The organism is Pantoea sp. RIT-PI-b, from assembly GCF_001187905.1.
Lineage (GTDB): Bacteria > Pseudomonadota > Gammaproteobacteria > Enterobacterales > Enterobacteriaceae > Pantoea > Pantoea nemavictus.
Map to the genome: position 1 here is coordinate 1 of NZ_LGIS01000016.1, position 57,671 is coordinate 57,671.

The following is a 57,671-nucleotide window of genomic DNA, read 5'->3' on the forward strand; positions in this document are numbered from 1 at the left end:
AAAGCTAAACTTTAATTCTAATTAGCCCTCAAAGCAGAGGGTTAGCTCTTTTATTAAAAGTTACTCTGACAACAATCGGACATCTCAGGTTTGCCTGAACCCGGTCATCTCTGCTTAGCTTCAACATTGATTTGTAACGGCTAAATCACGACGCTGCATTGCTGGCAAGGATCGCATTGATGTGGCTCTTCACCTCTGCATACTGACGTTGCTACATGAAAGTTACGTCGGGTTTGGCCACACAACACTTGCCTTAGAAAAGCTTCAGCAGGCAAACAAGCTGCAATTCAAGAGTTAAATGAATATCCAAGCCGTGTAGAAAACTCAACAGGCAAAGCAATTGTGTGGGTTTAAATCAGTGTCCATGCACCGTAAACCCAACCAACCGCACCACAATCGGGCGCACCACCAGAATGCAGACAAAAGCCGCGGGCATTGCAACCTGATACGCATTCATCACATTTTCCATGTAATGCGGCCCTACTCCAAACTCGGCGAAAGTAATGACTAAACTCATCAAAAACGCCATGATGGTCGCCATATAGAGAGCAAAGATGTAGGGTGTGGTGTGCTTTGGCAGGCGGATGCGGGCAGAATTTCTCGTGGTAGCTTCAGTCATTAACTTCTCCTTTTCAGTCGGGGTTAGCGCAACAGCGGCTAAACTATCAAGCTAATTGGGATGGCGGTAGCACGCATCTGCTTTAATCATTACTTAATAAAAGTGACGAATCAGGCGCTGGAGATAGTATGGATTTGCTGGGGTTAATCGGGACGTTTATTCGTGTGGTGGAGAATGGCAGTATTGCTGCGGCGGCGCGCGCCAAAGGGATGAGCCCGGCGGCGGTAAGCCAGAGTATTTCTCGTCTGGAACAACACCTCGGCGTGCGTTTGCTATCACGCACTACCCGCAGCATGGCGTTAACCGAAAGTGGTAAACGCTATTTTGAGAAGGTTCGTCATATTCCTCAGGATATCGATCTCGCCTCGCAGGCGGCGGCCATTGAAACGAAACCGCAGGGTTCACTTTGCATCGCTACAACGGCCGCGTTTGGCCGCTACGTTCTGGCGCCATTGATGCCCGCTTTTAAGCACTCTTATCCCGATATCGATGTTGAACTGATTAGCACCGATCGTAATGTGGATCACCGGCTGGAGGGTATCGACGTCAGTATTCGCATTGAAGCACAGCTGAATGACCAACTGATCGCCCGAAAAATTGCTTCACTGCCATTTGTATTCTGCGCATCTCCAGGATATCTGCAGCGCGCGGGCATGCCTAAAACGCCCGAAGATCTTATCCAGCACGCCTGTCTGGTTTTCCGCTATCCCACAGATGGACGTTTTCTTCCCTGGACTTTTAGGGTTAATGGCCAATCGGTTAGCGCCAGGCTCAACCCTGAGTTTATTAGCGATGATATTGATATCATTGCAAAAATAGCAGTCAACGGCGGCGGCATTGCCCGTCTTGCAAGCTTTGTTGCTCAGCCATTGTTAGACAGCGGCCAATTGATCGCCTTGTTCGACACCGATCAAAGTGATGAAAATCGAGCGCAATCCTTACCGATGAATATCTTTGCCTGCGTCAACGAACGTTCGGCATTGAATGCCAAAGTAAGAGCATTCATCCAGTTTCTGGAACAGGCGATTGAGCAGCCCAGTCATTAGGCATTGTCTCATGCGTTTACACTTTTTAACGCTCTGCTTTTTCACCGTGACTATGCTGTGTCAGGGCTTATTGTGCCCTGCTAACTAGAAAGGAAGGAATCCAGATGCGTAAGTTTTCATTCATCGTGCTCACTGCCGGTTTATTGTTGTCTGTTACATCCCAGGTTGAAGCTAAAGGCTGCCTGAAAGGCGCTGCGGTCGGCGGCGTTGCCGGTCATATGGCGCATCATGGCGTTGCGGGTGCGGCGGCGGGTTGCGCTGTGGGTCACCATATGGCCAACAAGAAACAGAAAGAAGCGGATAGCAAACAGCAGCAGTCGAAGTAAGTTTTTATAACGCGTCGCTCAACGGCCCATCCACATCGCGCTGGATGGGCCGCTTTAATGTTGATGCCTGGCAATTACCCGTAGTTGTTACTCTTTGCTTTTCTCAGCGTTGCTTAAACCCTGCGCGGCAAATATCAGAGCTAAGTGGCTCAGTCCCTGCGGCATATTGCCCCGCCATGACTGGCTACGGACATCATACATTTCATTGAAAATATCGACGTTACCGCGACGATTGAGCTGCGCCAAAATCTCTTTCATCATCTCTTCCGCACCAGCGCCATCCCCCATCGCCGCCCAGGCTTCTACCATCCAGAACGAACATGCCAGGAAGGTGCTCTCTTCGCGATCCACGCCGCTGTAACGATAGAGCATCGCGCCGTTATTGCCCAGCTCGCGACGGATCACGCGGTAGGTTGCGCGCATTCTTTCCGGATTAACACTGTTGCCGTAGTGATGCATCAGCGTTAGCGCGGCATCCACCTGCTCATCGCTACCGACATAAAAGGTATAGCTCTGCAGTTTTTCCGACCAGCAATGGCATTCAATCCACTGACTGATACGGTCACGCTCGCGCTTCCAGCGTTCAACCCAGGTAGGTTCGATGTATTTTCGCTCGGCTAAAATCACCGCGCGATCCAGCGCCAGCCAGCACGCCATCTTCGAATGGGTGTAATGTTGCTCCTCCGGCAACTCCCAAATGCCAGAATCCTTTTGGCGCCAGCTATCCGCACAGCAGTTAGCCAGCTCACCCAGCAAGCGCGCAGTGGTGAGATCCAATACGTGCCCGGCTTCCACAAAGCCCTGCGCCGTGGCCAGCATATCGCCATACATGCTGAGTTGAATCTGATCGCGCGCGTTATTGCCAACGCGTACCGGTTGCGAATCCTGATATCCGCGCAGTGCTGGAAAGCGCTCTTCAGGGACGATATCGCCTTCCAGCGTATAGCAGGCACGCAACCTGACGCCGTGATCGATAATGGTTTTAGTGAGCCAGGAAAACGCGGCCTTACAATCTTCCAGCGCGCCGAGGCAAATGAACGCTTTAATGATCAGACAGGCATCGCGCACCCACGCGTAGCGGTAATCGTAATTCTTCTCTTTACCGATGCCTTCGGGTAGCGAAGTGGTTGCCGCGGCTGCCAGTGCGCCCGTTGGGGAGTACCACAGGAATTTTAACGATAGCGCTGAACGTATGACTAATGACGAATAACGGCCGCTGTAGCTCAGACTGTTGACCCAGTCGCGCCAGGCTGTGTCGCTGGTGTCAATGCGCCCATCAATGGCCTTCATGTCCGGTACCGCCAGCGGCTCTTTTTCCGTTACCAGCAAAGCGCAAAGTAAACGAGCACCTTTACTCACGGTTAAGGTGCCACTAATCCGTTCATCGTCGACGTGGTCGAGGATGATCTCTTCGCTGGTACGCAGCATCGCCATCAAATCGGCAATGTGATACACCTTGCCTTGCGCACTGTCAGCAATCCACGGCGAGCGCGTCTCGGCGGCAGTGGCAAACCGCAGCGTAATTTTTAAGGTGACTTCCCCCTCCAGCCCATCAATACGCCTGGCCAGCTCGCTCCAGGGTAAGCGCCCTGCCAGCGTGCTGTTAATCGACTCGGTCAGCAGTACCGATCCGCTCTCGGTATCGTAACGGGTCTCCAGCACATTACTGTTTTCGCGATAATTGCGCGTCACCCGATAATCCGCCAGCGGCACGATCTGAAAGAACCCGCCAATCTGCGGGTCAAGGATCTGGTCAAACAGGGGTTTGGAATCAAGATTGGGAGCGCACCACCAGTCAATCGAACCATCCGGCGCGATGAGCGCAACCGATCTGCCCTCCCCGATGGCCGCATAGTCGCCCAGTCCGGCGAATCCTTCGCTACGTTGTGGATTTAAATATTGCTGATTTTCCAAAATGGTTTTCCTGAATTGCATAAAAGTGAAGTGGTCAAACCCTGCGGCCACGCAATTAAGCCCGCATCAATCCTGGCAGAAAATTCGGATTTCATTCAGGTCATTGCTTGTCGAAATATATAGCCAATACAGTAGTCACCCATATAAACCACTTTAAGTAACGCGTGACAGGATTATTATTTAGCGAGAGGCGCTAAAGATATTTCTTAAAAACTCGGCCATTCTCGACTTTCAAATAATTGCTGCTAAACCTGAAGAGGTAATAATAGTTTCGGCGGAGATGACGAATGAAAAAGATATGGATTGGTGTAACGCTAGCGGCGGCGATCAGTTGTTCAGTGATGGCATCTCAGGGTGTTTTCGAGGTGAAGCCGGTGATGGCCCAGCATAGCAGCCACTTGCCGTCTAACTGATGAGTAAAGGGCGGAATTCACGTTCCGCCCTTAGCTGTCTACGCCGCCACGGTCAGGGCTTTTTTACTGCGTGACCAGACACGGTGCGACGCCATTACCGAAAGGAAATCTGCCATAAAGGTCCCTTCTGCTTTAACGTCTTCGACCAAACCTTCTTCTGCCTCATTATCCTGCACGTTGAACTGCGCTTTGAACCGGCGCGCGTCACCGCTAAGACCAATGGGTTTGAGATGCTTGTAAGCCTCGAGCAGGAAATAACGCGCATCGCCGCTCAGCAGTAAGGCGTCAATGTTGCCATCGGGAACTATTACCGCATCAAACGTCAGTGATGGAAGCCCGCTAAAAGTGGCATCAATTGGCAGCACTGAGCCATCATCCGCCAACACCTGCCCCATATGCGCCGCCAGAATTTTGGCATGCACGCCCTGCGCTTTCAGCGCCTGAAGCACCGCCAGCACATCGGCTGCTTTTGCGCCATCGCTGAGCAACAAAGCGACCTGACGCCCTTTGATGTCACCGCTCGGTTGCGCATAAAGACTCAAACTGTCGTCTTTTTTCAGACCGTTAACATCTTTTGGCGGCGCCGTGTTCAGCTGCTCATCACTCAGTTTCAGCCCCAGATTTTTCGCTACGCCTTCGGCCAGCGTGACGTCGATCTGCAGCAGATGATCAACCACGCGCTCACGGATATACGGTCGCGCCACCTTACTTAACTCAAATGAATACGCGCCGATGATGTGCTGCTGCTCTTCAGGCGTCTGGCTCAGCCAAAACAGTCTTGGCTGCGAATAATACTCGCCAAACGATGGGCTACGTTCGCGCACCTTGCTGCCTTCCACCCGCTCTTGGTAACTCTCAAATCCGCCCGCTTTGGCTGCCGGTGGCACTTCGCGTGGCCAGTTATTATTGATGGAGTTGGGTTCGTAATTGGCCGGATTGGTGTCGATTTCCGTGCGATGCATGCCCTGGCGCTGGAAGTTGTGGTAAGGACAAACCGGGCGATTAATCGGGATCTCATGGAAGTTCGGACCGCCAAGTCGACTGATTTGCGTATCGGTATAGGAGAACAAACGTCCTTGCAGCAGCGGATCGTTGGTGAAGTCCAGCCCCGGCACAATGTGGCCTGGGTGGAACGCCACCTGCTCGGTTTCAGCAAAGAAGTTATCCGGATTGCGATTCAGGACCATTTTGCCCACCAGCTCGACCGGAACCAACTCTTCTGGAATCAGTTTGGTCGCATCCAGAATATCGAAATCGAATTTAAATTCGTCCTCCTCCGGGATCAGCTGCAGGCCTAACTCATATTCCGGGAAATCGCCGGCTTCGATGGCTTCCCACAGATCGCGGCGATGGAAATCCGGATCGCGCCCGGTGAGTTTCTGCGCTTCATCCCACAGCAGCGAGGCTTTACCCGCTACCGGTTTCCAGTGGAAACGCACGAAGGTGGCTTTACCCTCAGCGTTGATCAAGCGGAAAGTATGAATACCAAAGCCTTCCATGGTGCGATAACTGCGTGGGATACCGCGATCGGACATCGCCCAGATCACGTTATGCAGCGTTTCAGGCTGCAGCGACACATAATCCCAGAAGGTGTCGTGCGCGCTCTGCCCTTGCGGAATTTCATTGTGCGGCTCAGGTTTCACCGCATGCACAAAGTCCGGGAATTTATGCGCATCCTGGATGAAAAACACCGGCGTATTGTTGCCGACCAAATCAAACACGCCCTCATCGGTATAGAACTTGGTGGCAAATCCACGGATATCGCGCACGGTGTCCGCCGAACCGGCGCCGCCCTGCACAGTGGAAAAACGCACAAAGACTGGTGTGGCTTTGTCGGGGTCGCTGAGAAAACCCGCTTTAGTCAGCGCTTCCAGCGAACGATAAGGCTGGAAGTAGCCGTGTGCGGCAGAACCGCGCGCATGCACGATACGTTCAGGAATGCGTTCATGGTCAAAATGCGTGATTTTTTCACGCATGATGAAGTCTTCCAGCAGCGTCGGCCCACGCGCGCCGGCAGTCAGCGAATTCTGATCGTTGGCAATGCGCGTGCCCTGATTCGTGGTTAGCCCAGCGTTTTCACCATTCTTGCGGTATTCATTCAGCTGATCGAGCTTATCGTTTTTAATCTCTGGCGCTTTCAGGCTGCCGGGCGCAGTGGGTTGTTTTCCCGGCGGCGTCGGTTCGGCGGCAGGTTTGTGTCCGCCATCTTTAGGCGCTAAGTCACCTAATCCCGGTTGAGAGGTTTCTGGCCCCTTATGTGGCGCGGTATGTTCTAAATTTTGTTCTTTTTTATCTTTCGACATGTCACATGCTCCTCCAGTTAAGACCCTATTAACTGTAGAGCAAAATTTCACTTAAATAGCCGCTTCACTTTTAAATCATGCGCAAAGGGATAATTAGTCTCAATTTAAACTGAAGTAATTTTAAGCGAGGCGCTTAATTAACGCGCGATAACGCCAACATATCGCCCTAAATAACCGCTTCGGTTTATTTTTAATTATCTATTTCGCCGAAAAATTCACCTTATAAGGGCTTATCAGCGACTAGCAGAGATTCCGGATAATTCTTTTGCAAATGCCGACTATGCTTATCTCTCTATAACCATACAAAAACAGGTTCTATCCTGATTTCTCTTTTCATTTACTGGAGATTTGGCATGAGCAGCCATAGCGCATCAGTGACTCTGCGAGTTAATGGCGTACGCCAGCAACTCGACGTCGATACCCGCACCACGCTGCTGGATGCCCTGCGTGAGCATCTGCACCTAACCGGCAGCAAAAAAGGTTGCGACCACGGCCAATGCGGTGCCTGCACGGTGATCGTCAACGGGCGGCGCATCAATTCTTGCCTGACGTTGGCGGTGATGCAGCAGGATGCCGACGTCACCACCATTGAGGGCCTCGGCAATCCTGACCAGTTGCATCCGCTGCAAACCGCATTCATCGACCACGACGGCTATCAATGCGGTTACTGCACGCCGGGGCAAATCTGTTCTTCGTTGGCGGTGCTGGAGGAGATCAAAGCGGGTATTCCCAGCCACGTGACCCACGATCTGGTCTCGGCACCGCCACTCTCCGCTGACGAAATTCGCGAGCGGATGAGCGGCAATATCTGCCGCTGTGGCGCCTATGCCAACATCCTGGCGGCAATTGAGGAGTATGCGGAGGGACAAACGCCATGAAAGCCTTCAGCTACCAACGTGTGAAAACCGCCGCCGAAGCGGCTGCCAGTGCGCAGCAACACGCCGGTGCGAAATTTATCGCCGGCGGCACCAATCTGCTTGATCTGATGAAGCTGGAGATCGAAACCCCTGCTCATCTGATTGATGTCAACGGCCTTGAGCTGGATAAAATTGAAGCCACGGCGCAAGGTGGCTTGCGGATTGGTGCGCTGGTGCGTAATACCGATTTGGCGGCCGATGCCAGAGTCCGACGCGACTATGGCGTGTTAGCACGCGCCCTGCTGGCGGGTGCCTCTGGACAGTTACGCAATCAGGCCACCACGGCGGGCAATCTGCTGCAGCGTACGCGTTGCCCTTACTTCTACGACACCAATCAGCCCTGCAACAAGCGCGTGCCCGGTAGCGGCTGTGCTGCCCTTGATGGTTTCAGCCGTCAACATGCGGTGGTGGGCGTGAGCCCGGCCTGTATCGCCACTCATCCCAGCGACATGGCGGTGGCCATGCGCCTGCTGGATGCGGTGATTGAAACCGTCAGCCCGGACGGCACGGAACGCCAGATTCCGATTGCGGAGTTTTATCGTGCGCCAGGCACCACGCCACATCTGGAAACGGTGCTGAAACCCGGCGAGCTGATTGTCGCGGTGTGCTTACCCGCGCCGCTGGGTGGCACCCATATCTATCGCAAGGTGCGCGACCGCGCATCCTACGCCTTTGCTCTGGTCTCCGTGGCGGCAATCATTCAGCCCGATCGTTCGGGGCGCGTGGCGCTCGGTGGCGTAGCGCACCAGCCGTGGCGCATAGAGGCGGCTGACCATGCCTTAATCCAAGGTGCGCAGGCGGCAAGCGAACGGCTGTTCGCCAGCGCGCAGCCGACGGCGGAAAATGAATTCAAGATCATTCTGGCGAAGCGAACGCTTGCCTCGGTGTTAGCGGAAGCGAGGGGTTAACTGATGAAGTTCGAAAAGCCTGCAGGATCTAATCCCATCGATCAGCTTAAGGTGGTCGGTCAGCCGCTTAATCGTATCGATGGACCGCTTAAGACCTCCGGTCTGGCGCATTATGCTTACGAGTGGCATAGCGAAGCACCCGATGCCGCATATGGCTATGTGGTCGGCGCGCCTATCGCGAAAGGCAAAATCACGGCTATCGATGCTCACGCTGCTCAATGTGCGCCAGGAGTGCTTGCGGTAGTCACCGCAGAGAGTGCCGGCGAGCTGGGTAAAGGTGATAAAAATACCGCCCTGCTGCTGGCTGACGGCAACATTGAACACTATCACCAGGCGGTAGCGCTGGTGGTGGCTGAAACCTTTGAACAGGCACGCGCGGCAGCCAGTTTGGTGCAGGTGCAGTGTCAACGTGCAGAGGGCGCCTATGATCTCGCTGCCGAAAAAGCAGCGGTCACGTCGGCGCCTGAAGATCAACCGGATAAACGCGTCGGAGATTTTGAGCGGGCTTTCGCTGCTGCCGAGGTGACGCTGGACGCGCACTACACCACGCCGGATCAAAGCCATACCGCCATGGAACCGCATGCCTCGATGGCGCGCTGGACCGGCGATAAACTGACCGTCTGGACCTCAAACCAGATGATCGACTGGTGCCGTACCGATTTGGCCGCCACGCTCAATCTGCCGTTAGCAAACATCCGCATTATTTCGCCTTACATTGGCGGCGGCTTTGGCGGCAAGCTGTTCCTGCGCAGCGATGCGGTGCTGGCGGCATTAGGCGCGCGTGCTATCCAGCGTCCGGTTAAAGTGATGCTGCCGAGGCCGCTGATCGCCAATAACACCACCCATCGCCCGGCAACCATTCAGCATATCCGCATCGGCACCGATCACACCGGCCACATTACGGCGATTGCGCACGAGAGCTGGTCGGGCAATCTGCCAGATGGCACACCTGAAACCGCCGTGCAGCAGACCGAACTGCTGTACGCCGGCGCTAACCGTTTTACCGGCTTGCGTCTGGCGCAGCTCGATCTGCCCGAAGGTAACGCCATGCGTGCACCTGGCGAAGCGCCAGGACTGATGGCGCTGGAGATCGCCATTGATGAGATCGCAGAAAAAGTCGGCATCGATCCGGTTGCGTTTCGCATTCTTAACGATACCCAGGTGGATCCGGCACGTCCCGAACGCTTTTTCTCACGTCGCCAATTAGTTGAATGCCTGCAAACCGGCTCGGAGAGATTCGGCTGGCATCGCCGTCAGGCGCAACCGGCTACCGTTCGGGATGGCCGCTGGCTGGTTGGCATGGGCGTAGCGGCAGGCTTTCGTAACAACATGGTGACGACCTCAGGCGCACGCGTGCAGCTGGATGCGAGCGGCATCGTTACCGTTGAAACCGACATGACCGATATCGGTACCGGCAGCTACACCATTCTTGCGCAAACCGCGGCGGAGATGATGGGTGTGGCGATCGAACAGGTTGTCGTGCGGTTGGGCGATTCAAGTTTCCCTATCTCAGCCGGTTCCGGCGGGCAATGGGGAGCCAACACCTCAACCTCCGGCGTTTACGCCGCCTGCGTGAAGCTGCGCGAAGCGGTCGCTGCCCGGCTGGGATTTGATGCGCAAACGGCCACGTTCAGCGATGGCAGGGTACATGATGGCCAGCACAGCGCGTCGCTGGCCTCGGCTGCCGCAGAAGAGACCATTTCGGTGGAAGACAGCATTGAGTTTGGCGATCTGGATCAGCAGTTTCAGCAATCCACTTTTGCCGGGCATTTCGTCGAGGTGGGCGTCGATGTCGCCACCGGGGAAGTGCGCGTGCGACGCATGCTGGCGGTTTGCGCCGCCGGGCGCATTCTCAATCCTAAGACGGCGCGCAGCCAGGTAATCGGTGCCATGACGATGGGGCTGGGCGGCGCCTTGATGGAGGAGCTGATTGTCGATAAACGTCTGGGCTTTTTCGTCAATCACGATATGGCGGGCTACGAAGTGCGGGTTCATGCCGATATCCCTGAACAGGAAGTGACTTTCCTCGACGACACCGATCCGATCTCCTCGCCAATGAAAGCCAAAGGCGTGGGCGAACTGGGGTTATGTGGCGTTAGCGCGGCGATTGTGAATGCCATTTACAACGCTACTGGCGTGCGCGTGCGCGAATATCCGGTCACGCTGGATAAATTGCTGATGGGCCTTCCCGCTCTGGCCTAAACGTCCGCACAGGAGATGCAGCTTGCAACAGGTTTTGATTGATCAGGATGTGCAACCGCGGATAGAGCCGCAGCAGGCTTTGCAGACCGACGACAGTGCAGCCATTCTGCGGTATGCCGCTGAGGCACTCGACGCCGACCTCGCGGCGGTGCTGGTCACGCTGGTGGAGATTCGCGGCGGTGCGGCCAGAGCATTAGGTGCGCAGATGGTGGTGCGTGCAGATGGGCGCTATTGCGGCTACGTATCGGGTGGCTGCGTCGAAGCGGCGGCGGCTTACGAAGCGCTGGAAGTCATGGCCAGCGGCAAAGATCGCCTGGTCAGCTATGGCGAAGGATCGCCCTATCTGGATATTGTGCTGCCGTGTGGGGGCGGCATTACGCTGTTATTTCACCGCTTGCGCGCGGCCCAGCCGTTACATCAGGTGCTGGAATCGCTGGCACAGCGAAACCCCACCACGTTGTGTTATCACCCCTCCTTCCAGCGGCTCACTCGCGTTGACGCCGCGCAGCCGACCGGCTGGCAGGATGATGCCTTCATGATGCGCTATCAACCTAACACCCGCATTGTGGTGTATGGCCGTTCCGTTGAGGCGCAGGCAACCGCGTCCATTGCTCAGGCTGCTGGCTACGACGTGCAGTCCGGTGATGAAGTTAAGGCGCAGGCTATTGATGCGTTTACGGCGGTGATTCTGCTGTATCACGATCTCGATCGCGAGCTGCCGGCGTTATTAGCCGCACTACGATCCACGCCCTTCTATATCGGCGCGTTGGGCAGCCAGCGCACCCACGCCAGACGGGCAGAAAAATTGCTGGCGCTGGGCTGTAGCCCGTCGCAGATTGCGCGCATCAAAGCGCCCATCGGCATTTTCGCTCAGGCGCGGGATGCGCGCACGTTGGCGTTATCAATTATTGCCGATGTGGCTGCCGCGCGCCTTGAAGCGATTGATTAACCACGTTCACAGGCTATCGATATCCCGTTGCACCCGGGCATCTGCGGGCAAGCTCAGCAGCAGTTTAGGGTGCAACAGCGATCGCGCACCTTCATCACCGCGCAGCTGACGCAGCGCATCAGCAAATGCGTGGCTAAATCCGACCGGATGGCCGGGTTTAGCATCATGCGTCAGGCGCACCTGGGGTGCGCCCTGCTCCAGCGCGCGCCATACCTGCTGGTAATGTTCTGCAGCAATCCACGGCATATCACCCAACGCGATGATCCAACCCGACCAGATCCCGGTCATCGCTACCCCAGCGGCAATCGTTTCACCGCTGCCGCGACTGTCACAAACAATCAGCTGTACGCCAGCCTTAGCCGCATGCTGTTGCACCGCCTGATATTCCGGTCGCGTCACCAGCGCCACCGGCAGCCCGCTCAGCTTCGCCTCGACGATGACCGTTTCAATCACCGTGGTGGTCTGGTCGTCCAGCCTGGCGAGCAGCTTATTTCCGCTACCGCCGCTGGCGATATAGCGCGTTCCTTTCCCCGCGGCGAGGATCAGAATGCCGGGCGTTGCTGCTGTCATCGGTGTTTACCCTCTCGTCGCGTAATGCGTGCCGGTGCCATCATAGCCGCTTTTGCGAATCGGCATCGAATAACATCGCGCGGTCAGCATCCAGGGTCACCGGCAGGATATCGCCCGCCTGCGCGCCGGATCGCTGGGTGGTGAACAGCATGATGTCGTGCCCCAATAGGGAACCATGAATCAGTTCGGATAAACCGGTCGGTTCCACCAGCGATACCTCCAGCGGCAGCGTATCGGCGGTTCCCGCTGCAGCAATAGCGATATTCTCCGGGCGAATACCGTAAATCACAGCGCGTCCGCTCGGTTGCGCCGCCCAGTCAACATTCAGCGGCAGCTGCGCGCTGTCGCCGATACGCACGCCACCTTGAGCCATCACGCCCTGGATGAAGTTCATGGACGGTGAGCCGATAAAACTGGCAACAAACTTATTCGCCGGCGTGTCATACAGCTCCAGCGGCGTACCGACCTGCTGAATCACACCGTTGTTGAGCACCACGATGCGGTCAGCCAGCGTCATGGCTTCAACCTGATCGTGCGTGACGTAGACAATGGTGTTGTTCATCTGCTGATGCAGTTTCTTAATCTCGACGCGCATTTGCCCACGCAGCTGTGCATCAAGATTCGACAGTGGCTCATCGAACAGAAAAACCTGTGGCTGGCGCACAATGGCGCGTCCCATTGCCACGCGCTGACGCTGGCCGCCGGATAACTCTTTCGGTCGGCGATCGAGCAGATGCGTCAGGCTGAGAATATCCGCCGCGCGCTTCACTTTTTCTTCAATCTCCGCCCGTGGACGCTTCTGAATCTCCAGGCTGAAGCCCATATTGCGCGCCACCGTCAGGTGTGGATAGAGCGCGTAGCTTTGAAACACCATCGAGATATCACGATCTTTCGGTGCCACATCGTTCATCAGCTGATTACCGATGCGGATATCACCGCCGCTCGCCAGCTCCAGTCCGGCGATGGTGCGCAGCAGCGTAGATTTCCCGCAGCCGGAGGGGCCAACCAGCACCACGAATTCGCCATCTTTAATGGTGAGGTTAATATCGCGCAGGACTTCTACGTTGCCATAGCGCTTGTCGATCTGTTTGAGCGTAATTTCAGCCATCATTTACCCCTTAACCGCACCGGCGGTGAGTCCCTGAACCAGATAACGTTGAATAAAGGCGAAGAACAGACACGCGGGAATCAACGCTAATACCACCGCCGCCATCATTTCGCCCCACGAAACCGCGAACTTTGACACGAAACTCAGCAGCCCGACCGGGAAGGTCATCACTTCGTTTTTATTGATCAGCATCAGCGAGAACAGCAGTTCACTCCACGCGGCGGTGAACACAAAGCCCAGCGTGGCCGCCATGCCCGGCAGCGTTAATGGCATCAGTACGCGATACAGCGCCTGAAAACGGGTGCAGCCTTCCAGCATCGCCGACTCTTCCAGATCTTTCGGAATGGCATCGAAGAAGGACTGCATCAGAAACGTGGCAAACGGCACGTTGAACGCGGTGTAGATCAGAATCAGACCCAGCAAACTGTTGGTCAGGCCAAGCGGCGCCATCACCTTGTAGATCGGGGCAATGATCATCACCAGCGGGAACATCTGCGTAAACAGCAGCAGCCCGGCAATGAGCACTTTGCCGCGAAACTGAAAGCGGGAAAACGCGTAGCCGGCTGCGGCGGCAATCAGCGTGGTCAGCAGCGCGGTACTGAATGAAACAATCAGGCTGTTGCTGAAAAACGTGGGGAAATCGCTGTCGGTTAACACCTTGCGGAAGTGATCGAGCGTCACGCCGCTCGGTAGCAGCGTGACGCCTTGACTGAACAGCAATTTATCCGGCGTAACGGAGATTTTGATAATCCAGTAGAGCGGAAACAGCGCGAAGACCAGGTAAGCCGCAATGCTCAGACGATGCCCTATCAGCGGTAACAATCGCATGGTCGCTCCTTATTTCAACAGCTGATGGCGTATGCGCAGTAACACCAGCGCATAACAGGTCATCAGCAGTAACAGAAACACCGCCATCGCCGAGGCATAGCCGAAATCGAGCTTGCGATAGGCGGTGGTGAAGATGTAGCTGGAGAGAATCGAGGTCGAGCCTGCTGGCCCGCCGTCGGTCATCACCACAATCAGATCGGCGAAGTTGGCGATCCAGATGGTGCGTAACATCACGGTGATAGCAATCATCGGCGCGAGAAACGGCAGCGTCACGCGGCGAAACTGCTGCCAGCCGCTGGCGCCGTCAATCGATGCCGCTTCGTACAGATCTTTAGGGATCGATTGCAACGCCGCCAGCAGCGTAATGGCAAAGAACGGGATGCCAAACCAGACGTTGGCGATCACCGGTCCCCACATCGCCAGTTGCGGATCCGACAGAATGTTATAGGGCTCGCTCAGCACCCCCAAATCACTCAGCCACTGCGGCAGCGGCCCCACGACCGGATTGAGCAGCCATGACCAGGTCAGCCCGGAGAGAAACGCCGGCACCGCCCACGGCAAAAACACCAGCGCCTGCACCCAGCGACGCATGCGGAATTCACGATTGAGCAGCAACGCCAGCGCCAGGCCGAAGAAGAACTGCAACAACAGAGAACTCAGCGTCCAGTTCAACGTGTGGCCCAGCGCTTTAAAGAAGCGCCGGTCATCAAACATCTCGCTGAAGTTGTCCCAGCCTACCCAACCGGTTTCCAGCGGATTGAGCAGATTTATGCTCTGAAAGGCGTACGAGATGCCGATCGCCATCGGCACAAAGATAAACAGCGCGATCAGCAGTAGGCCCGGCGACAAGTACCACCACGGCTCAGCCAACCGCGTCCAGCGCAGGCGACGGGCGCGAGCAGTGCTGTTAGGCAGGGAAGCATCAAGCATCATATTTGAACTCCGCGTGTTCAGGGATTACTGGGTAGCCAGCCAGGCTTGCTGTTCTTTGCTGAGATATTTCGCCCAATCTTTCACCATGCTCTCGGTGTCGTTTTCTCCCAGCAGGGTTTCCTGGCTGCTCTCTTTCACAATCACCGAGTTAAAGTAGCCCCAGCCTTTGAGGTGGGTCGGCATGGTGAGCGGCACATAGTTAGGATCGTTCAGCTCTTTAAACCAGCCGGCGAACTGTGGCGTCTGATAGAACGGGTCCTGCTCGGCCCCTTTATAAATCGGCAATGTGCCAACGAATTTCGACCACGCCAGGTTGTTGGTTTTGTCACTGAGGAAGGTAATCAGCGGCCAGGCGAGATCCTTTTGCTTGCCCTGCTTGAACATCGACCAGCCGGTGTAGCCAATCGTCGGGAAGGCTTTACCTGATGGACCTACCGGCATCGGTGCTACGGCAAAATCATCAGCCGCCATGCTGTTTTTGATGGCGATCAGCGCATCCGGATCCTGATCGAGCATCGCGCACTTACCGGAGTAGAAGCCCGAGACGATCTCATTAAAGCCCCAGTTGACGCTGTCTTTCGAGGCGCCACCTTTTTGATACATATCCACCAGCAGCTGCGCACCTTTGATCGCGCCCGGCTGCGTCAGCGTGCTGTTGCCCTGTTTATCAAAGAACTCCGGCGAGCCATTCATCGCCGCCATAAACATCATCCAGGCGTTGGTGCCACCGACGCCGCCGCGCATGCAATAACCGCTGATGCCATTGCCTAACTGACTGATGCGCTGCGCATCGCTGGCGAACTCCTCCATGGTTTTCGGCGGCTCGCTCAGGCCTGCCTGCTGAAACAGTTTTTTATTCCAGAACAGCGCACGCAGATAAAAGCCGTACGGCACCATGGTGGCTTTACCGTTTGCGGCGCGCGCCATGGCCAAGGTTTTATCCGTCAGCTGCGACGTGGCATCCCAGCTTTTTAGGCGTGGTTCAAGGTCTTCCAGCATATTGTTGCTGGCATACAGGCCTTGCCAGGTGTCCGGCATCTCCACCACATCCGGCACCTGTCCGCTTTGCAACATGGTGCCAAGTTTTTCAAACGCCTGGCCCCACGGCAGGGAGATCAGTTCGATCTCGGTACCCGGATGCTGTGTCTTATATTCATCAAGCATTTTTTGCAGCAGCGCCGTGCGCGGCGGGCTGGTGATCACCTCCACTACCGTGAGTTTGGCGGCGAGGCTGCTCATGGCGGCACTTAGACCAACGGCTAAAACCAGCGCTTTCAGGGCAAAACGTGTTGTCATGACATTTCTCCAGTGATTGATTACGCGCGGTTAGCGCTGGCAAGGGCTTGCTGCAGATCGGCCCACAAATCGTCGGTCTCTTCCAGGCCCACCGAAATGCGGATCAGCCGTGGCGAGACGCCAAAATCGACCGCCGAGTTAAATTCATTGGCCTGATTGATCACCGAGATCGCCGGCATCACCAGGCTTTCAAATCCGCCCCAGCTCACGCCCATATGGAACAGTTCCAGCGCGTTACACAGCTGCGGAATATCCACTTGCTCAGCCACCTCGAAGGCGAACAGACCGCTGTAACCGCGCAGCGTGGACCACGGCTGTGGGTGCAATCCCGGATGGCACACCGCCGTTACCAGTGGATGTTCAGCCAGTTTTTGCGCAAGGGTGAGCGCACTGTGATGATGCTGCTTCATACGTAACGGCAAGGTGCGCAGGCCGCGCATCAGCAGCGACGCTTCATGTGCCGACAGCTTGCCGCCAAGGTAAGGACTGATAGAACGGGTAATGTTGTTGATGAGCAGCTGACTGGCGATAACCACGCCGGCGACCACATCACTGTGGCCGCTGATGTATTTCGATGCCGAGTGCACCACGATATCGATACCGCACAGCAGCGGCTGCTGGAAAATGGGCGACGCCCAGCTGTTATCAATGATGCTAATTACGCCGGCTTCACGCGCCAGCCCGGCGAGCTTATGCAGGTTTTGTTCACTCATTATCCAGCTGGACGGGCTCTCCAGATACAGCAGGCTGGCGTCGCTCAACGCGGCGCGAATTGCGGCCTCATCATCGCCATCAACAAATTCGGTAACAATGCCGAAGCGCTGACAGAAGCCACGCAAGAAGCGGTAGGTATCGGGATAAACGTGATTAACACACACCACTTTCTGCCCCGGCACCACCACACTGAGAATGGCATTGCTGATCGCCGCCATGCCGCTGCCAAAGGCCAGGCAGGCTTCGCCGCCTTCCAGCGCGGCCATTTTCTCCTGCAGCGCCTTTACCGTCGGATTATCGACGCGCGAATAGAGTGGCTGATCGCTCTCGCCGCGAAAGCGCGCAATCATGCTGTCGTAATCGCTGAAGGTGAACAGCGAGGATTGGTAAATCGGCGTGGTCACCGCGCCGTTTTCATGGCGCCGATCGTGGGTAAGCAGCGTTTGCTGGGCAAGCGGTTTATCGTTTGGCATTAATCACATCCTTCATGTCGCGTTCGGTGATATCGAGAATTTGATGGCAGATAGCGCGTGCCGCCGCGCAATCGCGCTGGCGGATGGCGTTAAAGAGTTCGCGGTGCAGTGGGAAAGAGTCAGAAAACAGCGCCTGTTCCGGTGGGGATTCGAAAAAGGCGTGAAACGAGTCATAGATGCCGTTGAGCATTTGCAGCAGCAGTGGATTACCCGCCGCGCGATAGATACTGGCATGAAATGCCCAGTCTTCTGGCCCGGCTGAGCCAATCGCCAGATGCACCCGTTCCATCTCCTCCAGGCGCTGCTCAATGGCATGCAGGTCTTCTGTCGTCGCTCGCTGGGCGGCAAGCACGCAGGATTCAGATTCGATAATGCGGCGCACTTCCAGCGCATGCAGCATGTTGGTTGAGTCATTTTTAAAGCGCAGCGATAAAAAGCTGTCATTAATGCCGACCTCAGCCTGCAGAAAGGTGCCGCTGCCCTTCTTGCGCAGAATAATGCCTAACGCTTCCCAACGTTTTAGCGCCTCCCGCACCGTATTGCGGCTCACGCCAAGCTTCTCTGCCAGCACCCGCTCAGGCGGCAAACGGCTGCCGGGCTGTGCACCGGACTGCGCCATATAACGCGTGAGCGCATCAAGAATCAGCGTGTCGCTGCGCGGGGTGGAAATAGGATGAAGCTCAACCGGTATCTGCATGGCATTGCCTTAATTGGTCCAACATCTCTACCAATCGATTAGCAACCGCCGTGCCATATTTTCAGGTGCATGAAATAAATGAAATTTGTTAGCGGTAATAAGCGCAGGTTATGCATTTTGCCGGTGCAAAAGGGTGAGATCTGCACCAGATAAGGACGCACAAGTGGAATGAGTTTAATAAGCGAAGCGTTAATCGCTGGCTATTATTGAGGGAAAGTCTGAAGTGAAATGGGTGATATTGCAGAGTTAAACAGGCTATTTTTTGCAGCGGCGCGATTTATGCATAATCAAATAAATTGCACCGCTGGTGTAATGTTTCCGCCACCACTTACCAATGGTTGCTATTACGACTCGCATCAACCTGGCCAGGCAGCGTTTCCAAATCACATTGGCTAGTGAAGGTTTGCGCAATCTTACCTGACGCTAAGGGTGCAACCGTACGCAATTTCATGGCGCGATTAACTTTAGGTAACCACTCTTCGAAATGTTTGCAGTAGGTATCCGCCAGATGCTTATCATGTGTGCGGCCCAGGAAGAGCTTGCTCTTGCTAAGACGACTCAAATCGGTGGCATATATTTCATAAAATTCGCCGCACTGCGCCATTTCGATTGCGGTGAAATGCATATGCGGCCAAAAGCTGACCTTTGCTTCAAAATTGCTGTAGTTCATCTAATTATCACTTATTTTTGGGGGTTGGATCTTGCCAGTTAAACCTGGTCTGTCCAGTTATCATAACCCAATTACCGTGGTGTGTTACTGTCAGATTAATCCTGATTCAGGAAAAAACATCTTCTTAAAGCCAATATGTTAATTTTACGATTATCTTCCTCGCAATATTAAATACCGGCATCGTCCGGCGTTCGCCCGACGACAATCTGCAGCGCACTGCGTAAACACTCCTGCAGAGCGCGGTCTTGCGTGCTTTCCAGTTCAGCAATAAGATGCATAATAATGTTCTTATTGGTGACGCTCTTCTTGTCCGCAATCAGGGTTCGAATAACCGAGCCGAGAATTTCAGCCTCGGATTTTAAATGCACTGAACCACAGTTAAAATAGCTAACAAAATCGGTGCTAATATTATTTTTTTGCATGACTGCTCCCTGGTAAATTAATACCAGTATTAAGTGGAGTGCTAATTAAATCAAAATCGTCGTGAACGGCGTGAATACGGCGTTTTCTGTTCAGTTAAGACATTCAGGCACCGTTAAGCGGACGTCGCGCTTAGCAGTGGTTCGAAGGTTTTTTAACAACCGAATAGGTGGTAATAGGAGGAAAATATTTTTTAAGAAGTAGAAAGTATCTATCAAGAGAGCCTGCTGAAAGTAAGTATATTTTGAGGTTTAGCACGAAGGATATTTTCTCTTTCGCGCCGGATGACAAAAATATACAAATGCACATTGAGAGTACAGAATTATCTTTGTAAAAAAACGCTGCTAATTTAAGCAGTTAAAATAAAGTCATCCAGAACAGTCAGTTGCGTGATAGTTAGAGAGCAAAGAGAATTGTAAATTAGTCACAAATAATGATTATTACTCCTTTGGAGTTAAGCCGGTTCTCCGCCATTAAATTGCAGAAGCGCGAATTACTGCGCCTCTGCAATACCCTTTATGGTGTTACCGTATCTCCCGCTACCGTCTCGCTTAATTGCTGACTCTCTTTCTCTTCGCGGAACTTCAGGCGATCCCATACACGGAAGAATGGGTAGTAGATCACCAGCGAAATCGTTAGATTGACCACCTGCAGCACGGTGCCGGAAATATGCCCGCCGGTTGCCAGATACCCGCTAACGAAAATCGGCGTGGTAAATGGCAGCGCAATACCGGCGGGAGGCGCAACTAAACCGCTGCTCATCGCGGCCCAGGAGACAATGACTAACACCACCGGCGTCAAAATAAAGGGCAGGAACAGATACGGGTTCATCACCAGCGGAATACCGAACACCAGAGGTTCGCTAATATTGAACAGCGCGGCTGGTGCGGCAATCTTACCCAGTTGCTTCATCTGACGACTGCGTGCGCGGATCAGCATAAAAATTACCAGCCCCAGCAACGCACCGGTACCGCCCGGTGCAATCCATAAATCATAAAATTGCTGAGTGAAGATGTGTGGGATCGGTTGGTTGTGTTGAAACGCCTCAAGATTTTCACTCATGTTCGACAACCAAACCGGCTGAATAAACACCAGCACAATGGCATCGCCGTGCAATCCCAACGTCCACAGAATACCAATCAGCAATACTGAGAAAATCATTCCAGGCAGCGTACCGCCGACGTGATGCATCGGCAAACCAATGACGGTGGCAATCAGATTGTTGATATCGCCAAACGGCGATGCCTCCACCACCAGACGAATCACCAGCACCACCGCCAGCACGCAGAAACCAGGCACCAGCGCGAGGAAGGATTTCGCTACCGCGGGCGGCACGCCTTCTGGCATCTTAATCACCAGATTACGGCCATGCACAAAGCGGTAAATTTCGGTTGAAAGCAGCGCAATCACAATTGCGACAAACAATCCCTGGCTGCCAATCAACGAAATTGGCAGCACGCCCGTCACCAACTGCGTGGGCGCACCTTCAACGGGAGCGAACAGCGTTTGCTGCGGAATGGTCATCACAAATGCTACTAAGGCCATCGCCCCGCTGGTCAGCGGATCGAGGGTGCGGTATTTTTCCGCCAGGCGATAGGCAATACCGAAGCTGGAGATTAGCGCCATGATGTCGTAGGTGGCGCGCACCGGATACAGCAGTTTGTTGCGCCACGTGTCGCCAAACAGATCCGCCATCAAATGGCCCCATGCCGGAATCGGCAAATAGGCGAAGATCAGGAAGAAACTACCAATGAGCATAAACGGCATATTAAGAATAATGCCGTCACGCACGGAGAGCACATGCTTCTGACCGGCAACTTTCAGCGCGGCGGGCAAGACATAACGGTCTATAAAAGTATGGTTAGACATAGGTATACCTCTGGCTCAATGGCGCAACGGACTATGGCGTGGCGAACTGCGGCAGCCACGGCTGATTCAGGGTGAGCACTTCTTCCAGCAACGCCTCGGCCGTGGTGACATCACCGACCAACGGGTTGCCAACCAGCGCCAGCAGCGCCTGCTGTCGATCGCCATGCACCGCTGCTTCAATGGTTAAGCGCTCAAAGGATTTGATTTGTTGCGTCAGGCCATTCATCAGCGGTGGCAGTTCACCAAATACCAGCGGATGAGCGCCCTGAGCATCCACCAGGCAATTGACTTCCACCACCGCATCCTCTGGCAGACCATGAATCGCGCCCGCATTACGGCAGTTCACTACCAAATTTTTGCCGCTGTTGTTGTGAATGGCGCTGATCAGATCGACCGCCACTTCCGAGTAATATGCACCGCCACGAAAACTGAGCTGCTCCGGTTTATGCGCCAGCTGCGAGTCGGCATACAGGGCAAACAGCTCGGCTTCCACTTTCATCACCTGCTCGGCGCGCGTGCCTTCATGCCCGTTTTGCGCTTTCTCCTGCTCCTCCGCCAGCATTTGCGGTGTTTGCCAGTAGTAACGATGATACGGGCACGGAATGGCCTTGAGGGCTCGCAGGAACTGCGGTGACCACGGCATATCTTTGATGTTATTCATGGTTAGCGATTGGCCGTCGCACAGCTGCTCAATCACCTGGGCGGTAACATCCTCACCGCGACACGTCACCTGATGTACCCACACCAGATGATTCAGCCCAGCAAAGCGCAGCTGCACATCATCCCAAGGCGCGTCGAGCATGCTGGCAATCATGTGATGCATGTTGACCGGCACGTTACACAGGCCAATGATCTTCGCCTTGCTATAGCGCGATACCGCTTCGGTAACGATGCCTGCCGGATTGGTGAAGTTAATAATAAAAGCATCAGGCGCCAGCGCTTCGACTTTGCGCGCAATGTTGAGCATCACCGGAATGGTGCGCAGCGCTTTCGCAAAACCCCCAACGCCGGTGGTTTCCTGCCCGAGGCGACCATATTTTAGTCCTAGCCGCTCATCCGCAGCGCGCGCGGCTAACTGGCCAACGCGCAGCTGCGTCAGGACAAAACTGGCGCCACGTATCGCCTCATCCAGTGCAAAATGCACGCTGACTTTTACCTGTTCCAGTCCGTTTTGCTGCAGCATACGACGCGTAAGATCGGCAATAATCTCGACCTTTTCACGCCCCTGCTCCACATCCACCAGCGCCAGTTCGGTGACCGGCAATTGCGCATAACGATTGATAATCCCTTCTACCAGCTCCGGTGAATAGCTGCTGCCACCACCAATAATTGCCATCTTAAGCATCTATTCCTCCTGCCGCAGTGCGGCGGTAGAGTTCAATGATTTCGCCCGCCAGATCCTGTATCAACATGGCGTTCATCAGATGATCCTGGGCATGCACCAGGATCAGGGTTACCGGCAGTTTGCCGCTGCCTTCATCCAGACTTATCAACGCGGTTTGCTGCTGATGCGCAGCGCTGATGCTCGCGTTCGCTGCCGCCAGCTGCTGCTGTGCTTCGCTAAACAGCCCTTCCCGCGCCAGACGCAGCGCGCTGATTGCTGCGCTGCGCGCCGCACCGGCCTGCACCAACAGCAGCATAATTGCTTCTTCAAACTCGATTGCCACGGTTTCAGACATGCAAAATCCCCCACAGCACTGGGCCGTGTCATATCAGTCGGATTGGGTAAAACGGAAGGTTAGGAGGCGTGTAACGCCAGCGCTTTATCGAGCACCTGCTCGCCACGCATCATGCCGTAATCCATCATGTCGATGACGGCAACAGATTTGCCCAGCGGTGCGGCGATGGCGCTAAGTCTGGGCGCTTCAAACTGGACCTGTGGGCCCAGCAAAACTACGTCGGCATCCGGCAGAATACGTTCAAACTCCGCTACCGGTACCGCTTTGATATCAATTTTCAGCCCGCGTCCTAGCGCGGCGCTCTGCATTTTATTAACCAGCATGCTGGTCGACATACCTGCAGCACAGCAAAGTACGATGCGCATATCTTCTCCTCCGATTATTCGTCATGGGCATTTAAGACCTGTCTCAGAGAGGCTGTAAAGTGGTTGGGGGCAGAGGGTTTCTAATGAAAAAGATTTTAAGCATTAATATTCAATTGTTTAATCATTAAAACGACATGAAAATATTTTTCATCAGTGTGATCTTAACCGTAATTTAACATTTAAAAAGCCGATTAATTGCTTAATAGCCTTCCGAAAAGATGAAAAAAACCTCAACATGAAAAATAATTTCATGCATGATGGGCATTCGCTATTGAGGAAGTGATGATCTGATGGATATTGTCTGGCAGTTGCGGCAGCAGTCGGAGCGCGCGGATGCGCCGGAATCGAAACTGGCGCGTTTTATTCTGGCAAACCTAAAAGCCAGTGTGCACGTCACCATGGATGACCTTGCCGCACAGGCGGGCGTCAGCCAGGAAGTGCTGCGTCGCTTTGCGGCGTCGGCGGGTTGTCGCGATCTCGATGATTTTTTGCATCAGGTGCGTAAAGCGAGCCAGCAGCAGGACAGTGAATTTATTGCCGTCATCCGTCAGCGGCATGCCTCGCTCAGTCAGCAGGAGAAGCGCGTCGCCGAAACGATTTTGGGCGACACGGCGTTTGCGGCTTCGGCCACCATCGAGCAGCTCGCCACACGCGCCGAGGTGAGCGCCGCCACCATCACCCGCTTTGCTCGTTCACTGGGTTGCGAAGATATCCGCGATTTACGCATGCGATTGGCACAGGCTTCGCAGTTACGTAGCACCCGCGGCATTGCACCACTTGAGGCAATCAATCAGGCACTGATGCAGCAATACGCGCTGGCAGACACCACCACCTGGCAGCGTGCGGCGGATACGTTGCGCCGGGCCAGAAGCGTATTACTGATTGGTGCATCGGGGCCACAAACGCCGCTGGTGGCTGAAGTTCATCAGCGACTGCATCAGGCCGGATTGGCTATTGCCTGGATTCAGGATGACAATCTGCTCAGCATGACGCTGAGTCGTTTGCAGCCGGATGACCTCCTGCTGATTCTCGCGCCTGCCGCCGTAAACAGCCACATGCTCAGTGCGGTACACCATGCGCATATTCAAAAAACAACGGTGATTGCGCTCTGTTCAGCATCGCTGGATCTCGCCAGTCAGGCTGATATCTGGCTACCGCTGCCCGCTACGGAAAATGCGCGTCGCTACGGTATTTTATTTGCGCTGGATCGGCTGGAAGCTGGACTGCAAGACATTCTGTAGTTGGTAAAAAAAGAGGCGATAATTCGCCCCCTTCACGCTTACTGCAACGCCGTTAAAATCTGCATCGCGGCTTTTACCCGCTCAGTGTTCGGGTAATTTTTATTGGCCAGCATGACGATACCTAACTGCTTCTCTGGGATAAAGGCGACATAAGCGCCGAAGCCGCCAGTGGCGCCGGTCTTGTGTACCCATGATGCGTTCACGCGCGGATGTGGCCTGGCATCTAATACCGGCTGCGCGCCGAGCGCTACCTTATTGTCTGCGCCCTTCTCAGTCATTGCTGCCTGACCTGGCCAATCCAGCATTTCCCAGCCCAATCCCTGATAGAGAGCCGCGGTGCGGTAAAAACGCGTTTGCGCTAGCTCGAGAGCCTGCTGCAAAGTTTTGTCCTCAACCTGCTGCGGATCCATATTGGCCTGCATCCAGCGCGCCATATCTTTTATCGACGATTTTACGCCATAGGCTTCGGCGTCCAGCATGCCAGGCGAAACGCGCACCGGCTTGCCGTCGCGATAGCCCCATGCATACCGTTTTTGCTCTTTTTGCGGCACGCTGATAAAGGTGTGATCGAGCTTCAGCGGCGTCAACACGCGTTGTTGCATCGCCTGTTCAAATGACAGCCCGCTGGGTTTCACCGCCAGTAAACCAAACAGACCGATGCTGCTATTGGCATATTGTCGGGTGGCGCCGGGCTGCCATTGCGGCTGCCACTGTTGATAGAAATTCACCAACTTATCTTCGTCAGTGACCGCATCGGGAACCTGTAACGGCAGGCCGCCTGCGGTATAGGTCGCCAGTTGCAGCAGCGTGATAGGACGCCACTGCGGTGCATTAAGTGCCGGCCAGTATGTGTTAGCAGCATCGCTAAGCTTAATTTCGCCTTTGGTTACGGCCACGCCGCCCAAGACACCGGTGAAGGTTTTACTTACCGATCCGAGTTCAAACAGCGTGTCTGTCGTAACCGGAAGCGGGTGTTGTATATCTGCCAGGCCCCAGGTGAAAAAGTAAGGCTGGCCTTTCACTATCACCGCTACGGCCATGCCGGGAATCGCTTGCTGTTGCATTAAGGGTTTGATGGTTTGGCTCACGCTGGCTTCAACCTCAGGTTGGGCGGCCATGCTGATTGCGCTAACCGATGCCAGCAGCGTCGCTAGCAGGGTGCGAGAAATCAATTTCATATTATTAGTCTTCCGGGTGGTTATTTCGCCTGCAGTTTGCCCAATTTGACAGCGGGCAACAAACGGTTAATTTTAGTGGCAGATAAAAGAAAATCTTACAGGTAAAGCCGTGACTCGCCCTTATATCCCACTTAATGCGCTGAGAGCCTTTGAAGCCGCCGCACGTCATCTAAGTTTTACTAACGCTGCGATTGAACTGCACGTTACCCATGCGGCGGTGAGCCAGCAGGTGAAATCACTGGAGCAGCAGCTCGGCTGCCCGCTGTTTGTCCGGGTTTCACGCGGCTTGATGTTGACGCCGCAAGGTGAGAGTTTGCTGCCGGTGTTGAATGACTCTTTCGATCGCATTGCCGATACGCTGGATCGCTTTTCAGCGGGTAGAATGCGTGAAAAATTAAAGGTTGGCGTAGTGGGCAGCTTCGCCACGGGTTTACTGCTGCCGCGCCTGAATGACTTCAATCAACGGCATCCACATATTGAGCTGCAGCTCTCCACCCATAACAATCGCGTCGATCCAGCAGCAGAAGGTCACGATTACACCATTCGCTTTGGCAGCGGGGCGTGGCACAGCACCGAGGCTAAGTGTATTTGCCCCGCCCCGTTGTCACCGTTGTGTAGCCCGCCCATCGCCCGGCAGTTGCAGCAACCTGCTGATGTGCACAAATTCACCCTGCTGCGATCTTTTCGCCGTGATGAGTGGAGCCAATGGTTGCAAAGCATCAACGAGCATCCGCCTTCTCCCGCTCATCCAGTGATGATTTTTGATTCGTCGTTAACCATGATTGAAGCGGCGATGCAGGAAGCCGGCGTAGCGTTAGCGCCGGTGAACATCTTCAGTCACTTGCTGCAAACCGGACGGCTGGTGCGCCCCTTTAATGCGGAGATCAATCTGGGAAGCTATTGGCTTACGCGATTGCAGTCGCGCAGCGAAAGCGCCGCCATGACGGCGTTTTCAGTCTGGTTAAGTGAACAGTTTGGCGGGGATAAACGGAGTACATCTTAGGGTGTTTTCAGGAAAAAGTAATATTCATCCGCTACTTAAGGTCAGCAGTTTCAACCTTGCCATCCGCGTTGAATGTCATCAACACGTGCCACGCTGAACGATCGGTAATTTTGAAATAATCGCCATCATTTTCACGCATGAAACCCTGTTCCACCAGTGCCGCAAAAGCACGCGCTTTAGGTTGTGCCACAACACGTGATTCCAGAAAGGAAACGATCTTGCGGCGCTCAGCTTCCTGCGTATTTTTTATCTGCTCAGCAGCAGGATGATTAGCCTCATTCTGCGCTTTGGTTTTGTGAATATCGCACCAGGTTGCCTCTGTTTGCATGTCGCATCCCGAACGTTCAAGGGCAGAACGATGCGCAGCGCTGATAGCCTGTGCTGGACTCACTGCCATGATCGCTATCAGCAGCAGTGCACCGCGTAAAAATTTTGTGATCATTACTTCTCTCCCGTTAGACATTGCGTACAGACCGAATTGACAATTCTTTACGAAGCGTAAGGTAGGCGACCCGCTATTGCCATACCTTGATCTGCATCAGGCTTTACCGGAAGTTTCTAACACGTGAAATAAGGATATGCCCAGTAATGCCGTTACGATCGCGCAAGTAGCGGAGATGGAACATAGATAGAGTCAATGAGAGGGCTGTCATTAGCAGCATGCGATGTTAGAAGCGTCGAGGGTTTTATCCAAGGCAAGAAGCCTCACGCAGAGGTGCGTAAGGCAAGCTATCTTTCACTAAAATCACTCTTGCTCTTCAGCAATCAGCGTCAGTTTTTCGTCGGTGGCTTTTTCTTCTTCCAGCGTTTCACCCAGCAACTTAGCCGCATCCTGATAATCGAGTTTCAGCGCTAATGCGCGTAACGTCCCGTATGTAGCGATTTCGTAATGCTCGACTTTTTGCGCAGCGCCAATCAGGCCAGCATCTCTCACCGGGCCCTGTTCAACTTCATCAATAATTTCCTGCGCCTCTTCGGCTAATCCTTCCAGCGCATGGCATTTCATGCGTTTAATCTGCACACCTTCGGTAAGCTCTACCAATTGATCAATACGTTCAATTTGACCACGCGTTTCTTCCAGATGCTGTTTAAACGCAGCGACTAGATTAGGATCGGTCGCCGCGCGAATCATTTTTGGCAGTGCTTTAGTGATCTGTTTTTCTGCACTATAAATATCGGATAAATCATGCACGAACAGATCTTGTAATGTTTTAATCGTCATATTATTACCTTTTATAATCGTTTAAATCGTCAGATAAAATTGTGGGTGCGGGATAATCTTCATCCCCGCTGGCACATAAGCCTGACTTAATCATGGTTAACAATCGTTAATTCACAAGCGAAGCCTGAAAAATAAACCCGCCACATTATTAAAATCATTGCCAGACTTAGGTAAAGCGAATCTGGAGACGAAACAATGAAAAAGAGTAGCATTCCTGAACTGTGCTGCGAGATCGTTCATGAACGATCTCTATCGTCACTCAGTTTAATTTCTTTGTATGAAGTTGCCTTTACCAGCGGTAAATATGCCGTGATGCGTTTAGACAATGATCAATCATTTCATCAGGGTGACAAATTTAAACGTGTAAATGACATTTGGTATTGTGATGAGAAATTAATACATCCGCAATCATTTCAATTTGTCGACAAGGCCGAAGCGCAGCGTGCATTTATCGAATATGATAAATAATTATTTTACTGTATTCATATCGTTGGAGGAAAAGCCGCTAACTGCTCTGGTTGCGCAGGTGGCAGTGACATCCAGAAAGCGACATCCATACTCACTTCATACTCAGCATGCGATTCAAGAAAAATATGCTCACCGCTACGCGACTGGCCGCCATACAGCCAGCCGCCCTGCACTTCGCCGCTTTCAAATTGCACAATACACTCCTGCTTATAGCCTGGTGCTTGTTCATTTAAATCAATCCATTCAAGGATATGGCGCATAGCTTTAACCTTTTCATCAATATTTTGAATACCAGGCCGAATCATTTCATCGATTAACATGCAGAAGTGACGAAGCAATAATATTTATTCTTCCATGATAAATAACGATTTACAGTGCGGGCACAACATTGCCTGACCGCGTGCTTGTTTTATTGAGGATTGTGAGCAAAACTTTTTACACACCGGACATTGCGCTTTTACCTCGCGGCGTCCCAGCGTTTCTAAAAATTGGTTTAACCAGCTCATAATTATTTTCCTTTTTCAGATAACTCATTCTAACACACCAGATTTTTTTCACGCCGACAAACCCTTTACGTTAAGATTAAAACCACTCAACTCCATCAATACGCTCAGTTAAATGTTTTAAATTTAGTTTTACTTTTTAAACCAGACGTTAAATGCATTTAACGCTATACTTCCAATAGAATCATTAATTTCCCTCACCTTCCCTCATGCCGTCAATTTCCTGTTGATAGTGTTGGCTTTTATAATCCATTGGATTTTTTTGTGATGCCATTATGAAAAATAAACTTCCCACCGGGTTGATCATAAACAGTAGTGCGCTGCCGGCAACGGAACGTACCAGTATTGAATTTTTACATGAAAGCGGCATTTATCAGGCGAACCGGCCAGATGTTTTTTCCGAGCAGCAAATGGAAAATTATGGCGCGCGATTAGCAAAAACTCATCACCTCTCTACAGCGAAGAAAAGTTATAAATTATTGCAACGTCTGGCAGAGAACGAGCAGGCGCTGATAAAAAGTGCGGAAATATTAAGTACCGGTGATAAGCGTAATCTGACGCCTGCCGGCGAATGGCTGTTGGATAATTTCTATATTATCGAAGAGCAGATTCGCATGGTACGCCAACTACTGCCGACCAAATTTGGTCAGGGATTGCCCGCGTTAACCGAACCTAGCCACACGCTGCGCATTCAGGCGATTGCTGATGAGATGATCAGCCACAGCGACGGTCGTCTTGAATCGGCGGTGTTATCACGCTTTATTCAAGCCTATCAGCGCGTTACCCCGCTGCTAATGGGTGAGCTCTGGGCGCTGCCAGCCATGCTGCGCTTTGCGTTACTCGATAACCTTGCGCGCATTGCCCAGGGCGTAGCCGACATTCATCTGGAAAGAAGCCAGGCGGGTGCGTGGATTGATGAGATCGTTCATCATTCGGCCAAAGATGCCACCCGCGTCATTCAGGTAATTGCTGAGATGGCGCACAAAAATGAGCAGTTGTCCGGAGCCTTTGTCGCTGAACTGGCGCGCAAGCTCAATGGCCAGAATCACTCACTGGCGCTAACCTGGGTTGAACAACATCTGCTTAATACCGGCCGTAATACCGCGGATGTGATTGAACAATTTAACCGCCAGCTGTCGCTGAGCCAGCTTTCCGTCAGCAACAGTATTACCGGACTCCGTCAGCTGGGTGAAATCAACTGGCAGGATTTTGTTGAATCGCTGAGTCTGGTGGAACAGGTGTTGGTGCAGGATCCGGCGGGGATTTATCCGCAGATGCACTTTGACAGCCGCGATCAATATCGCCATGTGATAGAGGAGTTAGCGCGACAGAGCCAATTTGATGAGCTTGCAGTCGCCAATCAGGCACTGACGCTGTGTCGTCAGGCTGGATTGCCGCCGCGCCAGCAACATATCGGTTATTTCTTGCTGGATAAAGGGCGCACGCAGCTTGAGCAACAGCTGCAGCCGCGCAGTTCCTTGCTGAGTCAGGCACGCCATCACCTGAGTCAGACGCCGCTTCTCTCCTGGTTAGGCAGCCTGACGCTACTCACCACCGCCTTTAGCGCCGAAACACTGCTGGTCACCCATCACGCCGGTATGTCTGTGGTGCTGTGGATCTTATTAGTGCCAGCGGTGATCTTAATCAGCAGTCAGCTCGCCCTGCAGCTGCTGAGCGAGGTCACGACACGCACCCGCCATCCGGTTCCTTTGCCACGCCTCAATTTCGAACAGGCGGTGCCCGATGGCGACCGCACATTGGTGGTGATTCCCTGTCTGATCAGCACAAAAACCGGCACGGATACCCTGTTACGCTCGCTGGAAACCAGCTATCTCGGCAATGCCCTCGACAACATTTCGTTTGCGCTATTGGCCGATTTCACCGACAGCGTGGCCGAACATGAGGTGCAGGATGATGAAGTCATTGGCTATGCGGTGCTGAAAATTGAGGCGCTGAACCGACGCTACAGTAGTAAAGCCAACCACGATGTGCTGTTTACCTTGCTGCACCGCAATCGGGTACATAACCCGTCGCAGGGCGTATGGATGGGTTACGAGCGCAAGCGCGGCAAACTGCATGCGTTGAATCGCTGGCTGCAGGGTGAAGCGGAGATGTTTAACGTCATCGTCGGTGCCAATCAGGCGCAAATGCGCACGGTGAAATACGTCATCACCCTCGACAGCGATACTATCCTGCCGCGTGAAACCGCCCACAAGCTAATTGGCATCATGGCGCACCCGCTGAATGCCCCCGTTTTCGATGAGCGCTTAAACCGCGTGGTGGAAGGTTACGCCATTCTTCAGCCGCGCCTGGCGGAAGAGATTCCACCGTTCGGACAAGGCCTCTACGCGCGCCTTTCCAGCAGCGTGCCCGGAAATGATGCTTACTCCTCAATGTCATCAGATATCTATCAGGATCTGTTTGGCGAAGGCTCGTTTGTCGGCAAGGGAATCTATGATGTGGCAGCGTTTTCGCGCGCGACGCGTAATACCTGCCCGGAAAATCTGGTGCTCAGTCATGACCTGCTTGAGGGCTGTTATGCGCGATCCGGCGTGGTCAGCAATGTGGTGCTGTATGAACATTACCCTGACAACTATTTGAGCGATGTCGCGCGCCGTTTTCGCTGGGTGCGCGGTGACTGGCAGCTACTTAACTGGTTGCGGCTGCAGGTGCGTCTTGAAGATGGCGGCCATCAGCCTAATCCGCTCAGCGCGCTTTCGCGCTGGAAATTGTTCGATAACCTGCGACGTAGCCTGGTGGCACCGGCATTGCTGCTGCTGATCTGCCTGAGCTTCACCACTGTAGCTAATCCCCTGTTTTGGCTCAGTTGCATCGTCCTCTTCCTGCTACTACCTGGCATTCTGGCGCTGGGCATTGAGGGCATGCGCAAAAGTAAAAAGCGCGCCTGGCAACATCATTTATCTATCCTCGCCACCGATGCATTGACGCGACTGAGCAGAGCGGGACTCACCCTGGCGACCTTACCGCATGAAAGTTACTGGTCGCTGAAAGCGATTATTATCACGCTGTGGCGACTCAACGTGAGCGGGCAATTTCTGAATGAATGGAAAAGTGCCTCGGCTGGCAGTGCCGCAAATGTCCCGACCCTGCGTCATTTCTATCGCGCTATGTGGATTAATCCACTGGCCGGCGTTGCACTGTCACTTTTGACCGTCCTGCTCAACCCCTCATTGACCGCATTGGTCGTGCCGCTGGCACTGCTTTGGCTGGCAACACCGTGGCTGTTATGGCGCTTAAGTAAACCGGCCGAAGCCCGCCAGAAAAAGCTCTCGGTTGAGCAGCAGCAGTTTTTACGTTCTAGCGCCCGACATACCTGGGCGTGGTTTGATGACTTCGTCACCGCCGAGCATAACCACTTACCGCCGGATAATTTCCAGGAGGTGCTGCAGCCCACCGTGGCGCACCGCACGTCGCCAACCAATATTGGCCTGTCACTGCTTGCCACGTTAACGGCCTGGGATTTTGGTTACGTGACGCAGAAACAGGTGATTTCGCGCACCCTCGCCACGCTCGACAGTCTTGATCGCATGGAGCATTTTCGGGGTCATCTCTACAACTGGTATGACACCTACACGCTTAAACCGCTGCAGCCGCGCTACGTCTCCACCGTGGACAGCGGCAACCTTGCGGCGCATCTGGCAACCTTGCAGGCTGGACTGGCGCAGTGGAAACAGCAGCCGCTGCTGTCATTGGCGGTCATCATGGCGGGCTTAAACGACACCTTGTTACTGGCTAAAACGCAGCTCGGTGCCGAACGCAATGACCGCTGGGATGAAGTGGCCGAACAGTTTGTGGTGCTGCAACAGGCTGCACCTGCTGCCATCACTCATCAACTCTCCGCCCTGATTACGCTGAGTGAAATTTTGCTGGCGCAGATGAAGATGCCGCTGCTGCAGGTGAAATGGTTTGAATTGTTCATCCGTCAGCTTGTCGATTTTCAGCAAGAGTGGGCGCTGTTTTTCAGCTGGATTACTCCTGAACATACGCTGCCTGCCACCTTGCCTTCACTTCTGTGGCTGAGCGAATTAGGTACGCATTATCCTGAGCTGGACGCGCAGCAATCGGCTCCGGTGATGTGGGCGGCGCGGGAACGTATGGCGACCTTACTGGAGTTGGAAGGTCGACTGGACGATCACGCCAAAATGGATTTCCGCTTTCTCTATGTTGAGAGCACCGCGCTGCTCAGCGTCGGTTATAGCCTCGACAGCGGCCTGCTCGATAAAGGCAGCTATGACCTCTTCCCCTCCGAAGTGCGGCTTACACATTACTTTGCGATCTCAGCCAATCAGCTTCCGGTAAAAAGCTGGTTCGTATTGGGCCGTTTATTCACGCAGCTTGATAACCAACCGGCGGTGATGTCGTGGAGCGGATCGATGTTCGAGTATCTGATGCCGCATCTGGTGATGCCGGTGTACCCGGATACGCTGCTGGAAAAAATGGCGTTATCCGCAGTGAAGCAACAAATCGCCTCTGGCGAAGCCGCGCAGATTCCGTGGGGGGTGTCAGAATCGGCTTACGCCGCCTTTGATGATAGTCAGAACTACCAATACAAAGCGTTTGGTACGCCGGAACTGGGCCTGAAGCGCGGCCTGAGCGATGATCATGTCGTTGCGCCCTACGCATCGATGCTGGCGTTAATGGTGCTGCCGCTTCAGGCCATCGATAACCTGATGAAGCTGAAAAAAATGGGTGCCTGCGGTAAGTATGGATTTTATGAGGCGCTCGACTTTACTGCTCATCGGCTGGCGCGCGGTCAGCAATTTGTCGCCGTTAAAACCTACATGGCGCATCACCAGGGCATGGGATTACTGGCGATTTCGCATCTGCTACTCAATGCGCCGATGGTGGAGCGTTTCATGTCGAGTGCACGCTTCCAGTCCTCATACTTACTGCTGCAGGAGCGAGTGCCGGACGACATTGAGCTCTATACGCCGCGTCGTCAGTTTGTCGACAACTCAGATAATAAGCCGCGCTCTGACGCGCCCGAACTGCGCGAGTTTAGCGGTGCGGCCGCACATCTGCCGCAATTGCAACTGCTGTCGAACGCCAATTACCACGTGATGGTCACGCAATCTGGCACCGGCTATAGCCTGTGGAAAGGGCTGGCGTTAACCCGCTGGCGCGCGGATGGCACCTGCAACCAGCATGGTATCTTCTGCTATATCCGCGATCGCCAGTCCGGCGAGGTAATTAGCCCAACATTCCAGCCGAGCGGCGTTACACAGGCGCAGCATCTGGCGCGTTTCACCAACGCCGGCGCGGAGTTTGAGGCGCGCAGTGAAAGCCTCAGCGCACGTCTACATGTGGTGGTATCACCGGAAGATGATGTGGAAATCCGCCGCCTGGTCCTGACCAACCATTCACGCCAGCTGCGCGAAATCGATATCACCAGTTATGCCGAAGTGGTGCTGGCGCCTGCTGCCAGCGATCTGGCACATCCGGCGTTCAGCAACCTGTTCGTGCAGACCGAGATTGTTGCCGAGCTTGAGGCGATTCTAACGCATCGCCGTCCGCGCGAAGCCAAAACCGATCCGGTGTGGATGTTTCACGCCCTGCTGATTCATGGCACGAGCGAGCGCGACACCCACTATGAAACCGATCGCGCGCAGTTTATTGGCCGTGGCAATACCACCGCCAATCCACAAGCCGTTGCGCCCGGCGGCGTCCTCAGCGGCAGTGCGGGATCGGTGCTTGATCCGCTGCTCTCCATTCGCCAGAAAATTCAGCTCAAGCCCGGTAAATCCATCACGCTCGATCTGCTGTATGGCGTCACCGAGCAGCGTGCCGCCTGCCTGGCGCTGATAGAGAAGTATCGCAATAACGTCTACGCCAATCGGGTGTTTGAAATGGCGGCGTCGCACAGCCAGGTGGCGCTGCGTCAGCTCAATATCGCCGCTGAAGATGCCAGTTTGTATAACCAACTCGCCAGCGCGGTGATTTTTGCCAGTCCTGAAATGCGCGGCGATAGTCAACGTTTGCTGCAGAATCGTCTGGGCCAGACCGCCTTGTGGCGCCACTCGCTGTCGGGCGATCTGCCTATTGTGCTGGTGCGCATTGAAAACGGTACGCAACTCAGTCTGGTGAGTAACTTGATTAAGGCGCATCAATACTGGCGGCAAAAAGGGCTAACGGTGGATTTAGTCATCCTCAACGGTGAGCAAGGAGGCTATCAGCAACTGCTGCAAAACCAGTTGGTTAAGATGATTGCCAGCGGAGATGTCCAGCAGCTTACCGACAAACCTGGCGGCATCTTCATCCGCCAAAGCGATCACCTGGTGTTTGAGGACATCACGCTGTTACTCAGCGTGGCGGCCGTAGTGCTGGAAGGACGTCACGGCAGTTTAGCCGATCAGCTCACGGTGCTATTAAAACTTCAGCCCACGCCGCCATCCGCTCACTTCCTGCCCGCTAAACATGCCGCGCCTGCGCCCGTCAGCTTCACGAAGCCTGACACCCTGCAGCTGTTTAACGGCACCGGCGGCTATAACGCGGATGGCAGCGAGTATCATATTTTGCTGCCTGAGGAGCATCAGACGCCTGCTCCCTGGTGTAACGTTCTGGCCAACAAGCAGTTTGGCAGCGTGATCTCTGAAAGTGGCCAGGCTTACAGCTGGTATGAAAATGCGCATGAGTATCGGCTGACGCCGTGGCATAACGATCCGGTAAGCGATACCTCGGGCGAAGCCTTTTATCTGCGCGATGAAGAGAGCGGCGATGTCTGGTCGCCGATGCCGCTACCGCTGCGCGGTAAAGGCGATTATTTAACCCAGCACGGCATGGGTTACAGCCGCTTTATGCACCAGGAGCAAGGCATTTGTAGCAGCATCACCACCTTTGTCGCCGGTGAAGATGCGGCGAAAATTACCCTGATTCAGCTCAGCAACCTATCCGGCAGAACCCGTTATATGTCGATTACCGGCTACGTTGAATGGGTGTTAGGTGAACTGGTAAGCCAGTCTGCACGCCATGTACAGACCTCCTCGGCGAACGTTGAGTCTGGCAGCGCCATCCTTGCGGTGAATCCTTACGTCAGTGCTGGCTCGACTCGCACTGCGTTCTTTGCCGCATCGGGCAATCAAATCGCCTTCAGCGGCAATCGTCTTGAATGCCTCGGCCGTAATGGCTCGACGCGTAACCCGGCGATGATGCAAGCGCGCGGACTTTCGGGTAATACCGGTGCATGCCTGGATCCCTGCGCCAGCCTGCAGACGCTGACCACGCTCATTGATGGCGATACGCGCACCTTCGTCTTTGTTTTAGGCGCGGCAGAAGATAGCGGATCGGCTTTGGCGCTAATGCAGCAGTTCCTGCCGACCGATCGCGCGGAAGCCGAGCTGGAGAGAGTCAAAAGACATTGGCGCGGCCTGTTAGATAAAGTGGCAGTGTTTACTCCCGATCGCGCGGTGAATTTGCTGGCGAATCGTTGGTTGCTGTATCAAACCCTGGCCAGCCGATTACTGGCACGCAGCGGCTATTATCAGTCGGGTGGCGCCTTCGGCTTTCGCGATCAGTTGCAGGATACGCTGTCTCTCACCCATGCCGCACCGCAGCTGCTGCGCGATCAATTGCTGTTGTGTGCCTCGCGACAGTTTATTGAAGGCGATGTGCAGCATTGGTGGCATCCACCTTCAGGACGCGGTGTCAGAACGCGCTGTTCGGATGATTACCTCTGGCTCCCCTTTGCGCTTTGTCATTACATCAGCGCCACGGACGATCTGGCGCTACTCGAACAGCAGGTTGCCTATCTTGAAGCACCACCTCTGCCTGCTGAGGAGGAATCGGTGTATAGCCTGCCGAACATCAGCCAACAGAGTGAAAACCTGTGGGATCATGCGTTACGCGCCATCAAGCATGGCCTGAATTTTGGTGAGCATGGGCTGCCGCTGATGGGATCTGGCGACTGGAATGACGGCATGAGCGCGGTCGGCATCGCCGGCAAAGGCGAAAGTGTCTGGCTGGGCTTTTTCCTCTACACCGTGCTTACCCGCTTTGCTGCACTCTCAGAACGCCTTGGGAAAACCGAGACCGCCAGCCTGTGTCAGCGCCAGGCCGATGAGTTAAAAACCGCGCTCAACCAGGTTGCGTGGGATGGCGAATGGTTTCTGCGCGGCTACTTCGACAGCGGTGAAACGCTGGGGTCGCACAGCAACGCCGAGTGCCGTATCGATGCCATCGCCCAGAGCTGGTCAGTGCTGTCGGGCGCGGGCGATCAAGCCAAATCTGCCTCGGCGATGCAGGCGCTCGATCGGCAACTGGTCGATAGCGATAACGGATTGATTAGGCTGCTGACGCCGCCATTTAACGGCGTTGGCCCCAATCCTGGCTACATCCGTGGCTATCTACCGGGCATCCGGGAAAACGGCGGCCAGTACACTCACGGCGCGCTGTGGGCGATCATGGCATTTGCCGAAATGGGCCAGGTCGACCGCGCCTGGGCGCTGCTGGCGCTGATCAACCCAATCAATCACAGCCTGAATGCCGCTGATGTAGAAACCTACAAGGTGGAACCTTATGTGATGGCCGCCGATGTCTACAGCGCCGAGAATCATGAAGGCCGAGGCGGCTGGACCTGGTACACCGGCTCTGCAGGCTGGGCCTATCAGCTCATCATCGAGAGCCTGCTGGGTATCACCCGCCATGGCGATAAGCTGCAGCTGCGGCCGCGTCTTCCGGCGGCGTGGCCGGGCGTAAAAGTGATCTATCGCGAGGGTGAAGGCGTTTATGAGATTGATATCACGCGTGCGTCAGGGGATTACCAGCTGTGGCTGGATAATGAGCGTTGTGCCGCCGACCAGATCACCTTGAGCAGCGCAGCCGGACACCATCAGGTGAGGATTATCTCGGACGGTAACCATCACTCGGCTCATTAGTTTTTGCCATAGCTAGCAGTGGAAAATAGTGCAGCACGCGCTAAGCGGCTATTTTAGGGTAATTCTCCCCTACAAGGAGAATTAGCCATGAGCATCTTATCTCCCGGAAATCGCCGGGATTTTCTGTCAGCGGGCATGAAGCTTACCGCTGCTGGCACCTTACTTAGTGCCGGTATGAGCAGCAGCGCCTTCGCCGCCCAGACTTGCCAAACCGTCAATCTCAGTCGCATTGATGCCAGCCACTATCTTTTACGCAACGTGCGACTGGAAGAGGCGTTTATACGCAAAAATGAGGTAATTACGGCCACACGCACCGGTTTGTATGACATCGAAGTGAGTGCCGGAAACATTGTCGCCATTCATGCTGCGGGTGTCAGTCGCAGCCTTCCCACGTGGGATGCCGCCGGTTATCTGTTGCTGCCCGCCACGCGTGACATGCACATTCATCTTGATAAGACTTTCTACGGTGAAGGCTGGCGCGCGCCGCTGCCGCGTCACAGCGTCATCGATATGATTCATCAGGAAGAGCAGATTTTGCCTGAGCTGGTGCCCACCTCTGAAATCCGTGCCGAGAAGCTGATCGGTCTGTTGCAATCCAAAGGCAGTAGCGCAGCGCGCAGTCATTGCAATATCGACCCGGTTAGTAAGTTACAAGGTCTGGAACACCTGCAGCAGGCGATTGCCCATCATCGCGACGATTTTCACGCCAACATTGTCGCCTTCCCGCAGCACGGTTTATTACGTTCAAAAGTGGAAGGCATGATGCGAGAAGCGATGAAAATGGGCGCACATTATGTCGGTGGACTCGATCCCACTAACGTTGACGGCGCGATGGAGAAGTCGCTGGATACCCTGTTTTCAATTGCGATCGATTTTGCGGCACCAATCGATATTCATCTGCACGAAACCGAACCGCACGGCGTGGCAGCGATCCGCTATATGCTGAAAACCGTGATGGAAAACCCGCAACTGAAAGGCAAAGTCACCCTCAGTCACGCCTTCGCGTTGGGCACGTTACAGGGTAACGAACTGGCCGCCATGATTGAGCAACTGAAGGAGCAACAGTTCAGCATCGCCACCACGGTACCGATTGGCCGCGTAATCATGCCCTTGCCCCAGCTGCGTGCGGCAGGCGTACCGGTGTGGTCTGGCACCGACACCATCGCCGATCACTGGCAGCCTTTTGGCAGCGGTAGCATGCTGGAAAAGGCCAACGTTTATTCGCAGCTGTATCGTGGCCCGGATGAGTATTCACTTAGCCGCGCGTTAGGCATCGCCACCAACGAAGTGTTACCGCTGAACAGCGAGGGCGAGCGGCAATGGCCGAAAGCGCAAGACACGGCGACGATGATGTTAGTCAACGCCAGCTGCTCCGCCGAAGCCGTGGCGCACATCGCACCGGTGATGGCGACCTTCTATAACGGCAAGCAGACGTTTGGTGCGCTAGCGAAGGTGTGAATCTCTGGACAGGTGCGCATTATTGCGCACCTTATAAATCCTCTAAGGGCGCCATTCATAACACCAAGTGAATAGCGAGCATGGGAAAATGCTCTACCTAATCGAGTGTATAAGCATTATGGTGATATTCGTGATATGTGTTATATTTACGCAATAAAATCATTTTCATCACGAATATCACCATTATCACTCCCGGAGGGCGTTATGAAAACTCGCACAACAGCAGGACAGGATAATCGCCGCTTCACACTTTTTTCCGTGGATGAAGTGATGAATACGACACCTACAGAAGCGATCGCACTGGAAGATATTCCACACGATGAAGCCAGTGAATATCTGCTGGTCCGCTTGCCACGTAATAGCGTGTTGCCGGAATTGATCATTGCGGTAGAAAGCGCAGTCGCCACGTTAGCGGGTATTAAAGCTCGGGTGCCAGTCGTTGAAGACCTGTCGGTTAGCAAGATTAGCCAGCAAGAAAATGACACCTTCACCGATCGTAACTATCGTCGCCTTGAGGCCCTCCGCCATAAGGTTTTTAACGAAGGTCACTGGTTAACGGCCAGAGAACTTAGCGCATTACGCGGCGATGCGGCAGCAAAAAGTAATCCGGCGGCGCAAGCTAATCGCTGGAAGAAGGCGGGTAAGATTTTTGCAGTCACCGAGGCCGGTCGGGATTGGTTCCCTTCCTGGGCTTTGGACGAAGGTGGCCAACCGCTGCCGATAATGAAGCCTATCCTCGCCGTTTTTGGTGACAGTAAGTCATCCTGGGCAATCGCTTTTTGGTTCCACGCCCCCAACAGTTGGCTAGGCGGTGCGCGCCCCATCGATCTGTTGGCAAGGCGGCCGAGTGATGTACTCAAAGCAGCACAGGCTGAAGCTGAAGGACCCATCAATGGCTGATTGGGTGAACGTCCCCTTTCCGCCTGAGAATGCCCTACTTCGCCCAACAATCTGGCCAACAGGCTGTCATTTTGATCGCGTACATGCCCGGCAGTTTGGTGCGGCTGAATTTAACCCTGGTTTTGGTCAGGCGCGCTTTAGCCCGCTGATTCTTCGCGATGGCCGCACTGTGCCTACTTTATACGCCGGCGAGAATGTGGCCGTTGCACTGATGGAAACCCTGTTGAGGGACTTACCCCTAAAATGTGCGGGCTATCCGGTTGATATGCGTAGGCTTGAATTAGTAATGCACAGCCGTCTATTACCCCGCGCCCCCCTTGCCCTTCTTGACCTCAATCCTCGCAGCCTTAAGCTTCTCGGCATTACGACCACGCTCTTGCTCGGCTCAATGGCCGATCATTACAAGATTACCCAGCGCTGGGCGGCAGCACTTTATGAAGCTAATCCCAATGCGCAAGGTTTGAGTTGGGCTTCGCGTCAACATGGTGGTAAAGCGCTGATGTTGTTTGGCGATCGCGTTAATGTGGATGCACTTATGCCAGTAGCATCATCTTTACCGGCATCGCAGTCACCGCCTTTACTCGCCGCACTGGAAGATTTGGCTGATGAAATGGCTTTGGTGTTAATCAACTAAAACAAATCCACCCATCAACTATTCATAGCTAATTTAGGTATTTGCCTCGCTGTAGGCTTTTCCTTAGCCTGCGATCATCTACAGGAGAGGGACTTATGACAACACCAACATTACCAGTCGCGATTGTTACCGGCGGCAACAGCGGCATTGGTCTGGAAACCGTAAAACTGCTGGCGAGCGATCATCAGGTTTATGCCATCGGGCGTAATCCGCAAACGCTCCAGGCGCTGGATGCGATAGCGAATGTGATTCCGCTGGCGCTGGATATCACGGATTTTGCCGCCGTGGCCGCCTTTGCCGCAACGCTTGAACGGGTCGATGTATTGGTGCATTCGGCGGCGATATCAATACTCAGCACTACCTTTTCGGCTACGCCAGAACTGTGGCAACAGCACTTAAATATTAACGTCATTGCACCGGCCGAACTTACGCGTCTAACCTTGCCCGCACTGCGTGCATCTCACGGTAAAGTGGTGTTTATCAACTCCGGTTCGGGGACGTTGGCGCTGGCCGGACACGTCGTCTATTCTGCGTCAAAATTTGCACTCACCGCGCTGGCGCATGCGCTACGTAGCGAAGAGAGCGAGCATGGCGTGCGCGTGGCGACGGTCGCGCCCGGTCCAACCGATACGCCGATGAATCAGGCTTCACGCGCGCGCGCCGGTAATCACGCACCGATCAACCCACAAGAGTATCTCGACGCCTCATCCGTGGCGCGCGCCGTGCGGTTTATTATCGATAGTCCTGAAGATACGCAGATTGCCGATATCGTTATTCGTCCGCGCAGAGATAAAGCAAAGCGTTGATTTAGCGAAAAAAAACAGGTTCACTTCAGGGCTGCCAACTGGCAGCCTTTTATTTTTTCATCTTTTTAGCAATATCTTCACCGCTCATTCGTCTACCTCATCACAAGCAATTATCCGTTAATGTAATGAGGAACAAACAATGAGAGATTTTGATATGCGCAGACACCATCGTGGAGATCATTTTGGCGGACACCGCCTGGCGAAACCGCTATTGCTGGGTGCGGTGATTATCGCTGCGCTTGGTTTGCTGGTGATGTCGCTGTGGAATGCGCTGTTGCCGGGTATTGTCGGTGTCAAAAACATCGGCTTCTGGCAGGCGCTGGGATTGTTGGCACTGTGCCGCATTCTGTTTGGTGGTTTAGGTTTTCGTCCCGGCATGTTCGGCATGGCGCGTCGTCGCATGCACGAGCGTTGGATGCAAATGACGCCGGAGCAGCGTGAAGAGTTTATGCAGCATCGCCGCGATCGCTTTGGTCACCGTGGACATCACGGACGTTGCGATTGGCATGATCGTCGTGATGATCGCGGCGATCGTCCGCAGCCAGAGGCGAATGCCGCCAAATCCAGCGATGCCGAGTAGTTGTGATGGCGCAGGATTCACTGCTGATGTCGGCGATCACCACCTGTCGAACTAAGCTGAAAGCGTTTATCCGCGGTCGTACCGCAGTGCGTGATGATGCTGACGATATCTTGCAGGAAGTCACGTTTAAGCTGATGCAGCTGGAGCAGCCGGTGGAGAATGTCGCCGCCTGGCTGTTCCGCGCGGCGCGCAATGAAATGACCGATCGGGCGCGGAAAAAGCGTGAGCTGCCGTTGGCCGATTTTTTCAGCGGCGGCGAAGATGGCGATTTCCCTGAAGATGAGCTGGCCGAAACCTTATTTGGCGTGCCGCAAACGCCTGAAGATGAGTATCTCAAGGCGCTGCTGTGGGAAGAGCTAGAGGAAGCATTAGCGGAATTGCCCGACGCGCAGCGTGAGGTGTTCGAGAAAACCGAACTGCTCGGTTACAGCTATAACGAACTGGCGCAGGAGAGCGGTTGCAGCGTACAGGCACTGTTATCGCGTAAACACAAAGCGGTACTGTTTTTACGCACGCGGCTGCGTAATCTCTACGACGAACTCACCCAATAACCCGATTGCCTGGCAATCGGGTTGCGCTTTTACCACCACTTTTCCGCTTCCTGCGGCTGCAAAAATTGCACGCCCTGCCCAATTTTCGGCATCGACAGTTTTATCTGCTGTTGCTGCGCTAACGCGACGATTTGATTAAGCGGATCGTTCCATGGATGAAACGCCAAATCGAAAGTCGCATTATGAATCGGGAATAGCCATTTCGCGTTGAGATCTAAGAAGGCTTTAATCGTGTCTTGCGGCAGCATGTGAATGTCGGCCCAGCGGCGGTCGTAAGCACCATTTTCCAGAAACGCCATATCGAAAGGACCGAATTTATGGCCAATCTGTTTGAAGCCGTCGAAATAACCCGAGTCGCTGCCAAAGAACAGGCGAAATTCCTCACTAATAATGCTCCATGAGCACCATAAACGTTTATTGCCATCAAATATGCCGCGTCCGGAAAAATGCTGGGAGGGTGTTGCGACAAATTGAATACCCGCGATATTTTTGGACTCCCACCAATCCAGCTGGGTGATTTTCTCCGGCGCTACGCCCCACGAGGTGATTAGATCGCCCACGCCGAGCGGCGTCAGGAAATAACGCACGCGATCCTTAAGTTGCATGATGGTGTGATAATCCAGATGATCGTAATGATCATGCGAAAGAATGATCCCTTCAATCGGCGGCAACGCTTCCAACTGAATGGGCGTTGGCTGGAAGCGTTTCGGTCCGAAGCGTTTAAATGGCGATGCGCGCTCAGTAAATACCGGATCGATTAGCCAATACTTTTCCTGCATTTTAAACAGCAATGAAGAGTGCCCGAGTCGATAAACGCTATTATTCGCGGCGGCGTCAAGCTGCTGCGCGTCAAGCTTGATCAGCGGAAGTGCATCATCCGGAACGGTATTTTTCGGCTTGTTAAAGGTGAAATCCCAGAACAATTTAATGAACTTCCCCAATCCCAGCTGCTGGCGCGGAACCTTATTGTTAAACCTTTTGCCATCAAACTGCGCCGATTGCGGATAGCTTTTAATAGTGCAGCGAGAAATGCTCGAACTATTCAACATTGATCTTTTACCTCTGATCGCGGGTGCTTCAGAATATCCACTTTCATTGCGTTGCACATCGCATATTGGGCGGTGTTGTGCTGGCGTTTAACTGCGCATGACATCAATCCTGCAGACGATTAGATTGACTGTTTTGCTTGAATTTACGAGGGAAAATGAAACGTTTATTTGTTTATGGAACACTGCAGCCAGGCCACGCCAATGCGCATATTCTGGAAAGTATCGGCGGGGAATGGCTAGCCGGATCGGTTAGCGGGACCTTCTACGCGCGTGGCTGGGGCGCGGCGGCCGATTTTCCCGGCATCGTTTTGCAGCAAAATGGGCCACAGGTGCCAGGTTATCTGTTCATCTCTGAGCAACTTGAACCGCACTGGCCGATGCTGGATGAATTTGAAGAAGGCTACGATCGGGTGGCCGTTGATGTCACCACCAGCGATGGAAATCAGTTAACGGCGTGGATTTATCAGCTGCAGCCGCAACAGTGAAAAGCTCCAATGTAAATGCAACCATGAGTACTGCCTGAAGATAACGAACTGAAGTTCTTCTTCCCAGTCGCCAGTATTCCAGCGTTGCTTTAATCGCGCCCATGTTGATAAAGGGTCATGCGCCCTTTTCTTTTTCAACTCAAATGCATTGCTTGCAACACATACGATCTGAGTAAGCACTGCTATCCTCCTGATAGGAATTTATCCGTTAACGGAACCCATCACGGAGTTCACTATGATCAAAGTCTGCACGGCATGCAGCACCTCTTATGATGAGCAAGACGTCATCATTGATCGCTGCAAAATATGTGAAGACGAGCGGCAATTTGTACCGCCCGGCGGGCAGCAATGGCTGTCCCTGGAAAGCCTGCGCAGCACGCATCGCAATAAATGGCAGCAGCATCACGCCAACTTATTTAGCCTGCAAACGGTGCCTGCCTTTGCGATTAATCAACGCGCGTTTCTGCTGCGCACGCCGCACGGCAATATTCTGTGGGATTGCATCGCTAACCTGGATGACGCCACTCAGGCGATCGTGACGGCTCTCGGCGGCCTTCACGCCATCGCTATTTCCCATCCCCACTATTACAGCTGCATGCAAGATTGGGCGGAGGCATTTGATGCGCCGATATATCTGCACGCTAACGACAGCCAATGGATTATGCGTGATAGCCCGCATATCAAACTCTGGCAGGATGATGAGCAGGAAATTGTGCCCGCGGTGAAGCTGATACGCCTGGGCGGGCATTTCTCCGGCGGCTGCGTGTTGCATTGGTCGCACGGCAACGGCGTGCTGCTAAGCGGCGATATTGTGCAAGTTACGCCGGGCGCTAATGCCGTGTCATTTATGTGGAGCTACCCGAATATGCTGCCGCTGTCGGCGGCGACGGTGAACGACATCCTGCATCGCCTTGCCCCCCTAACCTTTGAGCAGATTTACGGTGCGTTTGAGCATCGTGAAATCCTCGCGCATGCGCAACATGTCGTCCGGCAGTCGGCGGAGAGATATCTCTCCTGCTTGCAATAAAAAGGGATGGCTGATCGAATTGTAAGCAAACGCACCGTCGATGGATGTACAGACGTCTAGATATCCACTATAGTCCGTTTCCTACGTTAAGAGGGGATCCGGGCAATGAAGAAAATTTTACTCACGACGCTGCTGGCTGCGTCCGTCGCACTGCTTAGTGGCTGTAATAAAGACGATGAAAATCAAATCAAAGTGGCCATTAATACCGGACCTGATCAGGCGTTGTGGGAAACCGTGAAGCAAGTTGCGCATGACAAATATCAGCTGGATGTCGATGTGGTGGCCTTCAATGATTATGTGCAGCCGAATGAAGCGCTGTTCAATAAAGATGTTGATGCTAACGCCTTCCAGAGCCTGCCGTATCTTGAGATGCAATCCAAAGAGCGCGGTTACCACTTTGCCGTGGTCACTAACACCTTTGTCTTCCCGATCGCCGGCTATTCTCGCAAGATTAAGTCGCTGAAAGAGCTGCCGGATGGCGCCACCGTGACCATCTCCAATGAAGCCACCACGCTGGGCCGCAGCCTGCTGCTGCTGCAGGCGCAGGGTTTGATCAAAGTGAAGCCGGAAGCGGGCCTGCTGCCGACCACGCTGGATATCACCGATAATCCGAAGAAGCTGAAAATCGTGGAAGTCGATACGCCGCAGCTGGCGCGCACGCTGGACGATCCGCAGGTGTATGTGTCGATCATCAACAACAATTTTGCCGCGCTGGTTAATCTCTCCGCCTCGCGTGATGGCATGTTTATGGAAGGCAAAGCCTCGCCTTACGTTAACGCCATCGTGGCACGTGATGATAATAAAGACAGCGCCAATGTGCAGAAGCTGAAACAGGCCTTCCAGTCGCAGGAAGTGTTAGATAAAGCCAACGAAATCTACAAAGGCGATATTATTAAAGGCTGGTAATCCTCCACCAAAAAGGCCGCGCAAATTGACCTTGCGCGGCTTACGTAACTTCCAGCCCTCCGCATTAACTTATCCTCCTCACTTCCTTACTGATTAATCAGCTACGCTCAGATCATAAAATGAGCGGCGATATAAAAATGGCGTAAAAATATTGGCCTGCGGCGTAAAAATGCTGTCTATTAATTCGCCGCCCCCTGTTCGCTCAGGTCGCAAACAGGTATGTTCGCCCTCATTAGCCACAAACCTGATCATCAACAGGAAATTTATGAGTCAGAGCGAAAAACAGTCTTTGCCTGCGGGCATGCTGGCGGCTGCGGGGATCGTGTTTGGCGACATCGGCACCAGCCCGCTGTATACCCTCAAAGAGTGCCTCTCAATATTACCCAATGGCGCGGTGTCAACCACGGCGGTGATGGGCTTCCTGTCGCTGATTTTCTGGGCCTTAACGCTGATCGTGACGCTGAAATATGTCTGCTTCGTGATGCGTGCCGACCATGATGGTGAAGGCGGCGTGCTGACGCTGATGTCTCTGGCTCGCCAGCATGTTGGCCCGAAGGCAGCCCACATCATTGTACTGGCCGGATTAATCGGCGGCGCGTTCTTCTACGGTGATGGCGTCATCACGCCGGCGATTTCCGTGCTATCAGCGATTGAAGGCATAGAAGTGGTTTCTCCGGCGCTGAGCAAATATGTGGTGCCGCTGGCGGTAGTGATTCTTACCTTACTGTTCATGATTCAAAAACACGGCACCGAAAAGGTCAGTAAGGTATTCGGGCCGGTGATGTTTATCTGGTTTGTTTCGATTGCGCTGTTGGGCATTCGCGGCATCTTGCTCAATCCTGACGTGCTTTACGCGCTCAATCCTTCGTATGCGCTGACGTTCTTGCTCAGCCACAAAGCGCTGTCGTTCGCTGCGCTCGGCATGGTGGTGTTGGCGGTAACCGGTGCGGAAGCGCTGTATGCCGACATGGGGCATTTAGGCAAGGCGCCGATTCGCATGGCCTGGCTGGTGATCGCTATGCCCGCGTTGGTGCTCAACTACTTTGGTCAGGGCGCATTGGTCATCGCCGATGCGCAGGCTCTCAATAATCCGTTCTTCAATCTCGCGCCGGCATGGGGACAGATTCCGTTGATTGTGCTGTCGACGCTGGCAACGGTGATTGCGGCCCAGTCGGTGATTTCCGGCGTGTATACCTTAACGCATCAGGCGATTCGTCAGGGATTCCTGCCGCCGATGCGCATCATCTTCACCTCGCATACCGAATCCGGTCAGATCTATATTCCGGTAGTCAACTGGTTGCTGTTCGTGGCGGTGACGGTGATTGTGTTGGCCTTCCGACAATCGTCGGCGCTCTCCTCTGCTTACGGCATCGTGGTGACCGGAACCATGGTGATCACCGCCTGTCTGGCGGGCGTGGTGGCGCTGCGTAACTGGGAGTGGCCGCTGCCGGTGGCGCTGATTTTTCTGTTGTGTATGTTGAGTATTGATGTGCCGTTATTCGGCGCCAACCTAATGAAACTGCTCTCTGGCGGTTGGGTGCCGGTGTTACTGGCGCTGAGTATGATGGGATTAATGCTGGTGTGGAGCAGCGAGCGTAATCGTCTGATCCGTAGACTGAATAACGATCCTGACAGCCTGCTGGCGCTGGTGCGGTCGCTGGAGACCAATCCACCCAGTCGCGTCGCCGGTACGGCCATTTTTCTGGCGCGCAAAGAGCATGAGATTCCACAGGCGCTGCTGCACAACCTCAAACACAATCGTGTGCTGCATAAGCGCGTGGTGCTGCTGCATATCCGCACCACCGATACGCCGCGCGTTTACAATCAGAAGCGTTTAAGCATCAAGCCGCTGTCGCCGTCGTTCTGGCAAGTCACCGCTGATTATGGCTGGCGTGAAACGCCGTCAATGGCAGAAATCCTGCATCTATGCGGGCTGGAAGGATTTGGCTGCACCGTGAATGAAGCCTCATTTTTCACTTCACACGACACGCTGGTGATGAAAAAGCGCAAAGGATTGATGCGGGTAAAAGGCGGTATCTTCCACTTTTGCCAGCGCAATGCGTTACGTGCGCATGAACAATTTAATATTCCACCAAATAGGGTGATCGAGTTGGGTGGGCAGCGCGAGTTTTAATACCAGAATGTTTAGCTCGCGCTCGCTTTTTATGGGTCGCCATGAATGGCGACCTTACAGCTGATGTTCGCTAATTTCGTAGGGTCGCCATTCATGGCGACCGTTTTTTTAACGCACCAAATGTAACCAGATGCAAAAATATTCGCGGAACTTTGCGTCAGTTGTGGCTGAAGATTTCTTAACATCTAATTAGCAATTAAAGCTAAAACGCTTAACCTCAAAAGGTGTTTATTAGCTCTACCGGCAATCATCACCTGCCGTGAGCATTGAGGGAATGTGAAGCGCTTTATCAACAATTGAACAACTCGCAGCTTTAGCCATTGGCTCAGCTATTATTTCCGAGGAGAATGGCCATGAAACAATTAATTAATGACGTAATTTCTATTTTTACACCGCAATCTGTTAAACCCGTTTTAATTCGCGCGGATTTAACCCATCGTGAACTTTCTTCGATTCATCCGGTAGGATTTACTTCCGTCAGCTGGGCCACCTCAATGGAAGAGTTAAATGACGCTTTCGTGCAAAAAGCCCTTGCTGCTGGCGCGGTGGGTTATCATATCACCGACGTCGAGTCACACGAACCGGCGCACGATGGTCAACATGTTATGGCAGCCACAGCGACTCTCTATCATATCAATAGCAAAGTGGCTTATGGCTAATCCCCGTCATTCTTCAAGCTGCAGGTGCGTTGGTCGCGTATGCTCACCCCGGTCACTTACTAAAGTAAGCTCCCGGGGATTCGCGTTCTTGTCGCCTTCCTGCATCTGGAATTATTTAGGGTATTAACTCTTAATCTTTCATCATCGGCAGGCTTTTTTCTGCAAAGTAATCAGCGAGAAAATCAATAAAGATCTTAATGCGCGGTGACTCAGAAGCGCGTTGGGTATAAACCGCCCAGATATTTGCTTCCTGATACCACTGCGGTAAAACGTGCACCAGTTTATTTTCGGCCAAATAGGGCGTCACATCCCAGGCAGAACGTAATGCAATGCCGTGTGATTTTAATGCCCAGTTGAGAATGACTTTTCCGCTATTCGATGCGTAATGGCTATTCAGCCGACAAACGATTTTATTATCGCCATCGGTTAAGCTCCAATGACCAAAGGTATTGTTATTTTCATTAATGATAAGACAGCTGTGATCGATTAAATCATCCAGCGTCTCAAGCGGACGCGATTGCGCTAAATAGCGGGCGGATGCACAAAGAATACGCCGATTCGACGCCAGTTTTCTGGCGATATAGGCGTGATTGATATCATCACCCACACGAATATCCACATCCGTTCCTGATTGCAATAAATCGATATCGCGATCGGTGAGAATCAGTTTGATGTTAAGCGAAGGATGGCGCGTCATGAATTCTGCCACCGCATCGGATAAATAATCCTGCCCAAAACCAAATGAGCAGGTGACGGTCAAATCGCCGGTTAATTCTCCGCGCCACTGCTGGAAGTTATTCAGGAAAGCGTCCATCTCGTGCACCACCTGCAGCGCGCCTTCCAGCGCCTTTTCGCCTTCGGGCGTCAGGCGCATCACGCGATTGGTGCGGAAAAACAGCCGGGTTTCCAGCTGCTTTTCGAGGATGGCAATACGTTTGCTGACATATGATGGCGACTGGCCCAGTTCCGTGGCGGCTCGGCCAAAGCCTTCATAGCGCGCCACGCTGATAAACACATACAGATCTTCGACCGAAGGCCAGCCCTGCAGCGGCTTCTGATAACTCTTCCCGGCAAGCAGTATCTTCATAACCATCACAGCGTTAGAGAAATTTTGCTGGTTATAACACAGAATCCAGAAAGCGCTGAAGCTGGCTTAAAAACAGTTCCGGTACTTCTTCGTGCGGTGAGTGGCCGCAAGGTAAGGCGTGGCCTTGCACATGACGCGCTTTATCTCGCCAGGTATCAACCACGTTATAGAGCTGCCCCACCGTGCCCTGCTCTCCCCATAACAGCAATAACGGCGATTCAATCCGTTTATCGCTGTCTTGCGCATCGTGTTCTAAATCAATGGTGGCCGCCGCGCGATAATCTTCACACACCGCATGAATCATCGCTTCATTTTGATAACAGCGCAGATAATCGTTAAAAATTTCTTCTGACGTCGCGCCCGGCGTTTTTAATTGGCCATCAATGTGCTTACGCAGGAATAAAGCCGGATCGTGACCGATCATGGTCTCCGGTAATGGCGAAGGCTGAATCAGAAAGAACCACCAAAAATAACGCGTGGCGAACTCTTTATTGGTTAACGCATACATGGTGGCGGTTGGCGCAATATCGACAAATACGCAGCTGGAGAGTTGTTCCGGATGATCGAGCGCCAGGCGATGACCCACGCGCGCGCCGCGATCGTGGCCAACAAAGGCGACGCGTTCCAATTCTAACGCATCAATCAACTGGCTGATGTCTTCTGCCATCACCCGTTTAGAGTAGGGACGATGCGTCTCGTCGCTCGGCGGTTTGTCGCTATCACCATAACCACGCAAATCCGGCAGGATGACACGGTATTTCTGTGCCAGCTGCGGCGCAATTTTACGCCACGCCAGATGATTTTGCGGATGACCGTGCAGCAACAGCAAAGGTGGACCTTCGCCCCCCATCGCGACGCGCAAAGTTATGCCGTTCGCTAAACGCACATCGCTGAGCGTAAAGCCTACGATAAAAGGTGAATCGCCGCGCGCTGTTATCTCACTCATGCTGTTCATCCTTCACTGTATTGCCGCGTTTGAACCACGGACGTTGTGCAAAGTGTTGTGTTTCAAACTGCGCGATATCCGCTTCATACTGCAGCGTCCAGTCCACTGCACTGCCACCGCCCAACAACATTTCGCGTTTCAAGGCGCTAACCGAGAACGCAATGCGTTGATTATTGAAGAGGATCGCCTGCTCTTCCAGCGACACGGTAATGCGGTTGTTAGCAGGATCGTTCGCCACCTCGCTTAGGCGCTGATAATCTTCTGCGCTTAACGCCAGCGTCAGAACGCCATTGCGCTGACAGTTGTCGTCAAAGATGCCGGCGAAACTGGTACCAATAATGGCGCGAATTCCCAGCTGATTCAGTCCCCACACCGCGTGTTCCCGGCTGGAACCACAGCCGAAATTGGCGCCCACCAGCAAGAAAGAGGCTTTTTCCCAGCCGGGCTGATTGAGGATGAAATCGGGATTCGGGCTGCCGTCAGGCAAAAAGCGCAGATCGAAGAACACACCACGATCTAAACCCTGACGATCGATGCCTTTGAGAAACTGCTTTGGCATGATCACATCCGTGTCAATATTGGCCGCCGGTAACGGCGCGAGTGTGCCTGTTATGTGGTTGAAAGCTTCCATATTATACCTCTGCTGTCATGAAACGACGGACATCAACCAGATGACCGGCAATCGCGGCGGCGGCAACCATCGCCGGACTCATTAAGTGCGTACGGGCACCCGCGCCCTGGCGGCCAGGGAAATTACGGTTGGTGCCAGAAGCACAACGGTCGCCGGGCGCTAATACATCCTCATTCATTGCCAGGCACATTGAGCAGCCCGACTGGCGCCATTCGAAACCGGCATCAACGAAAATCGCGGCCAAACCTTCTGCTTCCGCCTGCTGACGTACCTGAGTTGATCCCGGCACGATAATCCCACGCACATGCGGCGCGATTTTATGTCCTTCAACAATCGCGGCGGCGGCGCGTAAATCTTCAATGCGACCATTGGTGCAGGAGCCGATAAAGGCGTGGGTAATGGCAATTTCCGCTAACGGCGTGCCGGGTTCCAGCCCCATATATTTCAGCGCGGTACGCAGCGTTTGCTGTTTAACCGCATCTTTCTCCTGCGCGGGATCGGGAACGCAGCCGGTAATCGCGCTGGCTTGATCCGGGCTAATCCCCCAGGTCACTTTGGGTTCGAGATCGCTACAGTCGATGGTGATGCGGCTGTCGAACTGTGCATCAGCATCGCTGCGCAGCGTACGCCACTCCGCGAGGGCTTGCTGCCACAATGCGCCCGTCGGCATCTGCGGCTTACCCGCGATGTAGGCAAAAACTTTTTCATCCGGCGCAATAATCGCGCCGCGCGCTCCGGCCTCAACCGCCATGTTGCACAGCGTCATGCGCCCTTCCATGCTCAGCGCCTCAATCGCTGCACCGGCAAATTCGATGGCATAACCGGTCGCGCCTGAAGCACCAATCTCTTCAATCAGCGCCATAATGATGTCCTTCGCCGAACAGCCAAACGGCAGCTCGCCGCTCACCGTGACGAGCATGGTTTTCAGGGTGCGATAAATCAGGGTTTGCGTGGCAAGCAGATGTTCGATTTCTGAGGTGCCGATACCGAAACCGAGCGCGCCAAACGCGCCGTAAGTGGTGGTATGACTGTCGCCAGCGGCAATCACCATGCCTGGCATCACCAAACCTTGCTCGTGTGCCACCACATGTTCAATCCCCTGGCGCGGGTCCATCACATCAAACAGTTCGATACCGAAATGCGCGGCGTTTTGCCGGAAGTAATCAACCTGTAATTGCCCACCGGCATCGGTCATCGCTTCATCACGCGCGGGGCGCGTGGGGTTAACGTGATCAACATTGAGCAGAATGGTGCCCGGATTACGCACCGGACGCTGGTGATCGCGTAGGCCGCTAAACGCCTGCGGGCTGGTGTATTCATTCAGAATCGAGCGGTCAATGTAGAGCAGCACATGCCCTTCATTATCTAACTTGCGAACCAGATGCTGATCGATCAGCTTTTCATACAGTGTTTTGTTAACCATGTCGTTGCCCACGCGAAAGTGTAAAACAAGTCATTAGAGACGTTAGGGTAATACAGTTTGTCGGCGGGGAATGAACACGCTCCGTGGAGTGATGTTTTATGAAATGTGCAGAACGACTGACAATCGCCTTGAATCTTGTTGGGCCGTCATTCATAGCGGCTTAGTTAGCGGCTCATCAATGAATTTGTCTGCGGGTTTTATTTGACCTAAGTCGCGTCTATCGATATAAAGAATAACCGCGCTGCTTAAGCGGTTTATCCCCGTTTTATTTCCTCTTCTGCCTATATTTCACGCTATTTTCTTTTTTGTAAGTTAATTAATTAACACCAATACTTTATTAACTAAAAACAAGTTAATCATTTCGTAACAATCTCTTAATGTGCAAACCGAATTTTTAACGTTCACCTGCATTGCATAATAAGTAGGACTGGAATGACTCACACCAAAAAGATCGTGTCTGCCCTTTCGCTGGCAGCGCTGCTTGTCTCTTCAGCGGTACGTGCTGAAGATGCACCTGAAAAAACTGACGTTCTGCTGATCGGCGGCGGTATCATGAGCGCCTCGCTCGGTACCTGGCTGCAAGAGCTGCAACCGGGCTGGAAACAGCTGATGGTTGAGAAGCTCGACGGCGTAGCGCTGGAATCGTCCAACGGCTGGAATAATGCCGGTACTGGTCACTCGGCTAACATGGAGCTGAACTACACGCCTGAGCGTGCAGACGGTTCAATCGACGTTAGCAAAGCGCTGGAAATCAACGAATCCTTCATGATTTCGCGCCAGTTCTGGACTTCACAGGTGCAGCGCGGCGTATTGCACGATCCACGCTCGTTCATCAACTCGACGCCGCACATGAGCTTCGTCTGGGGCGACAAAAACGTCGAGTACCTGACCAAGCGTTATGATGCGCTGCAGAAAACCACCCTATTCCAGGGCATGAAGTTTTCTACCGATCATCAGCAGATCCAGCAGTGGGCTCCGCTGGTGATGGAAGGTCGCGATCCGAATCAGAAAGTTGCAGCCACCTGGACGCCAGTCGGCACCGATGTTAACTACGGTGAAATCACCCGTCAGCTGATCGGTAGCCTGAAAAAAGATCAGAATTTCAAGCTGGAAACCTCTGCAGAAGTGACTGATTTTAAGCGTAACGGCGACAACTCATGGCACGTGACCATTAAAGATGTGAAGAGCGGTGATAAGCGCTCGGTTGATGCGAAATACGTGTTTATCGGTGCGGGCGGCGGTGCGATCAAGCTGCTGCAGAAAACCGGTATCCCGGAAGCAGACAACTACGGCGGCTTCCCGGTCGGCGGCTCATTCCTGATGACCGAAAACCCAGAAATCGCTAACCGTCACCTGGAAAAAGTGTACGGTCAGGCTTCTGTGGGTGCGCCACCGATGTCTGTTCCCCACATCGATTCACGTACCCTCGACGGTAAGAAAGTGGTGCTGTTTGGCCCGTTCGCGACCTTCTCTACTAAGTATCTGAAGAACGGTTCGCTGTTCGATCTGCTGAGCGCGACCACCACCAGCAACATCATGCCGATGACGCATGTTGGCATCGACAACTTTGACCTGGTGAAATACCTGATTGGTCAGGTTATGCTGAATGATGATGACCGCTTTGCGGCGCTGAAAGAGTACTACCCGAACGCACGTAAAGAAGACTGGAAACTGATTCAGGCCGGTCAACGTGTACAGATCATCAAGAAAGATGCAGAAAAAGGTGGCTTGCTGAAACTGGGCACTGAAATCGTGACCGATCAGCAGAAAACGCTGGCCGCTCTGCTCGGTGCATCACCGGGTGCATCAACTGCCGCGCCAATCACGCTCGATGTGATGAAAAAGCTGTTCCCAGAACAGTTCGCTTCACCGGAGTGGCAGCAGAAGATTCGCGCTATCGTGCCAAGCTTTGGCCAGAAGCTGAACGGCAACACCGCGTTGACGCAGCAAGTTTGGGATAACACCGCAGCCACGCTGCAGTTGACCAAACCGCCAGTGATTGACATGGGCGACCAGACTGTTGCACCGACGCAGGCTAAACCGCGTACGGAATCAGGCAAGCAGGATATGGCGCTGTAATTCACGCCAGAACGAAATCAAGCCGGACAATGTCCGGCTTTTTTGTATCCGCAAATCGCCAGGCGTGGAACGGGTTATTGCGCGTTTAACTTAGATAAACGCCCAGAGCACCCAGGTGAGAGCGAAACCGCTAAGCCCCATAATCGTCGTCAGTACCGTCCAGGTTTTCAGACCATCCGCCACCGACAAGCCAAGATAGCGCGTGACAACCCAAAAACCCGAGTCATTGACGTGCGATAAGCCCAATGCGCCAAAGCAGGCTGCAAGCGCGAGCAATACCAACTGCATGTCGCCCAATCCTACTGCAGCCGTGCTCAATAATCCGCAGGTGGTGACGATGGCCACGGTGGCTGAACCCTGCGATGCGCGCAACGCTAAAGAGAGAATAAACGCAGCAGGAATAAGCGGCAAATTAATCGTTTGCAGCGATCCGGCAAGCGCTTTACCTACTCCAGATTCCACCAGGACCTTGCCAAACGCGCCGCCCGCGCCAGAAACCAGAATGACACCCGCCGCCGTCGAAATGGCGTTATTGGATAAACTTTCCAGTTTGTCTTTGGTCCAGCCACGACGAATCCCTAATAACCAGCCCGCTAACGCCACGGTCACTAACAGTGCAATGCCTGGAGAGCCGACCAGCGTTAAGGTATTGAGCAACATGCTATCAGGAGCCAGATACGGAGGAAGTAATGTGCCCAGCGTAATCAGGATTATGGGCAAGACAATTAATCCGGAAATTAACAGCGCGCCAGGTACGTTTTGCTTAGCTTCAACGGCTGGCTTCTGGTCGCAGGATTCCGTTAGCTGCAATTGCTCGAGCACCTGCACCGATAAATTATATTTTTTGCGATTAATCGCTTTTGCAGCGAAATAGCCCACCACCCCGACCGGAACAGAAACCGCAATGCCCAGCATCATTAACCAACCTAAATCCGCATTCAGCAGCGTAGCGGCCGCTGCAGGACCCGGATGCGTGGGTACAGTGACATGTACCATCAACATCATACCGGCCATCGGCAAACCAAATTTCAGGGTTGATATACGCAGCACCTTGGTAAAGCCATAAATCAGCGGGACTACGATGATAAAGCCGACATCGAAAAATACCGGCAATCCAAGGATAAAGGCCACGGTAGTCAACGCTGCGACCATTCTTTGCGGACCGCACAGCTTTGCAAAACGGTTTGCCAGAGCGTCTGCGCCCCCTGAGGCTTCAATAATGGCCCCCAGAATGGCACCCAATACAATGATCAGCGCAATGTTACCTAATAAACCGCCCATACCGCCCAGGATCACTTTCATGATATCGCCAGCCGGGATGCCCGTGGTTATTGCTACGAATAGGCTGGAAACCAGCAGAGCAATAAAGGGATGAACTTTGGCTTTTATCACCAGTATTAACAGCAGTAAGACGCTTGCTAGCGCGATGGATAAGAGCAATGTGGTAGACATCTGATAAACCTCTAATAATTTTATTCTGCAGGTAACTATAAAAAAAATGGTGTTGGCGTAATGACAGACAAAGCGACGCACACCGATTGGCTATAAATCGATGTGATCAATAATATTTTTAATTTTGTGTGTGAAAGATTGGGAATGGATGACTCTTCGCGTGTGAAGTAGGTAAATCCAGGGTACGTTTTAGCATTATCAATCCTTGATAGTCGGCATTTTATTCGATGATTCTTCTCACCCTACGCCAGTCAGATGCAGGGTTTCAGGAACAATCATCATGTTAAAATAAGTTAATATTTGTTTGTTAGTGTTAACTTTGCCAGTTATTCGCGTTAATAAATGCGCTGCAAATCACATTAAATGGACAAAGTTGCTAAATACAACAATTATTCACATAACATTTCATATCTTCACAAATGGGAGTTGGTGAGCTAATCAGGCTGCCGGGCAATAAAGTTTTTTGCGGAATGGAGAGAGTGTGTGCAGAGAGCGAGTGACGAGAAGGCAGTTACCTATCCCCAGCAAGGGGGATAGGCGGTGAATTGGCAGCGTTATGCTCCGGTTCCAGCAGGAGGGGTGGCGGGAATGCGTTTCCCTTTCAACATATTTCTCAACGCTGGTTCGGCGTATTTAGTGATTAAGAAAGCGATGTAATACAGCACGGTAGCCACCACAATTGGCATCAACATCATGACAAACTCATTTTTAATATGCACGTTGAGCTTAATCAGCGTAGCGATCATCAGATTTTCATGGATGAGATAAAACGCGTAACTTGCGAAGCCGACTGCCGTGAGAAAACGTAGCGAGAGAATGCGCTCCAGCTGCTTAGAGTAGAAACTCACAATAAAGAACAGCATCACCAGCAGCAAAGGAATAAGCGTGATGACTCCAGCATTCTTAACGAAGTAGCTGAAATTAATCAGCAGCGCCAACCCTACAATGGCGTAATGAAACAGTTTATCGCGTGCATGCATGCGCTCATAAACCAGGCAGCCAACCATAAACCACGCATAATGAATGAAGCCAAACTTGGATATAATGTCGATTAACAGCGGGTGGCCTAAGGATTTAAGAACCGAGGACGCGGAAAGCAGCAACATCGGTACTAATAATGCCGGCAAGCAATATTTCCT

Annotated in this window: 51 protein-coding genes (1 of these 51 running past the window's edge); 23 read left to right on the forward strand and 28 right to left on the reverse strand. The window is 53.4% G+C overall.

The annotated features are described in order from the left end of the window. Positions 1-355: 355 nt before the first annotated feature. Complete coding sequence (locus AC790_RS09670; protein WP_049851613.1) at positions 356-619, reverse strand: DUF2798 domain-containing protein; 264 nt, start codon at positions 617-619, stop codon at positions 356-358. 128 nt (positions 620-747) lie between these two features. On the opposite strand from AC790_RS09670, the gene AC790_RS09675 reads away from it, so the two are divergent. Then, the gene (locus AC790_RS09675; protein WP_049851614.1) at positions 748-1,665 is read left to right on the forward strand and encodes a LysR family transcriptional regulator; all 918 of its coding nucleotides are present in this window, start codon (positions 748-750) and stop codon (positions 1,663-1,665) included. A gap of 104 nt (positions 1,666-1,769) precedes the next feature. Then, a complete protein-coding gene (locus AC790_RS09680; protein WP_049851615.1) occupies positions 1,770-1,991 on the forward strand; it encodes a hypothetical protein in 222 nt (73 codons plus the stop codon). Between the two features lie 87 nt (positions 1,992-2,078). Here the strand turns inward: AC790_RS09680 and AC790_RS09685 are convergent, their stop codons facing one another. Further along, a complete protein-coding gene (locus tag AC790_RS09685; RefSeq protein ID WP_369817600.1) occupies positions 2,079-3,926 on the reverse strand; it encodes a glycoside hydrolase family 15 protein in 1,848 nt (615 codons plus the stop codon). A 266-nt stretch (positions 3,927-4,192) separates the two neighbouring features. On the opposite strand from AC790_RS09685, the gene AC790_RS25230 reads away from it, so the two are divergent. After that, on the forward strand, positions 4,193-4,318 hold the full coding sequence (locus AC790_RS25230; RefSeq protein ID WP_255351265.1) for a hypothetical protein: 126 nt from the start codon (positions 4,193-4,195) through the stop codon (positions 4,316-4,318). Positions 4,319-4,356: 38 nt separating this feature from the next. Here the strand turns inward: AC790_RS25230 and katE are convergent, their stop codons facing one another. After that, the gene (gene katE, locus AC790_RS09690; protein WP_049851617.1) at positions 4,357-6,621 is read right to left on the reverse strand and encodes a catalase HPII; all 2,265 of its coding nucleotides are present in this window, start codon (positions 6,619-6,621) and stop codon (positions 4,357-4,359) included. Between the two features lie 353 nt (positions 6,622-6,974). On the opposite strand from katE, the gene paoA reads away from it, so the two are divergent. Genes paoA through AC790_RS09710 form a run of 4 tightly spaced genes read left to right on the forward strand, consistent with a single transcriptional unit; the run spans position 6,975 to position 11,597 of the window. After that, positions 6,975-7,499 carry an aldehyde dehydrogenase iron-sulfur subunit PaoA gene (gene paoA, locus AC790_RS09695; RefSeq protein WP_009127993.1) on the forward strand — a complete coding sequence of 175 codons (525 nt, stop codon included), beginning with the start codon at positions 6,975-6,977 and terminating at the stop codon, positions 7,497-7,499. Beyond that, the gene (locus tag AC790_RS09700) at positions 7,496-8,446 is read left to right on the forward strand and encodes a xanthine dehydrogenase family protein subunit M (RefSeq protein ID WP_049851618.1); all 951 of its coding nucleotides are present in this window, start codon (positions 7,496-7,498) and stop codon (positions 8,444-8,446) included. Before paoA ends, AC790_RS09700 begins: the two co-directional genes overlap by 4 nt. Before the next feature lie 3 nt (positions 8,447-8,449). Continuing rightward, a complete protein-coding gene (gene paoC, locus AC790_RS09705; RefSeq protein WP_049851619.1) occupies positions 8,450-10,648 on the forward strand; it encodes an aldehyde oxidoreductase molybdenum-binding subunit PaoC in 2,199 nt (732 codons plus the stop codon). Positions 10,649-10,670: 22 nt separating this feature from the next. Continuing rightward, the gene (locus tag AC790_RS09710) at positions 10,671-11,597 is read left to right on the forward strand and encodes an XdhC family protein (protein WP_049851620.1); all 927 of its coding nucleotides are present in this window, start codon (positions 10,671-10,673) and stop codon (positions 11,595-11,597) included. A 6-nt stretch (positions 11,598-11,603) separates the two neighbouring features. Here AC790_RS09710 and AC790_RS09715 read toward each other — a convergent pair whose 3' ends face one another. From AC790_RS09715 to AC790_RS09775, 13 genes are all read right to left on the reverse strand, one after another. Further along, on the reverse strand, positions 11,604-12,167 hold the full coding sequence (locus tag AC790_RS09715; protein WP_049851621.1) for a nucleotidyltransferase family protein: 564 nt from the start codon (positions 12,165-12,167) through the stop codon (positions 11,604-11,606). Between the two features lie 40 nt (positions 12,168-12,207). Continuing rightward, on the reverse strand, positions 12,208-13,275 hold the full coding sequence (locus AC790_RS09720) for an ABC transporter ATP-binding protein (RefSeq protein ID WP_049851726.1): 1,068 nt from the start codon (positions 13,273-13,275) through the stop codon (positions 12,208-12,210). Between the two features lie 3 nt (positions 13,276-13,278). Further along, a complete protein-coding gene (locus AC790_RS09725; protein ID WP_049851622.1) occupies positions 13,279-14,103 on the reverse strand; it encodes a carbohydrate ABC transporter permease in 825 nt (274 codons plus the stop codon). Positions 14,104-14,112: 9 nt separating this feature from the next. Continuing rightward, complete coding sequence (locus tag AC790_RS09730; protein ID WP_049851623.1) at positions 14,113-15,036, reverse strand: carbohydrate ABC transporter permease; 924 nt, start codon at positions 15,034-15,036, stop codon at positions 14,113-14,115. 24 nt (positions 15,037-15,060) lie between these two features. After that, entirely contained in the window at positions 15,061-16,332 is a 1,272-nt protein-coding gene (locus AC790_RS09735) for a sugar ABC transporter substrate-binding protein (RefSeq protein ID WP_049851624.1), read from the reverse strand. A gap of 20 nt (positions 16,333-16,352) precedes the next feature. Beyond that, a complete protein-coding gene (locus tag AC790_RS09740) occupies positions 16,353-17,519 on the reverse strand; it encodes a PLP-dependent transferase (protein ID WP_049851625.1) in 1,167 nt (388 codons plus the stop codon). After that, positions 17,506-18,216 (reverse strand): FadR/GntR family transcriptional regulator, encoded by a 711-nt coding sequence (locus tag AC790_RS09745; protein ID WP_009128014.1) that lies wholly within the window; start codon positions 18,214-18,216, stop codon positions 17,506-17,508. The genes AC790_RS09740 and AC790_RS09745 overlap by 14 nt, the downstream gene beginning before the upstream one ends. Positions 18,217-18,544: 328 nt before the next feature. Further along, on the reverse strand, positions 18,545-18,886 hold the full coding sequence (locus AC790_RS09750; protein WP_049851626.1) for a hypothetical protein: 342 nt from the start codon (positions 18,884-18,886) through the stop codon (positions 18,545-18,547). 167 nt (positions 18,887-19,053) lie between these two features. Beyond that, entirely contained in the window at positions 19,054-19,308 is a 255-nt protein-coding gene (locus AC790_RS09755; protein ID WP_049851627.1) for a biofilm development regulator YmgB/AriR family protein, read from the reverse strand. 514 nt (positions 19,309-19,822) lie between these two features. Next, positions 19,823-21,175, reverse strand: coding sequence for a PTS cellobiose transporter subunit IIC (gene celB / locus AC790_RS09760; RefSeq protein WP_049851628.1), 1,353 nt, complete (start codon positions 21,173-21,175; stop codon positions 19,823-19,825). Between the two features lie 31 nt (positions 21,176-21,206). Then, a complete protein-coding gene (locus AC790_RS09765) occupies positions 21,207-22,520 on the reverse strand; it encodes a 6-phospho-beta-glucosidase (protein ID WP_049851629.1) in 1,314 nt (437 codons plus the stop codon). Next, positions 22,513-22,854 (reverse strand): PTS lactose/cellobiose transporter subunit IIA, encoded by a 342-nt coding sequence (locus AC790_RS09770; protein ID WP_049851630.1) that lies wholly within the window; start codon positions 22,852-22,854, stop codon positions 22,513-22,515. The genes AC790_RS09765 and AC790_RS09770 overlap by 8 nt, the downstream gene beginning before the upstream one ends. 59 nt (positions 22,855-22,913) lie before the next feature. Further along, complete coding sequence (locus AC790_RS09775; protein WP_049851631.1) at positions 22,914-23,219, reverse strand: PTS sugar transporter subunit IIB; 306 nt, start codon at positions 23,217-23,219, stop codon at positions 22,914-22,916. A 290-nt stretch (positions 23,220-23,509) separates the two neighbouring features. Here AC790_RS09775 and AC790_RS09780 point away from each other — a divergent pair, with 290 nt between their 5' ends. Then, positions 23,510-24,460 carry a MurR/RpiR family transcriptional regulator gene (locus tag AC790_RS09780; protein ID WP_049851632.1) on the forward strand — a complete coding sequence of 317 codons (951 nt, stop codon included), beginning with the start codon at positions 23,510-23,512 and terminating at the stop codon, positions 24,458-24,460. Positions 24,461-24,498: 38 nt separating this feature from the next. Here the strand turns inward: AC790_RS09780 and ampC are convergent, their stop codons facing one another. Beyond that, positions 24,499-25,638 (reverse strand): class C beta-lactamase, encoded by a 1,140-nt coding sequence (gene ampC / locus AC790_RS09785; protein ID WP_072093416.1) that lies wholly within the window; start codon positions 25,636-25,638, stop codon positions 24,499-24,501. Between the two features lie 109 nt (positions 25,639-25,747). On the opposite strand from ampC, the gene ampR reads away from it, so the two are divergent. Then, positions 25,748-26,641 carry a LysR family transcriptional regulator AmpR gene (gene ampR, locus AC790_RS09790; RefSeq protein ID WP_049851633.1) on the forward strand — a complete coding sequence of 298 codons (894 nt, stop codon included), beginning with the start codon at positions 25,748-25,750 and terminating at the stop codon, positions 26,639-26,641. A gap of 31 nt (positions 26,642-26,672) precedes the next feature. Here the strand turns inward: ampR and AC790_RS09795 are convergent, their stop codons facing one another. Then, positions 26,673-27,083 (reverse strand): hypothetical protein, encoded by a 411-nt coding sequence (locus AC790_RS09795; protein ID WP_049851634.1) that lies wholly within the window; start codon positions 27,081-27,083, stop codon positions 26,673-26,675. Between the two features lie 303 nt (positions 27,084-27,386). Continuing rightward, positions 27,387-27,863, reverse strand: coding sequence for a ferritin-like domain-containing protein (locus AC790_RS09800; protein WP_009128031.1), 477 nt, complete (start codon positions 27,861-27,863; stop codon positions 27,387-27,389). A gap of 195 nt (positions 27,864-28,058) precedes the next feature. On the opposite strand from AC790_RS09800, the gene AC790_RS09805 reads away from it, so the two are divergent. Next, the gene (locus tag AC790_RS09805) at positions 28,059-28,331 is read left to right on the forward strand and encodes a hypothetical protein (RefSeq protein ID WP_049851635.1); all 273 of its coding nucleotides are present in this window, start codon (positions 28,059-28,061) and stop codon (positions 28,329-28,331) included. A gap of 14 nt (positions 28,332-28,345) precedes the next feature. On the opposite strand, the gene AC790_RS09810 is transcribed toward AC790_RS09805, so the two are convergent. Then, complete coding sequence (locus AC790_RS09810; protein ID WP_235440737.1) at positions 28,346-28,651, reverse strand: hypothetical protein; 306 nt, start codon at positions 28,649-28,651, stop codon at positions 28,346-28,348. Between the two features lie 24 nt (positions 28,652-28,675). After that, positions 28,676-28,837 (reverse strand): YnfU family zinc-binding protein, encoded by a 162-nt coding sequence (locus AC790_RS24975; RefSeq protein ID WP_162838739.1) that lies wholly within the window; start codon positions 28,835-28,837, stop codon positions 28,676-28,678. 272 nt (positions 28,838-29,109) lie between these two features. Between AC790_RS24975 and AC790_RS09815 the strand changes: the two genes are divergently transcribed. The 7 genes from AC790_RS09815 to AC790_RS09845 all read left to right on the forward strand — a co-directional run bounded on the left by AC790_RS09815 (position 29,110) and on the right by AC790_RS09845 (position 42,654). Continuing rightward, positions 29,110-37,725, forward strand: coding sequence for a GH36-type glycosyl hydrolase domain-containing protein (locus AC790_RS09815; protein WP_049851636.1), 8,616 nt, complete (start codon positions 29,110-29,112; stop codon positions 37,723-37,725). 87 nt (positions 37,726-37,812) lie between these two features. Then, positions 37,813-39,183 carry an amidohydrolase gene (locus tag AC790_RS09820; RefSeq protein WP_049851637.1) on the forward strand — a complete coding sequence of 457 codons (1,371 nt, stop codon included), beginning with the start codon at positions 37,813-37,815 and terminating at the stop codon, positions 39,181-39,183. A gap of 204 nt (positions 39,184-39,387) precedes the next feature. Further along, a complete protein-coding gene (locus tag AC790_RS09825) occupies positions 39,388-40,083 on the forward strand; it encodes an antitoxin Xre/MbcA/ParS toxin-binding domain-containing protein (RefSeq protein WP_049851638.1) in 696 nt (231 codons plus the stop codon). Next, positions 40,076-40,717 (forward strand): RES family NAD+ phosphorylase, encoded by a 642-nt coding sequence (locus AC790_RS09830; RefSeq protein WP_049851639.1) that lies wholly within the window; start codon positions 40,076-40,078, stop codon positions 40,715-40,717. The genes AC790_RS09825 and AC790_RS09830 overlap by 8 nt, the downstream gene beginning before the upstream one ends. A gap of 95 nt (positions 40,718-40,812) precedes the next feature. Further along, the gene (locus AC790_RS09835) at positions 40,813-41,523 is read left to right on the forward strand and encodes an SDR family oxidoreductase (protein WP_049851640.1); all 711 of its coding nucleotides are present in this window, start codon (positions 40,813-40,815) and stop codon (positions 41,521-41,523) included. A gap of 139 nt (positions 41,524-41,662) precedes the next feature. Further along, positions 41,663-42,103: a hypothetical protein gene (locus tag AC790_RS09840; RefSeq protein WP_049851641.1), complete on the forward strand. Its 441-nt coding sequence runs from the start codon at positions 41,663-41,665 to the stop codon at positions 42,101-42,103. Between the two features lie 5 nt (positions 42,104-42,108). Further along, complete coding sequence (locus tag AC790_RS09845; RefSeq protein WP_049851728.1) at positions 42,109-42,654, forward strand: RNA polymerase sigma factor; 546 nt, start codon at positions 42,109-42,111, stop codon at positions 42,652-42,654. A gap of 29 nt (positions 42,655-42,683) precedes the next feature. Here the strand turns inward: AC790_RS09845 and AC790_RS09850 are convergent, their stop codons facing one another. Beyond that, entirely contained in the window at positions 42,684-43,703 is a 1,020-nt protein-coding gene (locus tag AC790_RS09850) for an MBL fold metallo-hydrolase (protein ID WP_049851642.1), read from the reverse strand. Positions 43,704-43,858: 155 nt separating this feature from the next. Between AC790_RS09850 and AC790_RS09855 the strand changes: the two genes are divergently transcribed. The 5 genes from AC790_RS09855 (at position 43,859) to AC790_RS09875 (ending at position 48,914) form a co-directional block, all read left to right on the forward strand. Further along, a complete protein-coding gene (locus AC790_RS09855; RefSeq protein WP_049851643.1) occupies positions 43,859-44,188 on the forward strand; it encodes a gamma-glutamylcyclotransferase family protein in 330 nt (109 codons plus the stop codon). 235 nt (positions 44,189-44,423) lie between these two features. Continuing rightward, the gene (locus AC790_RS09860; protein ID WP_049851644.1) at positions 44,424-45,215 is read left to right on the forward strand and encodes an MBL fold metallo-hydrolase; all 792 of its coding nucleotides are present in this window, start codon (positions 44,424-44,426) and stop codon (positions 45,213-45,215) included. 105 nt (positions 45,216-45,320) lie between these two features. Further along, complete coding sequence (locus AC790_RS09865) at positions 45,321-46,121, forward strand: MetQ/NlpA family ABC transporter substrate-binding protein (RefSeq protein WP_009128061.1); 801 nt, start codon at positions 45,321-45,323, stop codon at positions 46,119-46,121. A gap of 265 nt (positions 46,122-46,386) precedes the next feature. Further along, the gene (gene kup, locus AC790_RS09870; protein ID WP_049851645.1) at positions 46,387-48,255 is read left to right on the forward strand and encodes a low affinity potassium transporter Kup; all 1,869 of its coding nucleotides are present in this window, start codon (positions 46,387-46,389) and stop codon (positions 48,253-48,255) included. A 353-nt stretch (positions 48,256-48,608) separates the two neighbouring features. Continuing rightward, positions 48,609-48,914, forward strand: coding sequence for a DUF1471 domain-containing protein (locus AC790_RS09875; protein ID WP_007890096.1), 306 nt, complete (start codon positions 48,609-48,611; stop codon positions 48,912-48,914). 130 nt (positions 48,915-49,044) lie between these two features. Here AC790_RS09875 and AC790_RS09880 read toward each other — a convergent pair whose 3' ends face one another. The 4 genes from AC790_RS09880 to leuC are packed head-to-tail and all read right to left on the reverse strand — an operon-like array spanning position 49,045 to position 53,001. Next, complete coding sequence (locus AC790_RS09880; RefSeq protein WP_049851646.1) at positions 49,045-50,001, reverse strand: LysR substrate-binding domain-containing protein; 957 nt, start codon at positions 49,999-50,001, stop codon at positions 49,045-49,047. A gap of 31 nt (positions 50,002-50,032) precedes the next feature. Beyond that, on the reverse strand, positions 50,033-50,947 hold the full coding sequence (locus AC790_RS09885) for an alpha/beta fold hydrolase (protein WP_049851647.1): 915 nt from the start codon (positions 50,945-50,947) through the stop codon (positions 50,033-50,035). Further along, the gene (gene leuD / locus AC790_RS09890) at positions 50,940-51,578 is read right to left on the reverse strand and encodes a 3-isopropylmalate dehydratase small subunit (protein ID WP_049851648.1); all 639 of its coding nucleotides are present in this window, start codon (positions 51,576-51,578) and stop codon (positions 50,940-50,942) included. Before leuD ends, AC790_RS09885 begins: the two co-directional genes overlap by 8 nt. A 1-nt stretch (position 51,579) precedes the next feature. Then, complete coding sequence (gene leuC, locus AC790_RS09895) at positions 51,580-53,001, reverse strand: 3-isopropylmalate dehydratase large subunit (protein WP_049851649.1); 1,422 nt, start codon at positions 52,999-53,001, stop codon at positions 51,580-51,582. 432 nt (positions 53,002-53,433) lie between these two features. Here leuC and mqo point away from each other — a divergent pair, with 432 nt between their 5' ends. Beyond that, positions 53,434-55,080 carry a malate dehydrogenase (quinone) gene (gene mqo, locus AC790_RS09900; protein ID WP_049851650.1) on the forward strand — a complete coding sequence of 549 codons (1,647 nt, stop codon included), beginning with the start codon at positions 53,434-53,436 and terminating at the stop codon, positions 55,078-55,080. Positions 55,081-55,170: 90 nt separating this feature from the next. Here mqo and AC790_RS09905 read toward each other — a convergent pair whose 3' ends face one another. Beyond that, positions 55,171-56,532, reverse strand: coding sequence for a GntP family transporter (locus AC790_RS09905; RefSeq protein WP_049851651.1), 1,362 nt, complete (start codon positions 56,530-56,532; stop codon positions 55,171-55,173). 554 nt (positions 56,533-57,086) lie between these two features. Then, positions 57,087-57,671, reverse strand: the 3' portion of a protein-coding gene (locus tag AC790_RS09910; protein WP_049851652.1) for an acyltransferase. Its footprint extends 486 nt past the window's final position; the window shows 585 of its 1,071 coding nt (coding positions 487-1,071); the start codon falls outside the window, past its right edge; its stop codon occupies positions 57,087-57,089.

Excerpts from the sequence above, each read along its gene's own strand:
- AC790_RS09670 (WP_049851613.1), bottom strand. The coding sequence starts at position 619 with ATGACTGAAGCTACCACGAGAAATTCTGCCCGCATCCGCCTGCCAAAG.
- AC790_RS09675 (WP_049851614.1), top strand. The coding sequence starts at position 748 with ATGGATTTGCTGGGGTTAATCGGGACGTTTATTCGTGTGGTGGAGAAT.
- AC790_RS09680 (WP_049851615.1), top strand. The coding sequence starts at position 1,770 with ATGCGTAAGTTTTCATTCATCGTGCTCACTGCCGGTTTATTGTTGTCT.
- AC790_RS09685 (WP_369817600.1), bottom strand. The coding sequence starts at position 3,926 with ATGCAATTCAGGAAAACCATTTTGGAAAATCAGCAATATTTAAATCCA.
- AC790_RS25230 (WP_255351265.1), top strand. The coding sequence starts at position 4,193 with ATGAAAAAGATATGGATTGGTGTAACGCTAGCGGCGGCGATCAGTTGT.
- katE (WP_049851617.1), bottom strand. The coding sequence starts at position 6,621 with ATGTCGAAAGATAAAAAAGAACAAAATTTAGAACATACCGCGCCACAT.
- paoA (WP_009127993.1), top strand. The coding sequence starts at position 6,975 with ATGAGCAGCCATAGCGCATCAGTGACTCTGCGAGTTAATGGCGTACGC.
- AC790_RS09700 (WP_049851618.1), top strand. The coding sequence starts at position 7,496 with ATGAAAGCCTTCAGCTACCAACGTGTGAAAACCGCCGCCGAAGCGGCT.
- paoC (WP_049851619.1), top strand. The coding sequence starts at position 8,450 with ATGAAGTTCGAAAAGCCTGCAGGATCTAATCCCATCGATCAGCTTAAG.
- AC790_RS09715 (WP_049851621.1), bottom strand. The coding sequence starts at position 12,167 with ATGACAGCAGCAACGCCCGGCATTCTGATCCTCGCCGCGGGGAAAGGA.
- AC790_RS09720 (WP_049851726.1), bottom strand. The coding sequence starts at position 13,275 with ATGGCTGAAATTACGCTCAAACAGATCGACAAGCGCTATGGCAACGTA.
- AC790_RS09725 (WP_049851622.1), bottom strand. The coding sequence starts at position 14,103 with ATGCGATTGTTACCGCTGATAGGGCATCGTCTGAGCATTGCGGCTTAC.
- AC790_RS09730 (WP_049851623.1), bottom strand. The coding sequence starts at position 15,036 with ATGATGCTTGATGCTTCCCTGCCTAACAGCACTGCTCGCGCCCGTCGC.
- AC790_RS09735 (WP_049851624.1), bottom strand. The coding sequence starts at position 16,332 with ATGACAACACGTTTTGCCCTGAAAGCGCTGGTTTTAGCCGTTGGTCTA.
- AC790_RS09740 (WP_049851625.1), bottom strand. The coding sequence starts at position 17,519 with ATGCCAAACGATAAACCGCTTGCCCAGCAAACGCTGCTTACCCACGAT.
- AC790_RS09745 (WP_009128014.1), bottom strand. The coding sequence starts at position 18,216 with ATGCAGATACCGGTTGAGCTTCATCCTATTTCCACCCCGCGCAGCGAC.
- AC790_RS09750 (WP_049851626.1), bottom strand. The coding sequence starts at position 18,886 with ATGAACTACAGCAATTTTGAAGCAAAGGTCAGCTTTTGGCCGCATATG.
- AC790_RS09755 (WP_049851627.1), bottom strand. The coding sequence starts at position 19,308 with ATGCAAAAAAATAATATTAGCACCGATTTTGTTAGCTATTTTAACTGT.
- celB (WP_049851628.1), bottom strand. The coding sequence starts at position 21,175 with ATGTCTAACCATACTTTTATAGACCGTTATGTCTTGCCCGCCGCGCTG.
- AC790_RS09765 (WP_049851629.1), bottom strand. The coding sequence starts at position 22,520 with ATGCTTAAGATGGCAATTATTGGTGGTGGCAGCAGCTATTCACCGGAG.
- AC790_RS09770 (WP_049851630.1), bottom strand. The coding sequence starts at position 22,854 with ATGTCTGAAACCGTGGCAATCGAGTTTGAAGAAGCAATTATGCTGCTG.
- AC790_RS09775 (WP_049851631.1), bottom strand. The coding sequence starts at position 23,219 with ATGCGCATCGTACTTTGCTGTGCTGCAGGTATGTCGACCAGCATGCTG.
- AC790_RS09780 (WP_049851632.1), top strand. The coding sequence starts at position 23,510 with ATGGATATTGTCTGGCAGTTGCGGCAGCAGTCGGAGCGCGCGGATGCG.
- ampC (WP_072093416.1), bottom strand. The coding sequence starts at position 25,638 with ATGAAATTGATTTCTCGCACCCTGCTAGCGACGCTGCTGGCATCGGTT.
- AC790_RS09795 (WP_049851634.1), bottom strand. The coding sequence starts at position 27,083 with ATGATCACAAAATTTTTACGCGGTGCACTGCTGCTGATAGCGATCATG.
- AC790_RS09800 (WP_009128031.1), bottom strand. The coding sequence starts at position 27,863 with ATGACGATTAAAACATTACAAGATCTGTTCGTGCATGATTTATCCGAT.
- AC790_RS09805 (WP_049851635.1), top strand. The coding sequence starts at position 28,059 with ATGAAAAAGAGTAGCATTCCTGAACTGTGCTGCGAGATCGTTCATGAA.
- AC790_RS09810 (WP_235440737.1), bottom strand. The coding sequence starts at position 28,651 with ATGTTAATCGATGAAATGATTCGGCCTGGTATTCAAAATATTGATGAA.
- AC790_RS24975 (WP_162838739.1), bottom strand. The coding sequence starts at position 28,837 with ATGAGCTGGTTAAACCAATTTTTAGAAACGCTGGGACGCCGCGAGGTA.
- AC790_RS09815 (WP_049851636.1), top strand. The coding sequence starts at position 29,110 with ATGAAAAATAAACTTCCCACCGGGTTGATCATAAACAGTAGTGCGCTG.
- AC790_RS09820 (WP_049851637.1), top strand. The coding sequence starts at position 37,813 with ATGAGCATCTTATCTCCCGGAAATCGCCGGGATTTTCTGTCAGCGGGC.
- AC790_RS09825 (WP_049851638.1), top strand. The coding sequence starts at position 39,388 with ATGAAAACTCGCACAACAGCAGGACAGGATAATCGCCGCTTCACACTT.
- AC790_RS09830 (WP_049851639.1), top strand. The coding sequence starts at position 40,076 with ATGGCTGATTGGGTGAACGTCCCCTTTCCGCCTGAGAATGCCCTACTT.
- AC790_RS09835 (WP_049851640.1), top strand. The coding sequence starts at position 40,813 with ATGACAACACCAACATTACCAGTCGCGATTGTTACCGGCGGCAACAGC.
- AC790_RS09840 (WP_049851641.1), top strand. The coding sequence starts at position 41,663 with ATGAGAGATTTTGATATGCGCAGACACCATCGTGGAGATCATTTTGGC.
- AC790_RS09845 (WP_049851728.1), top strand. The coding sequence starts at position 42,109 with ATGGCGCAGGATTCACTGCTGATGTCGGCGATCACCACCTGTCGAACT.
- AC790_RS09850 (WP_049851642.1), bottom strand. The coding sequence starts at position 43,703 with ATGTTGAATAGTTCGAGCATTTCTCGCTGCACTATTAAAAGCTATCCG.
- AC790_RS09855 (WP_049851643.1), top strand. The coding sequence starts at position 43,859 with ATGAAACGTTTATTTGTTTATGGAACACTGCAGCCAGGCCACGCCAAT.
- AC790_RS09860 (WP_049851644.1), top strand. The coding sequence starts at position 44,424 with ATGATCAAAGTCTGCACGGCATGCAGCACCTCTTATGATGAGCAAGAC.
- AC790_RS09865 (WP_009128061.1), top strand. The coding sequence starts at position 45,321 with ATGAAGAAAATTTTACTCACGACGCTGCTGGCTGCGTCCGTCGCACTG.
- kup (WP_049851645.1), top strand. The coding sequence starts at position 46,387 with ATGAGTCAGAGCGAAAAACAGTCTTTGCCTGCGGGCATGCTGGCGGCT.
- AC790_RS09875 (WP_007890096.1), top strand. The coding sequence starts at position 48,609 with ATGAAACAATTAATTAATGACGTAATTTCTATTTTTACACCGCAATCT.
- AC790_RS09880 (WP_049851646.1), bottom strand. The coding sequence starts at position 50,001 with ATGAAGATACTGCTTGCCGGGAAGAGTTATCAGAAGCCGCTGCAGGGC.
- AC790_RS09885 (WP_049851647.1), bottom strand. The coding sequence starts at position 50,947 with ATGAGTGAGATAACAGCGCGCGGCGATTCACCTTTTATCGTAGGCTTT.
- leuD (WP_049851648.1), bottom strand. The coding sequence starts at position 51,578 with ATGGAAGCTTTCAACCACATAACAGGCACACTCGCGCCGTTACCGGCG.
- leuC (WP_049851649.1), bottom strand. The coding sequence starts at position 53,001 with ATGGTTAACAAAACACTGTATGAAAAGCTGATCGATCAGCATCTGGTT.
- mqo (WP_049851650.1), top strand. The coding sequence starts at position 53,434 with ATGACTCACACCAAAAAGATCGTGTCTGCCCTTTCGCTGGCAGCGCTG.
- AC790_RS09905 (WP_049851651.1), bottom strand. The coding sequence starts at position 56,532 with ATGTCTACCACATTGCTCTTATCCATCGCGCTAGCAAGCGTCTTACTG.